The organism is Colwellia sp. MB3u-55 (assembly GCF_014076785.1).
In the GTDB taxonomy this organism is placed as follows: domain Bacteria; phylum Pseudomonadota; class Gammaproteobacteria; order Enterobacterales; family Alteromonadaceae; genus Colwellia_A.
In genome coordinates, this window is sequence record NZ_JACGUS010000114.1 from 1 (window position 1) to 57,671 (window position 57,671).

Annotated in this window: 66 protein-coding genes and 1 tRNA gene (1 of these 67 running past the window's edge); 3 read left to right on the forward strand and 64 right to left on the reverse strand. The window is 39.8% G+C overall.

The genetic code is table 11. The features are described from left to right. The 13 genes from H4J66_RS09995 to H4J66_RS10055 all read right to left on the reverse strand — a co-directional run. A partial coding sequence (locus H4J66_RS09995) for a GTP-binding protein (protein ID WP_259369046.1) occupies positions 1–188 on the reverse strand: 188 nt, incomplete at its 3' end. 78 nt (positions 189–266) lie between these two features. Beyond that, positions 267–2,375: an elongation factor G gene (gene fusA / locus H4J66_RS10000; RefSeq protein ID WP_182173931.1), complete on the reverse strand. Its 2,109-nt coding sequence runs from the start codon at positions 2,373–2,375 to the stop codon at positions 267–269. 223 nt (positions 2,376–2,598) lie between these two features. Beyond that, positions 2,599–3,072 (reverse strand): 30S ribosomal protein S7, encoded by a 474-nt coding sequence (rpsG, locus tag H4J66_RS10005; protein WP_070375045.1) that lies wholly within the window; start codon positions 3,070–3,072, stop codon positions 2,599–2,601. 115 nt (positions 3,073–3,187) lie between these two features. Further along, complete coding sequence (gene rpsL, locus H4J66_RS10010; protein ID WP_011045492.1) at positions 3,188–3,562, reverse strand: 30S ribosomal protein S12; 375 nt, start codon at positions 3,560–3,562, stop codon at positions 3,188–3,190. 186 nt (positions 3,563–3,748) lie between these two features. Continuing rightward, positions 3,749–7,960, reverse strand: coding sequence for a DNA-directed RNA polymerase subunit beta' (rpoC, locus tag H4J66_RS10015; RefSeq protein ID WP_182173934.1), 4,212 nt, complete (start codon positions 7,958–7,960; stop codon positions 3,749–3,751). Positions 7,961–8,061: 101 nt separating this feature from the next. Further along, positions 8,062–12,090, reverse strand: coding sequence for a DNA-directed RNA polymerase subunit beta (rpoB, locus tag H4J66_RS10020; protein WP_182173937.1), 4,029 nt, complete (start codon positions 12,088–12,090; stop codon positions 8,062–8,064). 258 nt (positions 12,091–12,348) lie between these two features. After that, a complete protein-coding gene (rplL, locus tag H4J66_RS10025; RefSeq protein ID WP_070375048.1) occupies positions 12,349–12,708 on the reverse strand; it encodes a 50S ribosomal protein L7/L12 in 360 nt (119 codons plus the stop codon). Between the two features lie 114 nt (positions 12,709–12,822). Next, positions 12,823–13,317, reverse strand: coding sequence for a 50S ribosomal protein L10 (rplJ, locus tag H4J66_RS10030; RefSeq protein ID WP_070375049.1), 495 nt, complete (start codon positions 13,315–13,317; stop codon positions 12,823–12,825). A 299-nt stretch (positions 13,318–13,616) separates the two neighbouring features. Next, positions 13,617–14,321 carry a 50S ribosomal protein L1 gene (rplA, locus tag H4J66_RS10035; protein ID WP_070375050.1) on the reverse strand — a complete coding sequence of 235 codons (705 nt, stop codon included), beginning with the start codon at positions 14,319–14,321 and terminating at the stop codon, positions 13,617–13,619. Positions 14,322–14,324: 3 nt separating this feature from the next. Next, positions 14,325–14,753, reverse strand: coding sequence for a 50S ribosomal protein L11 (gene rplK, locus H4J66_RS10040; RefSeq protein ID WP_070375051.1), 429 nt, complete (start codon positions 14,751–14,753; stop codon positions 14,325–14,327). Between the two features lie 270 nt (positions 14,754–15,023). Continuing rightward, positions 15,024–15,620: a transcription termination/antitermination protein NusG gene (gene nusG, locus H4J66_RS10045; RefSeq protein WP_220463275.1), complete on the reverse strand. Its 597-nt coding sequence runs from the start codon at positions 15,618–15,620 to the stop codon at positions 15,024–15,026. Between the two features lie 2 nt (positions 15,621–15,622). After that, complete coding sequence (gene secE, locus H4J66_RS10050) at positions 15,623–16,003, reverse strand: preprotein translocase subunit SecE (protein WP_182173940.1); 381 nt, start codon at positions 16,001–16,003, stop codon at positions 15,623–15,625. A gap of 87 nt (positions 16,004–16,090) precedes the next feature. Beyond that, a tRNA-Trp gene (locus H4J66_RS10055) sits at positions 16,091–16,167 on the reverse strand. Between the two features lie 251 nt (positions 16,168–16,418). Between H4J66_RS10055 and H4J66_RS10060 the strand changes: the two genes are divergently transcribed. Next, on the forward strand, positions 16,419–16,823 hold the full coding sequence (locus H4J66_RS10060; RefSeq protein WP_182173943.1) for an OsmC family protein: 405 nt from the start codon (positions 16,419–16,421) through the stop codon (positions 16,821–16,823). Positions 16,824–16,862: 39 nt separating this feature from the next. Here H4J66_RS10060 and H4J66_RS10065 read toward each other — a convergent pair whose 3' ends face one another. The 37 genes from H4J66_RS10065 to H4J66_RS10245 form a co-directional block, all read right to left on the reverse strand. Beyond that, the gene (locus tag H4J66_RS10065) at positions 16,863–17,762 is read right to left on the reverse strand and encodes a phosphoribulokinase (protein WP_070375054.1); all 900 of its coding nucleotides are present in this window, start codon (positions 17,760–17,762) and stop codon (positions 16,863–16,865) included. Between the two features lie 151 nt (positions 17,763–17,913). Next, the gene (gene rplQ, locus H4J66_RS10070) at positions 17,914–18,318 is read right to left on the reverse strand and encodes a 50S ribosomal protein L17 (RefSeq protein WP_182173946.1); all 405 of its coding nucleotides are present in this window, start codon (positions 18,316–18,318) and stop codon (positions 17,914–17,916) included. A gap of 42 nt (positions 18,319–18,360) precedes the next feature. Then, a complete protein-coding gene (locus tag H4J66_RS10075; protein ID WP_070375056.1) occupies positions 18,361–19,350 on the reverse strand; it encodes a DNA-directed RNA polymerase subunit alpha in 990 nt (329 codons plus the stop codon). Positions 19,351–19,374: 24 nt separating this feature from the next. Continuing rightward, positions 19,375–19,995 carry a 30S ribosomal protein S4 gene (gene rpsD / locus H4J66_RS10080; protein ID WP_070375057.1) on the reverse strand — a complete coding sequence of 207 codons (621 nt, stop codon included), beginning with the start codon at positions 19,993–19,995 and terminating at the stop codon, positions 19,375–19,377. Between the two features lie 33 nt (positions 19,996–20,028). Then, positions 20,029–20,418 carry a 30S ribosomal protein S11 gene (gene rpsK, locus H4J66_RS10085; protein ID WP_070375058.1) on the reverse strand — a complete coding sequence of 130 codons (390 nt, stop codon included), beginning with the start codon at positions 20,416–20,418 and terminating at the stop codon, positions 20,029–20,031. Positions 20,419–20,431: 13 nt separating this feature from the next. Next, positions 20,432–20,788 carry a 30S ribosomal protein S13 gene (gene rpsM / locus H4J66_RS10090; RefSeq protein ID WP_070375059.1) on the reverse strand — a complete coding sequence of 119 codons (357 nt, stop codon included), beginning with the start codon at positions 20,786–20,788 and terminating at the stop codon, positions 20,432–20,434. Between the two features lie 158 nt (positions 20,789–20,946). Beyond that, a complete protein-coding gene (rpmJ, locus tag H4J66_RS10095) occupies positions 20,947–21,060 on the reverse strand; it encodes a 50S ribosomal protein L36 (protein WP_083277954.1) in 114 nt (37 codons plus the stop codon). Positions 21,061–21,098: 38 nt separating this feature from the next. Next, positions 21,099–22,427 (reverse strand): preprotein translocase subunit SecY, encoded by a 1,329-nt coding sequence (gene secY / locus H4J66_RS10100; protein ID WP_070375060.1) that lies wholly within the window; start codon positions 22,425–22,427, stop codon positions 21,099–21,101. 6 nt (positions 22,428–22,433) lie between these two features. Then, a complete protein-coding gene (gene rplO / locus H4J66_RS10105) occupies positions 22,434–22,868 on the reverse strand; it encodes a 50S ribosomal protein L15 (protein ID WP_070375061.1) in 435 nt (144 codons plus the stop codon). 2 nt (positions 22,869–22,870) lie between these two features. Next, positions 22,871–23,050 (reverse strand): 50S ribosomal protein L30, encoded by a 180-nt coding sequence (gene rpmD / locus H4J66_RS10110; protein WP_070375062.1) that lies wholly within the window; start codon positions 23,048–23,050, stop codon positions 22,871–22,873. A 6-nt stretch (positions 23,051–23,056) separates the two neighbouring features. Beyond that, a complete protein-coding gene (gene rpsE, locus H4J66_RS10115; RefSeq protein WP_070375063.1) occupies positions 23,057–23,566 on the reverse strand; it encodes a 30S ribosomal protein S5 in 510 nt (169 codons plus the stop codon). Positions 23,567–23,575: 9 nt separating this feature from the next. Next, a complete protein-coding gene (gene rplR, locus H4J66_RS10120; protein ID WP_070375064.1) occupies positions 23,576–23,929 on the reverse strand; it encodes a 50S ribosomal protein L18 in 354 nt (117 codons plus the stop codon). A 9-nt stretch (positions 23,930–23,938) separates the two neighbouring features. Beyond that, on the reverse strand, positions 23,939–24,472 hold the full coding sequence (gene rplF, locus H4J66_RS10125) for a 50S ribosomal protein L6 (protein WP_070375065.1): 534 nt from the start codon (positions 24,470–24,472) through the stop codon (positions 23,939–23,941). A 10-nt stretch (positions 24,473–24,482) separates the two neighbouring features. After that, on the reverse strand, positions 24,483–24,872 hold the full coding sequence (gene rpsH / locus H4J66_RS10130; protein WP_146799770.1) for a 30S ribosomal protein S8: 390 nt from the start codon (positions 24,870–24,872) through the stop codon (positions 24,483–24,485). A gap of 19 nt (positions 24,873–24,891) precedes the next feature. Further along, positions 24,892–25,197 carry a 30S ribosomal protein S14 gene (gene rpsN, locus H4J66_RS10135; protein WP_070375066.1) on the reverse strand — a complete coding sequence of 102 codons (306 nt, stop codon included), beginning with the start codon at positions 25,195–25,197 and terminating at the stop codon, positions 24,892–24,894. Positions 25,198–25,201: 4 nt separating this feature from the next. Continuing rightward, positions 25,202–25,747: a 50S ribosomal protein L5 gene (gene rplE, locus H4J66_RS10140; RefSeq protein ID WP_070375067.1), complete on the reverse strand. Its 546-nt coding sequence runs from the start codon at positions 25,745–25,747 to the stop codon at positions 25,202–25,204. A 15-nt stretch (positions 25,748–25,762) separates the two neighbouring features. Continuing rightward, complete coding sequence (gene rplX, locus H4J66_RS10145; RefSeq protein WP_070375068.1) at positions 25,763–26,077, reverse strand: 50S ribosomal protein L24; 315 nt, start codon at positions 26,075–26,077, stop codon at positions 25,763–25,765. Between the two features lie 12 nt (positions 26,078–26,089). Continuing rightward, entirely contained in the window at positions 26,090–26,458 is a 369-nt protein-coding gene (rplN, locus tag H4J66_RS10150) for a 50S ribosomal protein L14 (RefSeq protein WP_070375069.1), read from the reverse strand. A gap of 333 nt (positions 26,459–26,791) precedes the next feature. Beyond that, on the reverse strand, positions 26,792–27,043 hold the full coding sequence (gene rpsQ, locus H4J66_RS10155; protein ID WP_070375070.1) for a 30S ribosomal protein S17: 252 nt from the start codon (positions 27,041–27,043) through the stop codon (positions 26,792–26,794). Continuing rightward, positions 27,043–27,234 carry a 50S ribosomal protein L29 gene (rpmC, locus tag H4J66_RS10160; protein ID WP_070375071.1) on the reverse strand — a complete coding sequence of 64 codons (192 nt, stop codon included), beginning with the start codon at positions 27,232–27,234 and terminating at the stop codon, positions 27,043–27,045. The genes rpsQ and rpmC overlap by 1 nt, the downstream gene beginning before the upstream one ends. Then, positions 27,234–27,647, reverse strand: coding sequence for a 50S ribosomal protein L16 (gene rplP, locus H4J66_RS10165; RefSeq protein ID WP_070375072.1), 414 nt, complete (start codon positions 27,645–27,647; stop codon positions 27,234–27,236). Before rplP ends, rpmC begins: the two co-directional genes overlap by 1 nt. Positions 27,648–27,657: 10 nt before the next feature. Next, complete coding sequence (gene rpsC / locus H4J66_RS10170; RefSeq protein WP_070375073.1) at positions 27,658–28,353, reverse strand: 30S ribosomal protein S3; 696 nt, start codon at positions 28,351–28,353, stop codon at positions 27,658–27,660. 12 nt (positions 28,354–28,365) lie between these two features. After that, positions 28,366–28,698, reverse strand: coding sequence for a 50S ribosomal protein L22 (gene rplV, locus H4J66_RS10175; RefSeq protein WP_070375074.1), 333 nt, complete (start codon positions 28,696–28,698; stop codon positions 28,366–28,368). A 10-nt stretch (positions 28,699–28,708) separates the two neighbouring features. Further along, positions 28,709–28,984, reverse strand: a complete 276-nt coding sequence (gene rpsS / locus H4J66_RS10180) for a 30S ribosomal protein S19 (protein ID WP_070375075.1) — start codon at positions 28,982–28,984, stop codon at positions 28,709–28,711. A gap of 88 nt (positions 28,985–29,072) precedes the next feature. Further along, a complete protein-coding gene (gene rplB, locus H4J66_RS10185) occupies positions 29,073–29,897 on the reverse strand; it encodes a 50S ribosomal protein L2 (RefSeq protein WP_070375076.1) in 825 nt (274 codons plus the stop codon). A gap of 12 nt (positions 29,898–29,909) precedes the next feature. Next, a complete protein-coding gene (gene rplW / locus H4J66_RS10190; protein WP_070375077.1) occupies positions 29,910–30,212 on the reverse strand; it encodes a 50S ribosomal protein L23 in 303 nt (100 codons plus the stop codon). Then, a complete protein-coding gene (rplD, locus tag H4J66_RS10195; protein WP_070375078.1) occupies positions 30,209–30,814 on the reverse strand; it encodes a 50S ribosomal protein L4 in 606 nt (201 codons plus the stop codon). The genes rplW and rplD overlap by 4 nt, the downstream gene beginning before the upstream one ends. A 15-nt stretch (positions 30,815–30,829) precedes the next feature. Further along, positions 30,830–31,468, reverse strand: coding sequence for a 50S ribosomal protein L3 (rplC, locus tag H4J66_RS10200; protein ID WP_070375079.1), 639 nt, complete (start codon positions 31,466–31,468; stop codon positions 30,830–30,832). 12 nt (positions 31,469–31,480) lie between these two features. After that, positions 31,481–31,792, reverse strand: coding sequence for a 30S ribosomal protein S10 (gene rpsJ, locus H4J66_RS10205; protein WP_070375080.1), 312 nt, complete (start codon positions 31,790–31,792; stop codon positions 31,481–31,483). Between the two features lie 246 nt (positions 31,793–32,038). Continuing rightward, on the reverse strand, positions 32,039–32,512 hold the full coding sequence (locus H4J66_RS10210; RefSeq protein ID WP_182173949.1) for a hypothetical protein: 474 nt from the start codon (positions 32,510–32,512) through the stop codon (positions 32,039–32,041). Positions 32,513–32,585: 73 nt separating this feature from the next. Further along, entirely contained in the window at positions 32,586–34,613 is a 2,028-nt protein-coding gene (locus tag H4J66_RS10215; protein WP_182173952.1) for a hypothetical protein, read from the reverse strand. Beyond that, positions 34,597–35,142 (reverse strand): hypothetical protein, encoded by a 546-nt coding sequence (locus H4J66_RS10220; protein ID WP_182173955.1) that lies wholly within the window; start codon positions 35,140–35,142, stop codon positions 34,597–34,599. The genes H4J66_RS10215 and H4J66_RS10220 overlap by 17 nt, the downstream gene beginning before the upstream one ends. Next, entirely contained in the window at positions 35,132–35,671 is a 540-nt protein-coding gene (locus H4J66_RS10225) for an RNA polymerase sigma factor (protein WP_182173958.1), read from the reverse strand. The genes H4J66_RS10220 and H4J66_RS10225 overlap by 11 nt, the downstream gene beginning before the upstream one ends. 244 nt (positions 35,672–35,915) lie before the next feature. After that, the gene (locus H4J66_RS10230; RefSeq protein WP_182173961.1) at positions 35,916–36,347 is read right to left on the reverse strand and encodes a hypothetical protein; all 432 of its coding nucleotides are present in this window, start codon (positions 36,345–36,347) and stop codon (positions 35,916–35,918) included. 151 nt (positions 36,348–36,498) lie between these two features. Beyond that, entirely contained in the window at positions 36,499–38,136 is a 1,638-nt protein-coding gene (locus H4J66_RS10235; RefSeq protein ID WP_182173964.1) for a PDZ domain-containing protein, read from the reverse strand. Next, on the reverse strand, positions 38,120–38,641 hold the full coding sequence (locus H4J66_RS10240) for a hypothetical protein (RefSeq protein WP_182173967.1): 522 nt from the start codon (positions 38,639–38,641) through the stop codon (positions 38,120–38,122). Before H4J66_RS10240 ends, H4J66_RS10235 begins: the two co-directional genes overlap by 17 nt. Further along, positions 38,628–39,185, reverse strand: coding sequence for an RNA polymerase sigma factor (locus tag H4J66_RS10245; RefSeq protein ID WP_182173970.1), 558 nt, complete (start codon positions 39,183–39,185; stop codon positions 38,628–38,630). The genes H4J66_RS10240 and H4J66_RS10245 overlap by 14 nt, the downstream gene beginning before the upstream one ends. Positions 39,186–39,441: 256 nt before the next feature. On the opposite strand from H4J66_RS10245, the gene fusA (H4J66_RS10250) reads away from it, so the two are divergent. Beyond that, on the forward strand, positions 39,442–41,547 hold the full coding sequence (gene fusA, locus H4J66_RS10250; protein ID WP_182173973.1) for an elongation factor G: 2,106 nt from the start codon (positions 39,442–39,444) through the stop codon (positions 41,545–41,547). A gap of 96 nt (positions 41,548–41,643) precedes the next feature. Here the strand turns inward: fusA (H4J66_RS10250) and rluF are convergent, their stop codons facing one another. The 4 genes from rluF to metB all read right to left on the reverse strand — a co-directional run bounded on the left by rluF (position 41,644) and on the right by metB (position 47,944). Continuing rightward, a complete protein-coding gene (gene rluF / locus H4J66_RS10255) occupies positions 41,644–42,459 on the reverse strand; it encodes a 23S rRNA pseudouridine(2604) synthase RluF (RefSeq protein ID WP_182173976.1) in 816 nt (271 codons plus the stop codon). A gap of 191 nt (positions 42,460–42,650) precedes the next feature. Next, the gene (locus tag H4J66_RS10260; RefSeq protein WP_182173978.1) at positions 42,651–44,102 is read right to left on the reverse strand and encodes a hypothetical protein; all 1,452 of its coding nucleotides are present in this window, start codon (positions 44,100–44,102) and stop codon (positions 42,651–42,653) included. Positions 44,103–44,295: 193 nt separating this feature from the next. Continuing rightward, positions 44,296–46,746, reverse strand: a complete 2,451-nt coding sequence (gene metL / locus H4J66_RS10265; protein WP_182173981.1) for a bifunctional aspartate kinase/homoserine dehydrogenase II — start codon at positions 46,744–46,746, stop codon at positions 44,296–44,298. Positions 46,747–46,786: 40 nt separating this feature from the next. Next, positions 46,787–47,944, reverse strand: coding sequence for a cystathionine gamma-synthase (metB, locus tag H4J66_RS10270; RefSeq protein ID WP_182173984.1), 1,158 nt, complete (start codon positions 47,942–47,944; stop codon positions 46,787–46,789). A gap of 183 nt (positions 47,945–48,127) precedes the next feature. Here metB and metJ point away from each other — a divergent pair, with 183 nt between their 5' ends. Beyond that, on the forward strand, positions 48,128–48,457 hold the full coding sequence (metJ, locus tag H4J66_RS10275) for a met regulon transcriptional regulator MetJ (RefSeq protein WP_070375088.1): 330 nt from the start codon (positions 48,128–48,130) through the stop codon (positions 48,455–48,457). Positions 48,458–48,479: 22 nt separating this feature from the next. On the opposite strand, the gene H4J66_RS10280 is transcribed toward metJ, so the two are convergent. From H4J66_RS10280 to miaA, 10 genes are all read right to left on the reverse strand, one after another. After that, positions 48,480–48,833, reverse strand: coding sequence for a hypothetical protein (locus H4J66_RS10280; RefSeq protein WP_182173988.1), 354 nt, complete (start codon positions 48,831–48,833; stop codon positions 48,480–48,482). Positions 48,834–49,157: 324 nt separating this feature from the next. Further along, a complete protein-coding gene (locus H4J66_RS10285) occupies positions 49,158–50,399 on the reverse strand; it encodes a malic enzyme-like NAD(P)-binding protein (protein ID WP_182173991.1) in 1,242 nt (413 codons plus the stop codon). A gap of 556 nt (positions 50,400–50,955) precedes the next feature. Continuing rightward, positions 50,956–52,254: an adenylosuccinate synthase gene (locus H4J66_RS10290; RefSeq protein ID WP_182173994.1), complete on the reverse strand. Its 1,299-nt coding sequence runs from the start codon at positions 52,252–52,254 to the stop codon at positions 50,956–50,958. A gap of 144 nt (positions 52,255–52,398) precedes the next feature. Next, positions 52,399–52,587 (reverse strand): DUF2065 domain-containing protein, encoded by a 189-nt coding sequence (locus tag H4J66_RS10295; protein WP_182173997.1) that lies wholly within the window; start codon positions 52,585–52,587, stop codon positions 52,399–52,401. A 21-nt stretch (positions 52,588–52,608) separates the two neighbouring features. After that, positions 52,609–52,758, reverse strand: coding sequence for a DUF2065 family protein (locus H4J66_RS10300; RefSeq protein ID WP_182174000.1), 150 nt, complete (start codon positions 52,756–52,758; stop codon positions 52,609–52,611). A gap of 224 nt (positions 52,759–52,982) precedes the next feature. Then, positions 52,983–53,870, reverse strand: coding sequence for a protease modulator HflC (gene hflC, locus H4J66_RS10305; protein ID WP_182174003.1), 888 nt, complete (start codon positions 53,868–53,870; stop codon positions 52,983–52,985). A gap of 3 nt (positions 53,871–53,873) precedes the next feature. Further along, the gene (gene hflK, locus H4J66_RS10310) at positions 53,874–55,019 is read right to left on the reverse strand and encodes an FtsH protease activity modulator HflK (protein WP_182174006.1); all 1,146 of its coding nucleotides are present in this window, start codon (positions 55,017–55,019) and stop codon (positions 53,874–53,876) included. Positions 55,020–55,073: 54 nt separating this feature from the next. Then, positions 55,074–56,381: a ribosome rescue GTPase HflX gene (gene hflX, locus H4J66_RS10315; protein ID WP_182174009.1), complete on the reverse strand. Its 1,308-nt coding sequence runs from the start codon at positions 56,379–56,381 to the stop codon at positions 55,074–55,076. A gap of 88 nt (positions 56,382–56,469) precedes the next feature. Further along, a complete protein-coding gene (gene hfq / locus H4J66_RS10320; protein WP_070375096.1) occupies positions 56,470–56,727 on the reverse strand; it encodes an RNA chaperone Hfq in 258 nt (85 codons plus the stop codon). 102 nt (positions 56,728–56,829) lie between these two features. Then, positions 56,830–57,671: the 3' portion of a tRNA (adenosine(37)-N6)-dimethylallyltransferase MiaA gene (miaA, locus tag H4J66_RS10325; RefSeq protein WP_182174267.1), read on the reverse strand. Its footprint extends 124 nt past the window's final position; the window shows 842 of its 966 coding nt (coding positions 125–966); the start codon falls outside the window, past its right edge — the gene reads right to left on this strand; it ends in the stop codon at positions 56,830–56,832.

Sequence of the window (57,671 nt, forward strand, 5' to 3'; positions counted from 1 at the left end):
ATTGTAATACCACGCTCACGCTCTTCAGGAGCATTATCGATTTGTGCGAAATCTTTAACTTCACCACCGTGTACTTTAGTTAATACTGCAGAGATAGCAGCTGTTAAAGTAGTTTTACCGTGATCGACGTGACCGATAGTACCAACGTTAACATGCGGTTTTAAACGTTCAAATTTTGCTTTAGCCATTTTTCAATTACCTTAAAGTTTATTAAAAGCGCAGCCAAGATGACCGAGCTAGACTTTCACTAACTATAAGTGAGTGTCTTACGAGATTCCAAGAGATTCTGTTATTGCCGCAACTACATTCTTAGGAGCTTCACTGTATTGTAAAAATTCCATCGAATAAGAGGCGCGGCCCTGTGTTGCACTGCGTAATGCAGTAGCATAACCAAACATTTCAGACAGTGGTACTATTGCATTCACTATCTTAGAGCCAGCAGGACCTTCGTCCATGCCATCGATCATACCGCGACGACGATTTAAATCGCCAACGACATCACCCATGTTTTCTTCTGGCGTAGTTACTTCGACTTTCATCATAGGTTCTAGAAGTGTCGGCGTAGCTTTTAACGCCCCTTCTCTAAAGCCCATTGAAGCAGCAACTTTAAACGCCATTTCATTAGAGTCAACGTCATGAAAAGAACCGTCATAAAGTGTTACTTTAACATCAAGCATTGGATAACCGGCTAATACACCACTATCCATTTGCTCAAAACAGCCTTTTTCAATGGCGGGGATATATTCTTTAGGAACAGTACCGCCAACAATTTCGTTAACAAATTCGAAACCAGCACCTTCTGGTAAGGGTTCCATTTTCAACCAAACGTGACCAAATTGGCCTTTACCACCTGATTGTCGAATAAATTTACCTTCTACTTCAACCGTAGAACGAATAGTTTCACGATAAGCAACTTGTGGCTTACCGACATTACATTCGACGCCAAACTCACGTTTCATGCGCTCGACAATAATGTCTAAGTGTAGCTCACCCATACCGGAAATGATCGTTTGACCCGTTTCATCATCAGTAACGACCTTAAACGAAGGATCTTCAGCTGATAATTTACTTAAGGCTAGGGCTAATTTGTCTTGAGAAGCAATGGTTTTTGGCTCAACGGCTATTGAAATTACCGGATCAGGGAATTCCATTTTCTCAAGTGTTATTACGTGATTGGCATCACACAGTGTTTCACCCGTAGTCACATCTTTTAAACCGATGGCTGCTGCAATATCACCAGCACGAACTTCTTTAATTTCTTGACGGTCATTGGCATGCATTTGCACTAGACGACCGAGACGTTCTTTCTTGCCTTTAATCGGATTAAAGACACTATCGCCTGTTTTTACTACTCCGGAATAGACGCGGAAGAAGGTTAACGTACCGACAAAAGGGTCAGTGGCAATTTTAAAGGCTAACGCGGAAAATGGTGCACTATCATCTGCAGCACGCGTTGCCGGTGTTTCATTTTTGTCATCACTAATACCCGTAATAGCAGCAACTTCCGTTGGTGAGGGTAAATAGTCAATAACCGCATCTAAAACAGCTTGTACGCCTTTGTTTTTAAAAGCAGAGCCACAAGTACAAAGAATGATTTCATTATTAAGGGTACGTTGTCGAAGTGCTGACTTGATTTCATCTTCTGTCAAATCGCCATCTTCAAGGTATTTATCCATTAACTCGTCTGACACTTCAGCCGCTTCCGATATCATATTCTCACGCCATTCATCGGCAAGGTCTTGCATATCGGTGGGTATTGCTGAATAAGTAAAAGTCATCCCGTGATCGTCTTCACTCCAGTTGATCACTTTCATTTTAACAAGGTCTATAACACCTTTAAAATCTTCTTCTGAACCAATAGGTAACTGAATAGGTACTGCGTTTGCTTTTAGACGTGCTTTTAGCTGACCAACAACAGAAAGAAAGTCTGCACCAGTACGGTCCATTTTATTAACAAAAACAATGCGTGGAACGGCATACTTTTCCATTTGACGCCAAACAGTTTCTGTTTGCGGTTGAACACCAGAAGAGGCACATAAAACTAATACAGCACCATCGAGGACACGCAAGGAGCGTTCAACTTCAATGGTAAAATCAACGTGACCAGGAGTATCGATAATATTAATACGGTGGTCAACAAATTGACCGTCCATGCCTTTCCAGAAACAAGTTGTCGCTGCTGAGGTGATGGTAATACCACGCTCTTGCTCTTGTTCCATCCAGTCCATGGTTGCAGCGCCATCATGCACTTCACCAATTCTGTGAGAAAGACCCGTGTAAAACAAAACACGTTCTGTGGTTGTCGTTTTGCCAGCATCTACGTGCGCACAGATACCAATGTTACGGTAGCGCTCAATAGGGGTGATACGTGCCAAAATGAAATCCTCTAATTCTTAGTCACTAATAATTAGTACTATTAAATAAATATTCGCGTAAGCGGTGAGTATTTGTTTAATACTACTGTTTAATACTATTTGAACTGCACAAAGCATCAGTCCGTAAAAGTTAGTATGGCTAGCAAGAGAAACTCTTGCTAGCCATGTATTCACCCTAAGCATATGCAAAGGGTAAATCATACATCCATTCAAAACTGCTAGCTTACCAGCGGTAGTGAGCGAACGCTTTGTTAGCATCAGCCATACGGTGAACGTCTTCACGTTTCTTAACCGCTGAACCTTTGCTGTCAGACGCATCTAACATTTCGTTAGCTAGGCGCTGAGCCATTGATTTTTCACCACGTTTACGAGCTGCTTCAACTAACCAACGCATGGCTAGAGCATTACGACGAACTGGACGAACTTCAACTGGTACTTGATAAGTAGAACCACCAACACGACGAGATTTAACTTCGACAGATGGGCGGATATTATCTAAAGCAGTTTCGAAAAGCTCTAAGTGAGTTTTCTCGCTGTTTTTTTCAGTTAAAATGTCTAATGCACCGTAAACAATTTTTTCTGCAGTAGATTTTTTACCATCAACCATAAGGATGTTGATGAATTTTGCTAAAAGTTCGTTATGGAACTTAGGATCTGGCAATATTTTACGTTGCCCTACGACGCGTCTTCTTGGCATCTTAATTCTCCGTAGTATTCAGGATTAATCCAAAATATATAAATTTAAAAATTTCTTATTTGGCCTTACTTAACGTTTTTTCTCTTCCTATCTATAAGGAGTTAGAGAGGAAAACTTAAGATTTAGGTCGTTTAGCACCGTATTTAGAACGGCCTTGTCTTCTGTCGCTTACACCTGAACAATCAAGCGCGCCACGAACGGTGTGATAACGCACACCCGGTAAATCTTTTACACGGCCACCGCGTATTAAAATAACGCTATGCTCTTGTAAATTATGTCCTTCACCACCGATGTATGAAGTTACTTCGAAGCCGTTAGTTAAACGAACACGAGCAACTTTACGAAGTGCTGAGTTAGGTTTTTTCGGTGTAGTTGTATACACACGAGTACATACGCCACGACGTTGTGGACAAGCTTGTAACGCTGGAACGTTACTTTTAGTTACTTGTCTTACACGTGGTTTACGTACTAATTGGTTAATAGTTGCCATTAAATAGCTCCCGATTAGTTAAACTTGTGTAAATTCCAATCAATGAGAAATTTACACCCTTATAAACGTGAAAATCCGCGACCTTAAATGCTATACATAAACAGTACAGGATATAGGGTCGCGGAATTCTATAGGTCAAGCTATGGCCTGTCAAGTAGCACAGGCCATTAACGCTATATTTTTTACTTAATCACTAGCATTTAGTGCGTCAGTTAATGCTTGTGCAGCATCGTCAGCTGAAACAGCGACTTCTTCAACAGCAGGCATTTTTGCTTGTAGTTTACGTTTAGCACGTTCCTGATGGTACGAATAACCTGTACCCGCTGGGATCAAACGACCAACGATAACGTTTTCTTTCAAGCCACGTAACTTATCTTTCTTACCTGCAACAGCAGCTTCAGTAAGTACACGTGTTGTTTCTTGGAAAGATGCCGCTGAAATAAACGATTCAGTTGCTAATGATGCTTTAGTAATACCCATCATTTGCATTTCGTATTCAGCAGGTTGCTTACCAGCAGATTCAAGCTCGCGGTTTGAAATATTAACACGCGCTACTTCTACTTGTTCGCCTTTCAAGAAATCACTATCACCCGCGTCTAAGATCTCACACTTGCGAATCATTTGACGGACGATAACTTCGATGTGCTTGTCGTTAATTTTTACACCTTGTAAACGATATACTTCTTGTACTTCGTTAACAATGTAATTAGCAACAGGTGCAACACCACGTAAACGCAAGATATCATGCGGAGACTCAGGACCATCGGCAATAACTTCACCTTTGATTACTGGCTCACCCTCATAGATATTCAAAAGACGCGTTTTAGGGATCATCTCTTCGTATACTTCACCGCTAGGTTGAGTGATTAATAAGCGCACTTTACCTTTGGTTTCTTTACCGAAAGCAACAACACCTGTTTTCTCAGCAAGAATTGCAGGAAGTTTAGGCTTACGTGCTTCAAATAAATCAGCAACACGTGGAAGACCACCGGTTATATCACGAGTTTTAGAACTTGCTTGTGGTATACGAGCCAGTGCATCACCAATGTTTACATCCGCGCCATCTTCTAAGTTAACAATCGCATTACCCGGTAAGTAGTAAAGTGCTGGGATTTCTGTCCCGGCAATCATAACTTCTTCACCGTTAGCATCAACAAGTTTCAATGCTGGGCGCATTTCTTTACCCGTTGCATTACGTTGACCTGCGTCAGTAACAATAATACTTGAAAGACCAGTCAGATCATCAGTTTGACGAACCATAGTCACGCCATCAGAAAGATCAACGAACTGAACTTTACCTGCTACTTCCGTAATAATAGGGTGAGTATGCGGGTCCCAGTTAGCGATGATTTCACCGGCAACAATTGATCCACCATCTTTCTTAGAAAGCACAGTACCGTAAGGTACTTTATAACGTTCTTTCTCACGACCTAGCTCATCAATTACCGTCATTTCAGAAGAACGTGAGGTAATAACAAGATGATCTTCAGAGTTAGTTACAAACTTAGCATTTTGAAGTTTCAAAGTACCTGTGTTTTTAACTTGAACATTGTTTTCAGCAGAGGCACGCGATGCGGCACCACCAATGTGGAACGTACGCATGGTAAGCTGTGTACCAGGTTCACCAATTGATTGGGCTGCAACAACACCAATAGCTTCACCTTGGTTGATCATATGGCCACGAGCCAAATCACGACCGTAACAGTGAGCACAAATACCAAAATCGGTTTTACAGGTAATAATTGAACGTACCTTCATTTGATCTATTGAGTTTTCTTCAATGAAATCACACAAAGCTTCGTCAATTAGCGTATTACGAGGTAATAAAACTTCGTCAGTACCGGGCTTGAGAACATCTTCAGCAACAACACGACCAAGAACACGTTCTCTTAATGGTTCAACAACATCTCCACCTTCGATTAATGGTGTCATTAGTAGACCGTCGAAAGTGCCACAGTCATGTTCAGTCACAACCAAATCTTGTGCAACATCAACTAAACGACGAGTTAAGTAACCCGAGTTAGCTGTTTTCAATGCAGTATCGGCAAGACCTTTACGCGCACCGTGAGTTGAAATGAAGTATTCAGATACGTTCAAACCTTCACGGAAGTTAGCTTTGATTGGCGTTTCGATGATAGAACCATCTGGTTTAGCCATCAAACCACGCATACCCGCTAACTGACGGATCTGAGCAGCACTACCACGAGCACCCGAGTCAGCCATCATGTAGATAGAGTTGAATGAATCTTGTTCTTCTGGCACGCCGTCACGGTTAATAACAGTTTCTTTTGATAAGTTGTCCATCATCGCTTTAGAGATTTTCTCGTTGGCAGATGACCAAATATCAATAACTTTGTTATATTTTTCGCCCTGAGTCACTAAACCTTGTTCGAATTGAGTTTGGATTTCAGCAACTTCTTCTTCCGACTCTTCGATAATAGTGTATTTAGCCGCAGGAATAACCATATCATCAATACCAACAGAACAACCCGCGATCATCGCGTAATGGAAGCCTGTGTACATGATTTGGTCAGCAAAAATAACCGTTTCTTTCAAACCTAAGTTACGGTAAGCGTGGTTAATTAATTTCGAAATTGGTTTTTTGCCAAGCGGTTGATCGATTAAATCGTAAGGCATACCTTTTGGACAAACCTGCCACATAATGGCGCGACCTACCGTGGTATCACGTAAAGTCGTTTTAGGTACAGTAAAGTTACCTTCTTCGTCTTTAAAGTATTCGGTGATACGAATTTTTACACGGGCGTGAAGTTCTGCAACACCTGTGCGGTAAGCTTTTTCAGCTTCTTTAGTGTCAGCAAAAACCATGCCTTCACCTAAACCATTAACACGGTCACGTGTTAAGTAGTACAAGCCTAAAACAACATCTTGTGATGGTACAATAATCGGCTCACCGTTTGCTGGTGATAACACGTTATTGGTAGACATCATTAAGGTACGAGCTTCCATTTGTGCTTCGATAGTTAACGGTACGTGTACCGCCATTTGGTCACCATCGAAATCGGCATTGTATGCCGCACAAACTAGAGGATGCAAGTGAATTGCTTTACCTTCAATTAGAACAGGTTCAAACGCTTGGATACCTAGTCTGTGAAGTGTTGGTGCACGGTTAAGCATAACTGGATGTTCACGAATAACTTCGTCAAGTACATCCCAAACTTCAGCGCCTTCACGTTCAACTAATTTTTTAGCCGCTTTAATCGTAGTCGCTAAACCACGAGCTTCTAATTTACCGTAAATAAATGGTTTGAATAATTCAAGTGCCATTTTTTTCGGTAAACCACACTGGTGTAAACGCAGTGTAGGACCAACAGTAATTACAGAACGACCAGAGTAATCAACACGTTTACCCAATAGATTCTGACGGAAACGACCTTGCTTACCTTTAATCATATCGGCAAGAGATTTAAGAGGACGTTTGTTAGAACCGGTAATTGCGCGACCACGACGACCGTTATCAAGAAGTGCATCAACAGATTCTTGTAACATACGTTTTTCGTTACGTACGATAATATCTGGTGCTACTAAGTCAAGAAGACGTTTTAAACGGTTGTTACGGTTAATAACACGACGGTATAAATCGTTCAAATCAGACGTAGCAAAACGGCCACCATCCAAAGGTACTAACGGACGTAAATCCGGTGGTAAAATGGGTAGTACGTTCATAATCATCCACTCAGGCTTATTACCTGAAGCGGCGAATGCTTCCATTAATTTTAAACGCTTAGTGACTTTTTTACGCTTAGTTTCACTACCAATTTCAGGAAGCTCTTCACGCATTTGCGCTACTTCGCCTTCTAAATCGATTTGTTGTAGTAAAGCTAAAACAGCTTCAGCACCCATTAATGCGTCAAATTCATCACCATGCTCTTCTAAAGCATCAAGATATTCTTCTTCAGTTAGAATTTGGCTTTTTTCTAATGTTGTCATACCAGGTTCAGTAACAACATAAGATTCAAAATAAAGAACACGTTCGATATCACGAAGTGTCATATCAAGTAATAAACCAATACGCGAAGGTAATGATTTTAAAAACCAGATATGTGCAACTGGGCTTGCTAATTCGATATGACCCATACGGTCACGACGAACTTTTGTTAATGTAACTTCTACGCCACATTTTTCACAAATAACACCACGATGCTTTAAACGCTTGTATTTGCCACAAAGGCATTCGTAATCTTTTACTGGACCAAAAATACGCGCACAAAATAGACCGTCACGTTCTGGTTTGAACGTACGGTAGTTAATCGTTTCAGGTTTTTTTACTTCACCAAATGACCAAGAACGAATCTGATCTGGTGAGGCTAGTCCGATACGTATACCATCGAACTCTTCTGTTTGATTTTGTTGCTTAAGAAACTTAAGTAAATCTTTCACACTTCTTCTCCTGTCGGAGTTAAACCTTAAAGAGAAAGCAGTTACCTGCTTTCTCCGTGTACTGACTCATCAATTTGATAGTCAGCATGCAGCTTTGGAAGCTAGTCCTGATCTAATTCGATGTTAATACCTAACGAACGAATTTCTTTCAACAATACGTTGAATGATTCAGGAATGCCTGGCTCCATTCTGTGATCACCGTCTACTAAGTTTTTATACATCTTAGTACGACCGTTAACATCATCAGATTTAACCGTTAACATTTCTTGTAGCGTATAAGCAGCACCGTATGCTTCTAGTGCCCATACTTCCATCTCACCGAAACGTTGACCACCAAATTGCGCTTTACCGCCAAGAGGTTGTTGCGTTACTAATGAGTAAGAGCCAGTAGAACGTGCATGCATTTTGTCATCAACTAAATGGTTAAGTTTTAACATATACATGTAGCCAACCGTTACAGGACGTTCAAATTCACGACCAGTACGACCGTCAGTTAAGATAAACTGACCGCTTTCAGGCATATCAGCAAGTCTAAACATCTCTTTGATTTCTTTCTCTGCTGCACCATCAAATGCTGGAGTAGCAATAGGAAGACCGGCACGTAGGTTATTAGCTAAACGCATCACTTCATCATCAGAGAAGCTCGCGATGTCAACAACTTGACGAGATTCACCAACATTGTAAACTTCTTGAATGAAGTTACGTAGTTTATGAATTTCTTGTTGCGCTTCCAACATACGGTTGATTTTTTCGCCAATACCACGACACGCCATACCTAGATGAGTTTCTAAGATCTGACCAATGTTCATTCGTGATGGTACACCTAACGGGTTAAGTACCACATCAACAGGAACACCATATTGATCGTAAGGCATATCTTCTACTGGAACGACGTTTGAAATAACACCTTTGTTACCATGACGACCGGCCATTTTATCACCCGGTTGGATGTGGCGTTTTATCGCTAAGTAAACTTTGATAATTTTAAGAACACCTGGAGCTAAATCAGCACCTTGCGTGATCTTACGACGTTTAATTTCAAACTTCTTATCGAAATCAGCTTTAATATTGTCGTATTGCTCAGCAATTTGTTCAAGCTCAGATTGTTGACCTTCATCAGACAAGTTTTGAACTAACCAATTTGCACGAGACATACTATTAATGTCTGATTCGTTTAAGCCAGCAGATAAAAGAAGGTTTTTAGCACGAGCATAAATACCATCTTCTAAGATGCTAAATTCATCGCCTAAATCTTTCTTAACTTCTTTAAGTTGTAATTCTTCAATTTCAACAGCGCGCTTATCTTTTTCTACACCGTCACGGGTGAAGATTTGAACGTCGATGATAGTACCTTTAACTGAGTTAGGTACACGTAAAGAACTGTCTTTAACGTCAGCTGCTTTTTCACCGAAAATAGCACGTAATAGTTTTTCTTCTGGTGTTAATTGTGTTTCACCTTTAGGAGTAACTTTACCCACTAGGATGTCGCCACCATTAACTTCAGCACCGATGTAAACAACACCCGCTTCATCTAATTTAGATAAAGCTGATTCACCAACATTAGGAATATCAGAAGTAATTTCTTCACTACCTAATTTAGTGTCTCGTGCTATACAGGTTAATTCTTGAATATGAACTGTAGTGAAACGATCTTCTGTAGCAACACGTTCAGATAACAACATTGAATCTTCGAAGTTGTAACCATTCCAAGGCATAAACGCTATACGCATGTTTTGACCTAGGGCTAATTCACCCATGTCCGTTGAAGGACCATCAGCTAAAACATCACCACGTGTAACAGGTTCGCCCATACGACACTGTGGACGTTGGTTAATACATGTATTTTGGTTGGAACGCGTATATTTAGTTAAGTTATAAATATCAATACCGGCTTCACCAGCATGCATTTCGTCTTCATTAACTTTAACAACAATACGAGAAGCGTCAACATAGCTGACTACACCACCACGTTTTGCAACAGCAGTTACACCTGAATCAACTGCTACAACTTTTTCCATACCTGTACCGACTAACGGCTTATCAACGATAAGAGTTGGTACTGCTTGACGTTGCATGTTTGAACCCATCAGGGCTCTGTTAGCATCATCGTGCTCAAGAAACGGAATTAAACTTGCTGCAACTGAAATAATCTGCTGTGGCGAAACATCCATATATTGGACTTGTTCTGCCGAGATTAATGTAAATTCGTTTTTGTGACGACACTGTACTAAGCCGTCTACTAACATACCTTCACTATCAACCGGAGCTGTAGTTTGGGCAATAACGAAGTTACCTTCTTCAATTGCTGATAAATAATCTATATCATCAGTGACTAAGCCATCAACTACTTTACGATATGGAGTTTCTAAGAAACCGTAATCGTTAGTACGTGCATAACACGACAGTGAGTTAATCAAACCAATGTTTGGACCTTCCGGCGTTTCGATAGGACATACACGACCATAATGGGTCGGATGTACATCTCGAACTTCAAAACCAGCACGTTCACGCGTCAAACCACCTGGGCCTAATGCGGAGATACGACGTTTATGCGTCACTTCTGATAACGGGTTGTTTTGATCCATAAACTGTGACAATTGTGAAGAACCGAAAAATTCTTTCACAGCCGCAGAGATAGGCTTAGCGTTGATTAGGTCTTGTGGCATGATAGCGTCTAAGTCACCAAGACTTAAACGTTCACGCACAGCACGTTCAACACGTACTAGACCAACACGGAATTGGTTTTCTGCCATTTCGCCAACAGAGCGAATACGACGGTTACCTAAGTGATCGATATCATCAGTCTCGCCTTTACCGTCACGAATGGCGATTAAGGTTCTCATTACTGAAATAATGTCATCGTTAGATAAAATGCCACTTCCAACATCGTCTGAATTGCCAACACGACGGTTGAACTTCATTCGACCAACGGTTGATAAATCATAGCGTTCTGGAGCAAAAAACAAGTTAGTAAATAACGTTTCTGCTGCATCTTTTGTTGGTGGTTCGCCTGGGCGCATCATGCGGTATATTTCAACTAAAGCTTCTAGCTTGTTTGAAGTACCATCAACACGAATAGTGTCAGACATGTATGAACCAACATCGAATTCATTCATATATAAGGTAGAAAGAACTTTATGACCAGCTTGGCTTAGCTCTGCTAATAACTCTAATGTTATTTCAGCATTGGCTTCAGCGATAACTTCACCAGTAGACTCATCGATGTAAGCTTTAGATAAAACTTTACCTACGATGTACTCAGCTGGGACTTCTAGCTTTTCAAGATTTTCTTTCGATAATGAACGAATATGACGTGCAGTAATGCGACGACCTTGCTCTACTAATACATCACCATTTTTCAAACAAATGTCAAACGTTGCCGTTTCACCGCGTAAGCGCTCAGGGATTAAATCCATGATCAACTTATCGCCTTTGATTGAAAAATCAGTGGTGTCATAGAACATGTCTAGAATTTCTTCAGTAGAATATTCTAAGGCACGTAAAATGATTGACGCCGGTAATTTACGACGACGGTCAATACGTACAAATAAATTATCTTTAGGATCAAACTCAAAATCTAACCAAGAACCACGGTAAGGAATAACGCGTGCGTTATATAATACTTTACCAGATGAGTGTGTTTTACCTTTATCATGATCGAAAAACACACCTGGAGAACGATGTAATTGCGAAACAATAACACGCTCAGTACCATTAATAACAAACGTACCGTTGTCTGTCATTAATGGGATTTCACCCATGTATACTTCTTGTTCTTTGATATCTTTAACTGTGCCTGCTGGCGCTTCTTTATCATAAACTACTAAACGTAATTTAACGCGAAGCGGCGCAGAATAGGTTACACCGCGGATTTGACATTCTTTGACATCAAATAACGGTTCGCCAAGTCTGTAGCTCACATATTGTAACTCTGAGCTACCAGAGTAAGCTTTAATTGGGAAAATAGAATGAAACGCAGCCTCTAGGCCTGTTTCACCTGTTGGATCAATATCAATAAACTTACGGAAAGATTCGAGTTGGATTGATAACAAGAATGGATAATCCATTACTTGTATGCTTTTACCAAAGTCCTTGCGAATACGTTTCTTTTCGGAGTAAGAGTAAACCATGGGGTTCCTCAGCTTGCTGGTTATGGCCGATCTGCCTTTAAAATACCAATTGGACTAGACAACTTCAGTATAGCTTCATACTTTGTGTTAGCTAATCCAATTGGTATCAGACAGGATATTGCAATGGTACTTAATACATTAGTACCAATTATGCACTTTTTGGTTTAAAAAAAACCACTTTCTTTAGCGCAAAAAGGCCGGTGACTTTAAAGTCACCAGCCATTGCCTTTTCAGGCAAATAATCTGTTTAAAAACAGATTATTTGATCTCAACAGAAGCGCCAGCTTCTTCAAGAAGAGTCTTAAGAGCTTCAGCTTCAGCTTTGTCAACGCCTTCTTTAACAACGCCAAGAGCTTCAACTAAGTCTTTAGCTTCTTTAAGGCCTAAACCTGTAGCGCCACGAACTGCTTTGATTACTGCAACTTTCTTCTCACCGAAGCTAGTCATAACAACGTTGAATTCGCTTTGCTCTTCAACAGCTTCAGCTGGTCCAGCAGCGGCAACAGCAGCTGATGCAGATACGCCAAATTTTTCTTCCATTGCTTCGATTAAAGCAACAACGTCCATTACTGACATGTCAGCAACTGCGTTTAGGATATCGTCTTTAGAAATAGACATTTTAAATTTCCTGTTTTTTAATAAACAGCCTTTGGCTGTTTGAAATAACTATAAATACAAAAAGTGCGAATTGTGCTCTGCCTATGTTTGAGTAATAGCAGAGGTAGACAATTATTAAGCGGCTTCTTGTTCTTTCTGATCGCGTACTGCAGCAATCGTGCGGACTAATTTGCCTGCAGATGCTTCTTTCATTGCGCTCATTAAACGTGCAATCGCTTCGTCGTAAGTAGGTAGCTTAGCTAACACATTTACGTCTACTGAATTACCTTCAAATGCAGCTGCTTTTAAATCAAAGGCTTCGTTAGCTTTAGCGAAGGCTGTGAATAAACGTGCAGCAGCACCTGGGTGATCAGATGAAAAAGCAATTAATGAAGGTCCTTTGAATACGTCAGAAACACATTCAAATTGAGTACCTTTTACTGCACGACGTGCTAATGTGTTACGGACAACTTTCATCCATACACCACTTTCACGTGCTTGCTTACGCAATGCAGTAATTGCTTCCACTCCAACACCACGGGCATCCGCGATTACAACTGAGTGAGCGCCACTAGCAGCTTCTTGAACTTCAGCAACAATTGCCTTTTTGTCATCAAGATTGATAGCCATTGGCTTTAACTCCTGGTTCACCGGTTAAATAAACCGGTATTTACTATCCCTAGCTTATATTCTTTTAAAGAAAGTAAACTAGGCCGTTACGGCGAGGACCAGAATTAGGAAATACTGGGTAATCACCATCTACGTAGGAAAAATTAAGTCTATTAAAGTAAATAATTACCTTATAAACTCCTACGGTCTTTGACGGGGTTGTTTAAACTTCTAAAAGAATAAAACAACACCTACCAAAATTTTTAAGGGCGAAATTATAGTCTATAATTTAACCCTTGTAAAGTGCAAAAAATGTGACTTTACTTAGAAACTGCTGTCAAACTAGCTTGGTTTACCGATACACCGGCGCCCATAGTAGTTGAGATAGAAAGTTTCTTAATGTACTGACCTTTAGCATTTGCTGGTTTAGCTTTCTTTAAAGCTTCCAATAAAAACTCTAGGTTTTCTTGTAATTTAGCATCGTCGAAATCAGCCTTACCAATAGTAGTATGGATGATACCGTTTTTATCATTGCGGTAACGGATCTGGCCCGATTTTGCATTGTTAATAGCGGTTACAACGTCTGGTGTTACAGTACCAACTTTAGGGTTAGGCATTAAACCACGTGGGCCTAAAATCTGACCAAGTTGGCCAACAACACGCATAGCATCTGGAGAAGCGATTACAACATCAAAGTTCATCTCGCCTTTTTTAACTAATTCAGCTAAATCTTCCATACCTACGATGTCAGCACCAGCTTCTTTCGCTTTCTCAGCATTTGCGCCCTGTGTAAATACAGCAACACGAACATCACGGCCAGTACCATTTGGTAATACAGCTGCGCCACGTACGTTTTGGTCTGATTTACGAGCATCGATGCCAAGATTTACAGCAACATCTACACTTTCACGGAAGTTTGCAGTAGCAAGTTCTTTTAATAAAGAAATGGCTTCAGCAATATCATAATCTTTTAATACGTCTACTTTTTCACGGATTAGACGAGCGCGTTTCGTTAATTTAGTCATTGATTAGTCCTCTACCACTAAACCCATTGAACGAGCAGAACCCGCAATGGTACGCACTGCAGCTTCCATAGAACCAGCAGTTAAGTCAGCTTCTTTTGTCTTAACAATTTCTTCAAGTTGGGCTGTAGTAACAGTACCCACTTTGTCAGTGTTAGGACGGCCAGAACCGCTTTTGATGCCAGCTGCTTTTTTCAATAAGTAAGAAGCAGGTGGTGTTTTTGTTTCAAATGTAAAAGAACGATCGCTGTATACAGTAATAACTACTGGTACTGGAGCGCCTTTTTCTAAAGATTCTGTTTTTGCGTTGAACGCCTTACAAAATTCCATGATATTCACACCGTGTTGACCTAAAGCAGGACCAACTGGCGGTGAAGGGTTTGCTGCACCAGCAGCAACTTGTAGCTTGATTAGAGCTTGGACTTTCTTAGCCATTTTTCAATACCTTTAGTTTGGGTGTTAACGCTAAAATTTAATTCAGCTCCCCGTTGTTCGATTATCCTTACTTTTTCCTAAACGACGACGAAGTCACTTAAAAAAAATAGGCAGCGGATTATATATTAAAAAAGCCCTTTTACACAAGACTTTAATGAAATTCTTATTTATATGACTTCTGGGGGAGTTGAACGGATGTTATTGATATAACAAAAAAGGCTAGAGATTCGCATCTCTAGCCTTTTCAAATTATTATTTGTTATTGAGCGGTTAGCCTTTTTCGACTTGTCCGAACTCTAAATCTACTGGTGTTGAACGACCAAAGATTAATACTGATACTTTAATACGGTTTTTATCGTAATCTAATTCTTCAACAACGCCGTTAAAGTCAGCAAATGGACCATCAATAACACGAACCACTTCGCCGGGCTCAAACAATGTTTTAGGACGAGGCTTATCGGTATCTTCTAGTCTTTGTAAAATACGGTCAGCTTCTTTTTGTGAAATAGGTGCTGGGCGATCACTGGTACCACCGATAAAACCTAAGACACGCGGGACACTTTTAACTAAATGCCAAGCTTCAACATCCATTTCCATTTGTACTAATACATAGCCAGGGAAAAACTTACGTGAACTCTTACGCTTTTGACCAGCACGCATTTCAACGACTTCTTCGGTAGGCACAAGAATTTGACCAAACTTCTCATGCAAACCTTGAATCTCGATATGCTCAACCAAGGTTTTTTGCACGCGTCCTTCATAGCCAGAAAAAGCTTGCACAACATACCAACGTAACTTCGGGTTTGTGTTAATTACTTTTTCTTCGTTTTGTTCATTCTCTTCAGGAGATAAAATTTCTTCAGTCATGATTACACCTTCAAACCTGTAATAAAGCCAACTACCCAAAATAGCGTAGAATCAAGTCCCCACATAACTAAAGACATAATAAAAGTAGCGAACAATACGATACCTGTAGTTTGTATCGCTTCTTGGCGTGTTGGCCAAACAACTTTACGAATTTCAGTACGTGATTCTTTCGCAAATGCAACGGCGTTCTGGCCTTTAACAGTTTGCATGGCGATTACACCAGCAATAACGATACCGACAACGGCACCTATTGCACGGTATAAAACGGATTCATCACCGTAAAAATAATTGGCGAAAACGACTCCGGCTAAAAGCAGGATGACGATCATCCATTTTAGCGAATCAAGAGATCCGTTTGGCTGGCTTTCTGTACTTGCATTCATAATATTGACCTGTAAATATTTGCCTATGGCATGTTAACTTCATCACTGAAGTTACTTCAAAAGTATTAAAAAATACTTTATAAAATATGGCAGGGGTAGAGAGATTCGAACTCCCAACCGTCGGTTTTGGAGACCGCTGTTCTACCAATTGGAACTATACCCCTAGTTTACTTTCCATCTAAGATGAAGAGTTACACTTTTCTGGTGAATCTTAGTTTGTTTGGGAATTTAAAGAGACTCAAGAAGTGAGGCGCCATTATACTAATGATATTACTTTTCTCAAGTGATATTTTCTTTTGTCTGCTGTTTGTTGGCTTGAAGGTTCTTTTTCTGATTATCTAGATGAAGGACTAGTAAATTTCAGCCGATGCACGTTAATATATTACCCGTTAATAAGTAGATATAAGGTCTAATAATGAAAGCAAGTGTAAAATGGATGGGTGAAGAGTTATTCATGGGTACTTCGCAAAATGGTCATACGATTGTTTTGGACGCTAACGCCGGTGCATCTGCACCTAGCCCGCTAGAGAATGTATTGATTTCATTAGGGGCGTGTTCCTCAGTAGATGTTGTCAGTATTCTTGATAAATCTAGGCAAAACGTCAGTGGTTGTAAAGTGGATATTGAAGCTAAGCGTGTAAACTCAGTGCCGAAACTGTTTTCTGATATTCATCTACACTTTGTGATAACAGGTCAGGAAGTTTCAGGAAAACACGTCGAGCGGGCCGTTAAACTCTCTGCTGACAAATACTGCTCAGTAGCATTAATGCTACATAACACTGTACGAATCACCCATGACTTTGAAATAGTCGAAGAGTAAATGCACCATGTGCTGTAATTTACGTTACAGCACAACTTACTACAAATCAGTCATCCAATCTAATTGCTTATTGGCGCGATGCTTTTTCTCCATTAAATCTCTGATCAATGGTGTTAACAGTAATTCCATGGCAAGCCCCATTTTACCACCCGGCACAACTAAGGTATTGATACGTGACATAAAAGCACCGTCAATCATCGATAAATAGTAAGGAAAGTCAACACCCGTAGCTTCGCGAAAGCGTATCACCACAAAACTCTCATCAAGGCTCGGTATGGCTTTAGCACTAAAAGGGTTCGAGGTATCTACTGTCGGTACGCGCTGGAAGTTGATATGTGTCTTTGAAAATTGTGGCGTTATGTAAGAGATATAGTCTTCCATACTGCGCACTATGCTTGCTGTTACCGCTTCTCGACTATGCCCACGTTGATTAGTATCACGTATTATTTTCTGTATCCATTCTAAGTTAACTATCGGTACCATACCAATTAACAAGTCGACATGTTTTGCTACGTCATTTTTTTCGGTAACTACACCGCCATGTAACCCTTCATAGAAGAGTAAGTCAGTGCCATCACCTAGTTTTTCCCAAGGTGTAAACGTTCCCGGCATTTGGTTGTAGGGAACGGCTTCATCAAATGTGTGTAGGTATCGACGCATCTGGCCTTTACCCGTTTCTGAGTAAGTGCTAAAAAGTTTTTCTAAGGCGTCAAAATCGTTAGCTTCATCACCAAAATAACTAATGTTTCTTCTGTCTTCTCTCGCTTTACGCTTTTCGAGGTCCATTTCTTGTCGAGAGTAGCGATGAAAACTGTCTCCCTCAACTGTCGCTGGAGTGATACCCAATGAACGAAATATATGTGCAAACGACTCTATCGTTGTCGATGTACCTGCTCCTGATGATCCGGTTACAGCAATGATAGGATTACGTGATGACATAATTAATTCTCTTAAGAGTGGGGGTAAATGTTATACGGAGAATTTAAAGGTTGGTCAAGTTTACAATATAGTTCATTATCATTATTTTTAAAAACAAAAAACGAAGCCGAAGCTCCGTTTTTAATTTTAAAGCAAATTTAGCTAGGCTAAATTAAGCTTCTGCTGACTCTTCAACTTCTTCTGCAACAACATCTGATGCAGGACGGTCTACTAATTCAACATAAGCCATAGGCGCTTTATCACCAGTACGGAAACCACATTTTAAAATGCGAGTATATCCACCTGGACGTTCTTGGTAACGTGTACCAAGTTCGTTAAATAAAATACCTACTACTTCTTTATCTTGTGTACGAGCAAACGCTAAACGGCGATTTGCAACACTGTCGGTCTTGGCCAATGTAATCAGTGGCTCTACAACGCGACGTAGTTCTTTAGCTTTAGCTACGGTCGTTTTAATAACGCCGTGCTTAACTAGTGAACTTGCCATATTACGGAACATCGCTTGACGATGACTGCTATTACGGTTTAACTGGCGACCGCTTTGACGATGGCGCATAAGTTAATCCTTCTCTCAAACTATTAAAAAACGATAAACGAATTAGTCGTTATCAGCGATGCTTTCAGGCGGCCAATTTTCAAGGCGCATACCTAAAGATAAACCACGAGACGCCAAAACGTCTTTGATTTCTGTTAAAGACTTCTTACCTAAATTAGGTGTTTTAAGAAGCTCTACTTCTGCACGCTGTACTAAATCGCCAATGTATTGAATTGCTTCTGCTTTTAAGCAGTTTGCTGAACGAACTGTTAATTCAAGATCATCAACTGGACGAAGCAAAATAGGGTCAAATAAAGGTTTCTCTTCTTTTGGCTCTACTTCTTTAATATCACGCAATTCTACAAACGCATCTAGCTGTTCAGCTAAAATTGTTGAAGCACGACGAATAGCTTCTTCTGGATCCAATGTACCATTGGTTTCCATATCAAGTACAAGTTTGTCTAAATCAGTACGCTGTTCTACTCGGGCAGAGTCAACATCGTAGGCAATTCTTACAACTGGACTGAACGAAGCATCAACTAACAAACGTCCGATTGCACGATCTTCATCCTCGGCATCGCGTCTAACTGAAGCAGGAACATAACCACGTCCCATTTCAATTTTGATTCGCATGCTGATAGAACCTTCACCTGTTAAATTACAGATTACATGATTAGGATTTGCGATTGTTACATCTCCGTCATGTTGGATATCAGCTGCCGTTACAGGGCCTTCACCGGATTTAGTTAAAGTAATAACAGCTTCGTTTTTACCTTCTAAACTTATAGCTAATCCCTTAAGGTTCAACAATATTTCGATGATGTCTTCTTGCACACCCTCTTTACTACTGTATTCGTGTAGAACGCCGTCAATCTCAACTTCAGTTACAGCACAACCTGGCATTGAAGATAGAAGAATGCGACGTAAAGCATTACCTAAAGTATGACCAAAACCACGCTCTAATGGCTCTAAAGTTACCTTAGCACGAGTCGCGCTAATGGTTTCAATACCAACCAATCGCGGTCTAAGGAATTCGGTTACAGAACCCTGCATATATTTCCTCTCTTAAGTGCTACTTTACTTAGAGTAAAGTTCAACAATTAACTGTTCATTAATTTCGGCAGACAAGTCAGAACGATCAGGAACACGTTTGAAAACGCCTTCAAGTTTCTTGTTATCTACTTCAACCCAGACTGGCTTCTCACGTTGCTCAGCTAATTCTAAAGCAGCGATGATACGCGCTTGAGTTTTAGATTTCTCACGAATAGAAACTGCATCTTCAGCTTTAACATTGAAAGATGGAATATTAACAACTACGCCGTTTACTACGATAGCTTTATGGCTAACTAGTTGACGAGCTTCAGCACGAGTGCTTGCATAGCCCATACGGTATACTACGTTATCAAGACGAATCTCTAAAAGTTGTAACAAGTTTTCACCTGTATTACCTTTCAAACGAGCCGCTTCTTTGTAGTAATTACGGAATTGCTTTTCTAGTACGCCATAAATACGACGAACTTTTTGTTTTTCACGAAGTTGAATACCGTAATCAGACAAACGACCGCGACGTGCGCCGTGCTGACCTGGTATTGTTTCGATTTTACATTTAGTGTCAATTGCTCTAACACCGCTTTTAAGGAACAAATCTGTTCCTTCGCGACGACTAAGCTTTAACTTAGGACCTAAATATCTAGCCATTTTCTTTCTCCAACTATCCTAAAAAAAGTACGATTAAACGCGACGTTTCTTAGGAGGACGACAACCATTATGAGGAATAGGCGTTACGTCAGTAATGTTGGTGATTTTAAAACCAGCAGCATTTAGGGCACGGATTGCAGACTCACGTCCTGGTCCAGGGCCTTTAACGAAAACTTCAATATTCTTCAAACCAAACTCTTTTGCAGCGGCGCCAGCGCGGTCTGCAGCTACCTGAGCAGCAAATGGGGTAGATTTACGTGAACCACGGAAACCTGAACCACCTGCAGTTGCCCAAGATAAAGCATTACCTTGACGATCTGTAAGAGTTACGATTGTGTTGTTGAAAGAGGCGTGGATATGAGCCATGCCATCAGCAACTTGTTTTTTAACGCGTTTACGCGTACGTACAGGTGTTTTAGCCATTGTCTAGTTCCTCTTACTTCTTAATTGGCTTACGAGGACCTTTACGGGTGCGCGCATTAGTTTTAGTGCGTTGACCACGTAATGGAAGACTGCGACGATGGCGTATGCCACGGTAACAACCTAAATCCATAAGACGTTTAATATTCATTGAAACTTCACGGCGTAAATCACCTTCTACGGTGTATTTATCCACTTCAGCACGTAGCAAATCTATTTTTGCTTCGTCTAATTCACTGATCTTCGTTGATTCTGCGATACCTGCTGCTGCACAAATTGCTTTTGCGCGAGTCGCTCCGATACCGAAAATCGCAGTAATGGCGATTACTGCATGCTTACGATCAGGGATGTTAATGCCAGCGATACGGGCCACTAACACATCTCCTATTTAAGGTTAAAATTATCAGGTTGGAAAGCCCGTTAGGATACCCAACCCGTCTTCTTTTCTGCAAATCGAAGCGGCATTATACAGAAATCTCTGCACAATGCTACTTCTAAAAGATATTGCTGTCAGCTTAGATGAATCTAAGCTTAACCTTGTCTTTGTTTGTGCTTTGGTTCTACACAAAGAATGCGTACTACGCCTTTGCGTTTAACCACTTTACAATTACGACAAATCTTTTTTACGGATGCACGTACTTTCATTTTATACTCCGTTTACCTATTGAGTTAAGTCTAACGACCTAACCTTTTAAGTTAGCTTTCTTAAGCACATTGTCATATTGATGAGACATCATATGCGTTTGTACTTGTGCCATAAAGTCCATAATAACCACTACTATAATAAGTAATGATGTACCACCGAAATAGAACTGAACGTCCCATGCGATGATCATGAACTGAGGTACCAAACAGATAAAGGTAATATACAACGCACCCGCTAAGGTTAAGCGTGTCATCACTTTATCTATATATTTAGACGTTTGCTCACCAGGACGAATCCCAGGAATAAACGCACCTGATTTTTTTAGGTTATCTGCTGTTTCACGCGGATTGAAAACAAGAGCCGTGTAGAAGAAACAGAAAAATATTATCGCTGCGGCAAGTAACATAACGTACAACGGCTGACCTGGAGAAATAGCAATAGATACTTCTTGTAGAAAGTCAGCAACTGCACCTTCACCTTGTCCAAACCAACTCGCTAGAGTGCCGGGGAACAAGATAATACTTGATGCAAAGATAGGTGGTATAACACCAGCCATATTAACTTTAAGCGGTAAATGCGTGCTTTGCGCGGCGAAAACCTTACGGCCTTGCTGACGCTTAGCATAGTTAACAACAATACGTCGTTGACCACGTTCTACAAATACTACAAAAAAGGTTACAGCGAATACTATGACACACATCAGCAATAATACTAATAAGTGCAATTCACCTTGACGCGCCATCTCTGCTGTTTGTGCAACAGCTGAAGGCATGCCAGCAACAATACCTGCAAATATTAAGATAGATATACCGTTACCAATACCACGTTCAGTAATTTGTTCACCTAACCACATTAAAAACATGGTACCGGTTACTAAACTTACTACAGCGGCAAAGTAGAAACCAAAACCTGCGTCCATTACTAGACCCGGCATCATTCCTGGTAAACTTCTTGCAATTGCAATTGATTGTACTGTCGCTAGAACTAACGTGCCGTAGCGGGTGTATTGACTGATCTTACGACGTCCAGCTTCACCTTCTTTTTTCAGCTCTGCCATTGCGGGATGAACCACAGTAAGCAATTGCATGATAATTGAAGCTGAGATGTACGGCATAATACCAAGTGCCAATACAGAGGCTCGCTCAAGTGCACCACCAGAGAACATGTTAAACATTTCTACGATGGTGCCCTTTTGTTGTTCAAACAACTGAGCTAATACAGCGGCGTCAATACCAGGGATTGGCACAAATGATCCTAAACGGAACACAATTAGTGCGCCGAGAACAAACCATAATCTTTGCTTGAGCTCAGACATTCCGCCTGCGCCTTTACTACCTTTTGAAGGAGCCATTCCTGGTGTAGCCATGCTGTACTATTCCTCGATTTTTCCGCCAGCAGCTTCAATAGCTGCACGTGCGCCTTTAGTAACACCTAAACCACGAACCGTAATTGGACGGTTAATATCACCAGACAACATAATTTTTGCTGTTTTGATGTTACGTGTGATTAGGTTTGCATCTTTAAGAGCAAAGATATCGACAACATCACCTGTGATGTTGTTTAGTTCATGTAAACGTACTTCAGCGCGAACTAAAGATTTACGTGACGTGAAACCAAACTTAGGTAAACGTTGTTTCAATGGCATTTGACCACCTTCGAAACCTGGACGTACACTACCGCCAGAACGAGACTTCTGACCTTTGTGGCCACGTCCGCCTGTTTTACCAATACCAGAACCAATACCGCGCCCACAGCGCTTCTTAGCTTTCTTTGCACCTGGTGCAGGAGATAAAGTATTTAAATGCATAATTAATCCTCCACCTTAACCATATAAGATACTGTGTTAATCATACCGCGTACAGATGGAGTGTCTTCTAACTCTACTGTATGACGGATACGACGTAATCCAAGACCTCTTAATGTAGCTCTATGCTTCGGTAAACGACCGATAGAACTTTTCATTTGAGTTACTTTTACTGTTTTAGCCATGCTCAATTACCCCAGTATGTCTGCAACGGTTTTGCCACGCTTAGCTGCAACACCTGCCGGCGATTTCATATTCGCAAGAGCTGAGACAGTAGCACGAACTACGTTGATCGGGTTAGTAGAACCGTATGCTTTTGACAATACGTTCTGAACACCTGCAACTTCTAGTACTGCACGCATCGCGCCACCGGCGATGATACCTGTACCTTCAGAAGCTGGTTGCATGTAAACTTTAGAACCAGAATGCTTGCCAATGATGACATGCTGAAGAGTAGTACCCTTCAAATCTACGGTTACTATGTTACGGCGTGCTTTTTCCATTGCTTTCTGGATTGCAGCAGGCACTTCACGTGCTTTACCGTATCCAAAACCAACGCGTCCAGCACCATCACCAACTACTGTAAGTGCAGTGAAACTGAATATGCGACCACCTTTAACCACTTTTGAAACGCGGTTAACGGCAATTAGCTTTTCAGCCATATCACTTTGTTGTGAGTTTTCTTGATTATGATTAGCCATTATCAACTCCTAGAACTGCAGACCAGCTTCACGAGCTGCTTCTGCTAACGCTTTTACGCGACCATGATAACGGAAACCAGAGCGATCAAAAGCAATGCTAGTGATCCCTTTAGCTACTGCACGTTCAGCAATTGCTGTACCGACTGCAGTTGCTGCGGCAACGTTACCTGTTTTATCTAACTGAGCACTGATTTCTTTGTCTAAAGTAGACGCAGATGCGATTACTTCAGAACCCGTTGGAGCGATCAATTGCGCGTAAATATGGCGAGGAGTACGAAATACAACTAAACGATTCGCACCCAACTCGCTAATTTTTGCACGAGCGCGTTTAGCGCGGCGCAAACGAGATGTTTTCTTATCCATAGTATTATCCTACTTCTTCTTAGCTTCTTTACGACGAACATGCTCGTCACTATAACGTATACCTTTACCTTTATAAGGCTCTGGCTTACGGTAAGAACGAATGTCTGCAGCAACTTGACCAACCAACTGTTTATCAGCACCTTTCAGTATGACTTCAGTTTGACTAGGAGTTTCAACAGTAATCCCATCAGGGATTGCGTGGTTAACTGGGTGTGATAAACCTAAAGATAAGTTTAAAGACTTACCATCAGCTTTTGCACGATAACCAACACCGTTTAATAACAATGTTTTTACATAACCTGTACTTACACCTTCAACCATATTCTGGATTAAAGCACGTGTAGTACCGGCTTGAGCCCAAGCGCCTTTAACATCGGCAACGATATTAGTAATGATGCTATTTTCTTCTTGAGAAATAACAACGTCACTATGGATCGTGCGAGATAATTCGCCCATTGGACCTTTAACTATAATGTCTTGACCTGATAACGTAACAGTAACGCCAGCAGGAACAACGACAGGTGCTTTTGCAACACGAGACATATATTTCTCCTTACGCTACGAAACCGATGATTTCACCGCCGATACCCGCAGAGCGAGCAGCGCGATCAGTCATCAGACCTTTAGAAGTAGATACGATCGCAATACCCATACCTGCAAGAACTTTAGGAAGTTCATCACAGCTTTTGTATATACGAAGACCAGGACGTGAAACACGCTTGATCGTTTCAATTACTTCTTTACCTTCAAAATATTTCAAAGTTACAGATAACTCAGGCTTAACTTCGCCTGATACTGAAAACTCTGATACATAACCTTCTTCTTTAAGCAAGTTTGCGATAGCAACTTTAACTTTAGAAGATGGCATTGTAACTGCAACTTTTGCTGCAGATTGACCGTTGCGAATGCGTGTAAACATATCCGCGATAGGATCAGTCATCATAACAATTTACTCCCGTGAATTACCAACTAGCTTTCTTAAGACCTGGAACTTCACCACGCATCATTGCTTCACGCAATTTGATTCGGCTTAAACCGAATTTACGTAAGAAACCATGAGGACGACCAGTAATGTTACAACGGTTACGTTGACGACTACTTGATGAATCACGAGGTAAACTTTGAAGTTTCAATACAGCATCCCAACGATCTTCTTCAGAAGAATTATCGTTAGAGATGATTGCTTTTAATGCACTACGCTTTTCAGCGTACTGTGCTACTAATTTGGTTCTTTTAGCTTCACGAGCTTTCATTGACGTTTTAGCCATAACTCTACACCTTGTTCTTAAACGGGAAGCTAAAGGCAGACAACAATGCGTGTCCTTCTTCATTATTCTTCGCGCTAGTAGTGATAGTAATATCCATCCCACGAATTTTATCGATTTTATCGTAATCGATTTCAGGGAAGATTATTTGCTCACGTACGCCCATGCTGTAGTTACCACGGCCATCGAATGACTTAGGGTTTAAGCCACGGAAATCGCGGATACGAGGAATAGAGATCGAAATTAAACGCTCTAAAAATTCCCACATACGTTCGCCACGTAGAGTTACTTTTGTACCAATAGGATAACCTTCACGAATCTTAAAGCCCGCAACAGATTTGCGTGCTACAGTCGTAACTGGTTTTTGACCTGAGATTGCAGTAAGATCATTTGTGGCATGGTCTAATACTTTTTTATCAGCAATAGCTTCACCAACACCCATGTTAAGGGTGATCTTTTCAATCCGAGGGACTTGCATGACACTTTTGTATTCGAACTTCTTCTGAAGGTCGTTTACAACAGTATCTTTGTAAAAATCATGCAGTTTCGCCATCGTTTACTCCAATAATTAAACTAGTTCGTTGTTAGATTTGAAGAAACGAACTTTTTTGCCGTCTTCAATTCTAAAGCCTACACGATCTGCTTTACCCGTTTTAGGGTTAACAATCGCTACGTTTGAAACTTGTAAAGAAGCTTCTTTTTCAATAATCCCACCAGGCTGCTGTAACTGAGGTACAGGCTTAGTGTGTTTCTTGATCAAGTTTATGCCTTCTACAAATACTTTGCCGTCATCAACAAGAACTTTAGTGACTTTACCAGTCTTACCCTTGTCTTTGCCAGCTAGTACAATAACTTCATCATCACGACGAATCTTAGATGCCATTATCGTGACTCCTTATAGTACTTCAGGTGCAAGTGAAACGATTTTCATGAACTTTTCATTACGAAGTTCACGCGTCACTGGACCAAAAATACGAGTACCAATTGGTTGTAAGTTAGCATTTAACATTACAGCCGCGTTTTCATCAAAACGGATGGTTGAACCATCTGAACGACGAACACCTTTCTTAGTGCGCACAACTACCGCAGTCAGAACATCACCTTTTTTAACTTTGCCGCGAGGATTTGATTCCTTCACTGCAATTTTAATGATATCACCGATACGCGCGTAGCGACGGTGCGAACCACCAAGAACCTTTATACACTGTACACGTCGAGCGCCGCTGTTATCAGCTACGTTCAGTTGTGATTGCATTTGGATCATTGAGTTTTACTCCGCTATTTATCTAAACAAACTTAGATATAATTTAAGGCCAGAAATTTGACCCGTCACTGCCTTCTACTGCCCTCATAGAAACGTCAGACGAATCTGGAGGGCGCGAGATTATAACACCACCAAAATGAAAGTGATACCTTATTTAGTTAAAAAATAAACAATTGCTAAGCATTCACCCTAGTAAAATATCCTTTAACACCACTGGCATCTCATCATCAAGCCATTAGTTGTCGGCAATATTTTAAGCAAAAAAAAACCCTATCACATTGTGATAGGGTTTTTATTTAACACGTTCGTTAAAACAAATTTACAAAAAGTAAATTATGCTTTAGTAATTACAGCAACTAAAGTCCAGTTTTTAGACTTTGAAATTGGTGCAACTTCACGAATTGTTACTAAATCACCAGCATTACATTGGTTAGTCTCATCATGCACTTTCAACTTAGTTGAACGTGTAAGGTACTTACCGTAAATAGGGTGCTTAACACGACGTTCAATTAATACAGTGATAGACTTATCCATTTTATCACTGACAACACGACCTTGTAGTGTGCGGATTTTAGCTTCGCTCATTACTTACCTGCCTTTTCAGTTATGATAGTCTTTACACGTGCAATATTGCGACGTACCGTTCTTAGCAAATGAGTTTGTGCTAATTGTCCTGTGCTTGCTTGCATGCGATAGTTAAACTGTTCGCGTAATAATGCAAGCATTTCAGTATTTAGCTCTTCAATGCTTTTATCTTTTAATTCACTAGCTTTCATTACATCACCGTTCTAGTTACGAAAGATGTTTTGAACGGAAGTTTAGCCGCTGCTAAAGCAAATGCTTCGCGTGCGATTTCTTCCGATACACCTTCCATTTCATAAAGAACACGGCCAGGTAGAATTTGGCATACCCAATATTCCACTGAACCTTTACCTTTACCCATACGAACCTCAAGAGGCTTTTTAGTAATTGGCTTATCAGGGAATACACGTATCCAGATTTTACCTTGACGCTTTACGTGACGAGTCATTGCTCGACGTGCCGCTTCAATCTGACGCGCAGTCATACGACCACGTTCCATTGATTTTAAACCGAAAGTACCGAAGCTAACTGAGCTACCGACGTGTGCAAGACCACGGTTGCGCATTTTAAATTGCTTACGGAATTTAGTACGTTTTGGTTGTAACATTACTTAGCTCCTACTTAGGCTTGCGGTTGTTTTTTCTTTTAGGTTTAGCCGCTGGTACTTCTGCCTGTAGAGGCATGTTACCAATGATTTCACCTTTAAAGATCCACACTTTGATACCAATAACACCATAAGTTGTGTTACCGCGTGCAATAGCGTAATCGATGTCAGCACGTAAAGTGTGTAGTGGTACACGACCTTCACGATACCATTCAGCACGTGCAATATCTGCACCGCCTAAACGACCACTTACTTGTACTTTAATACCCTTTGCGCCTAGACGCATAGCATTTTGTACAGCACGTTTCATAGCGCGACGAAACATCACACGACGTTCTAATTGACTAGCAATACTGTCAGCAACAAGCTGCGCATCCATTTCTGGCTTACGTACTTCAGCAATGTTGATTTGAGCAGGAACACCAGCAATTTTAGAAACTGCTAAGCGTAGTTTCTCAACATCTTCGCCTTTCTTACCGATAACAACACCCGGACGAGCCGTATGAATTGTTACGCGGATAGATTTAGCTGGACGCTCAATAACTACTTTTGATAATGATGCACGAACAAGCTTCTCTTTCAAATATTCGCGAACCAAATGGTCACCGCGTAAATTTTCAGCGAAGTCTTTGTTACTTGCAAACCACGTAGACGCGAAAGGTTTCGTGATACCTAAGCGAATACCGTTAGGATGAACTTTTTGACCCATACTAATATACTCCTAAGAATCAGACACGATCACAGTAATGTGACTTGTGCGCTTAATTATACGATCCGCGCGGCCTTTTGCACGAGGACGAATACGTTTCATTGTAGGACCATCGTCAACTGTAATAGTTTTTACGATAAGTTCATCAATGTCTGCACCTTCGTTATGTTCAGCGTTAGCAATTGCAGAGTTAAGTACTTTTTTAACTAATTCAGCAGCTGATTTGTTGCTAAAAGTTAAAATTTCAAGTGCTTTCTCTACATGTAAGCCGCGGATTTGATCCACAACTAAACGTGCTTTCTGAGCAGAACCGCGGGCAAATTTATGTATAGCGATAGCTTCCATTCAATTTCCCCTATTTCTTCGCTTTCTTATCAGCGATATGACCGCGATAAGTACGAGTTGGTGCAAATTCTCCTAATTTGTGACCGATCATTTCATCAGTTACAAATACAGGTACGTGTTGACGGCCATTATGGACAGCTATGGTCAATCCGATCATCGTTGGGATGATCATTGAACGACGGGACCAAGTCTTAATTGGCTTTTTATTCCCGCTTTCCAGAGCTTTCTCTACCTTCGTCAGCAAGTGTAGGTCTATAAATGGACCTTTCTTGAGAGAACGTGGCATGGTGAATCCTCTTTATTTACCCTTCATGTTGAACTTAACTTTACCGAAGCAAACCAAGTTCAAACAATCAGAGTATTAATTAAATGTACTATTTAGTACGACGACGCACGATAAATTTATCAGTACGTTTGTTTGAACGAGTCTTGTAACCCTTAGTTGGTACGCCCCAAGGGGATACCGGGTGACGACCGCCAGACGTTTTGCCTTCACCACCACCGTGTGGGTGATCAACTGGGTTCATGGCAACACCACGAACAGTTGGGCGAACACCGCGCCATCTTGAAGCACCAGCTTTACCCAAAGAGCGAAGCATGTGTTCAGAATTGCCGATTTCACCTAAAGTAGCACGACAGTCAGACTCAATTTTACGCATTTCGCCAGAGCGAAGACGTAAAGTGACATATGCACCGTCTTTAGCAACTAGTTGAGCGTAAGTACCAGCAGCACGTGCTATTTGAGCACCTTTACCTGGTTTAAGTTCGATTGCATGCACAACACTACCTAATGGTGTGTTGCGTAAAGCCATAGTATTACCAGCTTTGATTGGAGCGTCAACACCTGACTGGACTGTATCTCCAGCGCTTAAGCCTTTAGGGGCTAGGATGTAACGACGTTCACCATCAGCATATAATACTAGTGCAATATTAGCAGAACGGTTTGGATCATATTCCAAACGTTCAACTTTTGCAGGGATACCATCTTTATTACGTTTAAAATCGATCATGCGGTAATGTTGTTTGTGACCACCACCAATATGACGAACCGTAATACGACCGTTATTATTACGACCACCAGACTTAGACTTAGTGTCTAGTAATGGTGCGTAAGGCTTACCTTTATGCAACTCCGTGTTTACCACTTTAACTACGTGGCGACGACCCGGAGAAGTAGGTTTACATTTAACTATAGCCATTTTCGTAAACTCCTATGATTCCGCGCCGACGAAGTCGATGTCGCTGCCTTCAGCAAGAGTAACGTATGCTTTTTTCCAGTCGCTTCTGCGACCAAAACGAGCACCAGTACGTTTCACTTTACCTTTAACATTTAATGTGCGAACACCGTCTACTGAAACTTCAAAAAGTTTCTCAACAGCAGCTTTGATTTCAGCTTTAGTAGCAGTAGTAACAACTTTGAAAACAACAGTGTTGTTTGCTTCAGATGCCATAGTGCTTTTCTCAGAAATGTTCGGTGCTAAAAGCACTTTTAACAAACGTTCTTCGCTTATCATCCTAACATCTCCTCAAGTTGTTTAACTGCAGTAGCAGTCATCAAAACTTTTTCGAAACCAACCAAGCTAACTGGGTCAATACCGTCTACGTCACGAACGTCAACTTTGTACAAGTTGCGTGCTGATAAGAACAAGTTCTCATCAACTTCTGGAGTGATGATTAATACATCTTTTAACTCCAAGCCGTTTAGTTTAGCTACTAATTCTTTAGTTTTTGGTGTTTCAACAGTAAAGTTTTCTACCACTACTAAGCGATCTTGACGAACAAGCTCAGATAGGATGCTTTTAATCGCACCACGGTACATTTTACGGTTTACTTTCTGGCTGTGGTCTTGAGGTTTAGCAGCGAATGTTACACCACCAGAACGCCAAATTGGACCACGGCTAGTACCAGCACGAGCACGGCCAGTACCTTTTTGACGCCAAGGTTTTGCACCACCGCCACTTACTTCTGAACGAGTCTTTTGAGCACGAGTACCTTGACGAGCGCCAGCTGCATATGCAACTACTACCTGATGTACTAATGCTTCGTTAAACTCAAGTCCAAAAGTTGCTTCAGAAACTTCAAGAGCACCTGCAGCGTCTTTTAATGATAATTCCATCACGAATCTCCTGGACTAAGCTTTAACAGCTGGTTTGATGATTACGTTACCGTTGATAGCACCCGGAACCGCACCTTTAATAAGGAGCAAGTTACGTTCTGCGTCAACGCGAACCAATTCAAGGTTTTGTGTAGTACAGCGCACAGAACCCATGTGACCAGACATTTTTTTGCCTTTGAAAACGCGACCTGGTGTTTGACACTGACCTAACGAACCGTTTGAACGGTGAGAGACAGAGTTACCATGAGTAGCATCTTGCATAGTAAAGTTCCAGCGTTTAATACCGCCTTGGAAGCCTTTACCTTTAGATGTACCGGTTACGTCTACTAATTTAGTGTCATTAAAAATTGAAACAGTGATTTCACCGCCCAATTCTAAACCTTCGCCTTCATTTTCGTTTAAGCGGAATTCCCACAGGCCACGGCCTGCTTGAACGCCAGCTTTAGCGAAATGCCCAGCTGCTGGTTTTGTAACACGGCTAGCCTTACGGCTACCTGTTGTAACTTGAAGCGCCGAGTAACCGTCAGTTTCTAAAGTTTTCACTTGAGAAATACGGTTGGCTTCAACTTCTAGAACGGTTACAGGTGTTGAAACGCCATCTTCAGTGAAGATACGAGTCATGCCTACTTTACGTCCAACTAGACCAATAGTCATTGTTAAAACCCCTTAACCCAAGCTGATTTGAACGTCAACGCCAGCTGCTAGATCTAAACGCATTAATGCGTCTACAGTCTTTTCAGTTGGCTCTACGATATCAATCATGCGTTTGTGAGTACGAATTTCATACTGATCACGCGCATCTTTGTTAACGTGTGGAGAAGTCAAGATAGTAAAACGCTCTTTACGTGTAGGAAGTGGAATTGGACCACGAACCTGAGCACCAGTGCGCTTTGCAGTATCTACGATTTCAGCTGTTGATTGATCAATCAAACGATGATCGAACGCTTTCAAACGAATGCGAATTCTTTGATTTGACATTAATCAAATCCCCATTTTTAAAGAACAACAAAATACATCCCATCACCTTTTATATGTAAAAGGGGGGTGTATCGCTAATAACATTCAACTCCCTATCGGAGCTGCTGTAAACCTTAACCGTAAAGGCTAAAGTGAAAATCCGCACAAAGCGTGAGCGATGTGCGGATGCATATTATACATAACTGATAATATTTATCAAGCCTAAATATTTTTTATCACTAAAGCTCAGATGCGGTGGCGATCAGACTAAATTGATCCCGACTCACATTGCTCAGTTCTCAATGATTTTTCAATAAGCAAGGGTCTAAGGAGTTCAGTGATAATAATTTCTGAAACAATATTTTTAGACTGTTCTTCTTCGATCCAAATGGAAATATTATTATCATCATCAAAAGAGCGGTTCAATTTATAACTCAGGCCTGCTTTTAACGTTACGTCAAATTTAACGAAGGCATTCTTTTCACGAATGCTCATGCCATTTTGGTAAATTTGCGCTTTTACCCATAATTGGTGATTACCTGCTTGATACTGCTTAGGTAGATTCCATTCAATTGGCCTTTTATACAGACACATAAGATGGATATACTCAAATTGCTTACCCCGTTCTTTTTCAAAGTTAACAAAGCGAAATTTACCTTCATCAACATCGGCTTTGATTTGATAAGCGCTACATCCAGCCAGTATTAATGATAACGCGGTTATAATTGTAAATTTATTCATCAGTTGTCTCCGTTATTGATTGTTAATATAGGTTATCTGCTTTTTAGTACAAATGGCTATCCCTATTATCAGCTTAGTTTGAACTGTTTATCCGATCCAAAGCCTGTTGGGCTTGTGCTACAGAGGTCATATCTACTGACAAGAAGAAAGCAGGAAGATCTTTTTCTTGGTAAACCGCAACGAACTCACGTTGTTCATTTTCTCTTAAAATAAGTAATGTATAGACTTCATCCGCTTTTAACTTTGCTATACCGGCTAAAAATTCACTTGGCTTGTTATCAATAAAAATGGTGTTGTTTAAAGCCAATATTTTATCTCCCGCCAACAAACCTGCCCGACTTGCCATGCTATTACTACTGACTTGTTTAACTAACAAGGCATAACCTGCTCGATAATCAGTCATCTTACCAATAAGGCCATACTTATTATCGAGCTTTTTCTCGCGGTAAATATCAACAATACCGGTGTTAATACCACTGACCTGATAATAAGAGGCCACTTCCAACAACAATTGATCTAACTCGTACTGAAGTGAAGGCGTTAAGGTCTGACTATTTATTAAGGACTGCGTTGTTAATGGCGGCGATAAAATTGCCGATAAGACAGTTTCAGCACAATCTATTTCACTTAACGTAGCTGTTGACGTAATTTCATAAATCGACTGTCTAGACTCAGTAGATTCCTGTGCTAGCGTTAATTTATATTGCTTAGCCTGTTCAACATTTAGGGTAACATTCAGTAATGGCCGCCCCACCATTGGCTCAATGATATAATCGTCGACTATCGTACCATTGGTTCTGGCTGAATTACGATCAGTAGGATTACCAAACCAACCATTAATCGAACCTGCTCTTGTACGGATTAAGGTTTTAATACCCGCTTCACCCGCTCGGCTCCCGCCCGATATTCTTGGGGCAATATCAAGGGTACTCCCCATTTGACTATTAATGGCACGAGTAGGTCGAGGAGAAAATACCGCTTGAAATCGATGAACGCCTGGCGACAGGCTTAACCTTGTTGGAGCTGAATTTCCATAAAGCTCACTCAGTGACTGACCATTATGGCTAATTATCTTATAGCCTTTTATCCCCGTGAAGTATCGACTTAACGATGCACATTGCTTATCGTCGAATGAATCTACAATGGCAGTACCATTTATTTTATAGTGGCTTTCAGGCAATATTTTTGGCTGGTAATTACCTTTTAATAGCCGTTCTTTATTATCTCGTCGAACGGTAATCTCTATATCCTCGCCAATAACTAAACGGTTAACATAGTGTTGAAACTTCTGATTGGGTGAAGCTTTTACCGTTAAGTCACTTTTATTGTTTAGATTTACAATCACATCACCACTGGCTAATTTTAAGGTATGGGCGACGGAGAAAGGATGAACGGTTAATACCTTCAGTGTGTCATTGTTGGTATCATTACCTTGGTCAAACGTCAGACCAAAACTCCCCATTAATCTAAGCGGCACTATATTACTTGTTGCTACTGAACCCTTAATACTTGATGAGTTCTCAAGCGCTAACTTTCCCATTAAATTATATAAGCGTATCTCAAGATCTCCGGGTAAGGAGACCGAATTTATCATCTGGGATGTTAATGGCTGATGCTTAGCTACTAACACGCTGCGAGTGTCTGGATGACAATTTTGCAGATTTTTTTCTAAGACGAGTACACTTCCATCCTCTTCGTTTATCGGTAACAGTTGATAGTTAGCGTCGGCAACCACGGTTATTAATAGCTGGTGGTCAACAGTTTTTTTAATCAATGCCTGCTGTTTATTTACATCAATACCATTGTGGTAACTGAGATAATCGGCTGTCCGCCAAGCCCTCACCTTTAAGCTATGTTGTCCTGGAGCGATAAACACGGCTTGGTAGCTATTATCTAAATAGGCGTTGTTATCAATCGCACTATTGTTATGTGACAACAGCTGGTAGGTTATCGCCTGGCTTTGTTGATTATTAGCGGTCAGCGCTAGCGTTGCACATTCATGCGTTTGTGGCGTTGCGGCGAATAAGGGCTTTGATAAAAGCAGCACTAATAACACACCACTATACTTATTAGTGAATAAGGCCTTAAATACTAAACTCATCGTTACCTCCTTGTTGATACTCGAGCACTTGTTGCATTAATGCGCTCCTGTGTTTTAATATCGCTACCTTAACTTTCAAAGATGGTTCGTTAAGCAGCTTGGCTTCCACCGCAGAGATTTCTTGCAATAGATAGTATTGATTTACTTGTAGCTGGCTATATTCAGCGAGTTGTAATTCCATGCTTTGGTTAGTTTTTAATGCCATAACTAACTGTTGTTGTAATTGATAGTTATACCAACTCAAACCACCTATAAATAAAAATGACAGCGACGCAGCCATAGCGAGTAACGGTTTTTTCTCTGTAAATATATTTATAGATTTACTCTGCCCCCTTGTACGATGAGTTGAAGCGGCTAAACGATGATTAATTTTCTGCCAATTGAGTTCATCGGGTGTTTCTAGCGCTATTTCATCTGCCGACTGTTGCAATGCAGTTATTTCTTTACGTACCGAATCAAGGGTTAAATATGAATCAAGCTGACGCGTTTGCTCAGTTAAGTCATCACCATTTATTTTGCTAATTAGCATACTTTTTTACCTCTGCATTCGCCCTTAACTTTTGTAAACATCGACAGACAACTGATTTTGAATAACTTGGCGTTTTTCCAATAACTTCCGCGATTTCACTATGCTTATATTGCTCTGCTATATATAGCCACATAATCAAACACTCCATTTCGGACAATCGCTCGAACAAGTAAAGTAATAAATTGCGGCTCTCATAGTCGCTTTCAATACTATTTTCCAAAGACACCGCCTCGGGTATATGGTCAGTGCCAATTGTTAAGCGTTTAATTTTTTTTAAAAAATTAAACGTATTATTAAAGGCTATTCTTTTTAGCCAAGCAATAAAAGGTACCTGTTGATGAAAAGAAGCTAAATTGTCAAAAGCATCTACAAAGGTATCTTGTAATAGATCATTAGCATCATGGCGGTTTTTACAAATCTTAAGAATTGCAGTAAAGATAATAGGAGAGAGTAACCGGTAGCATTGCTCGAATGCACCTTGCTCTCCTTCTTTCATTTTATCTACTAGATTTTCATTCCATTTCTGCAAAACATATCCTTTCATTCACTTATTAATAGGTATAACAATTTAGTCATATAAAAGGTCGCAATTATTTTTACTAACGTGTATTCAAAGACAATAATTGGCAACGGCTGTATGGCAAAACCAATCATTATCTAGTTCTCAGGTTAGGTATAACAATTTAGTACTGTATAGGAAAAGGTCGCAATTATTTTTGCGAATGCTGTTATAACCATTTAATGGATATAGTAGGGACAAGTATTTTAAAAATTTAATATCCGAGTGTGCTTCTAGCAACAGCATTACTCCCTTTTACTGGCAGAGTCATTCGTTCCGGTAAATTTCCTTGAAAACTATGCCTAACTCTTTGCTTTAGTATATCTACTTTATTTTCAGATAATGTGGTCAGGTGATAAAAGTGCAACTTCAAAAATAAATGATGGTTACCTTCAGAAGGCATATGCGAGTAATTGCCCTCTTTTATATCTCGATAGTTGAATAAATCGAGTGGAACACCAATGCCATTATCGCCTTTAACCACAACATATTCATTATTTTCAATGTTTTCTTGAGAAAAGTGAATAGCTGCACATTCATTAGCCGTTACTTCATTTGAAATAAACAGGGATAGGCTAATACCTAAAATCAACCAAGTTATTTTATTAACTAGTGTATTTATTGCTCTGTCCTTTTTGCTATTCATATAACATACACCTACATTGAATACCCATTATGTAAGTGCTAATTGATAAAAGTTACGTTTATTCAAAAACGTAACTTGATGACATACCGTTGACCAACACATCGTCTACCTTTGGAGGTGTAGGTTTACATTGGCTTTTACTACTTATCTATCAATGGTCATGTGTCTTCCCTTGCAAGTCTGTATAGCCTTTTTTTTGCGATTTTTTGTCGCTTAATGTTTTTAATGGAATTGTCCCTCCTAGATTTCTAATATAGAACCCGTCCCTGTTTTCTGTACTAGATCTTATTAACGTAGCATTCTCTAATGATAAGGAGTATCTATTCATGGAATACATAAAATCGAGTTTAACCTCAATACTTTGCGGTGAAATAAGTGTTATATCTAGGGTGAATGCAGGAAACGCTCTTGGCTGATAATTATCATTTAACACTGTTACTTGCCGACTTCTACTAACCTTAATTGAATAGTTTTCACCAACGGTTAAGCTGGTCAGAAGACTGCCCAGTTCCTCTATCTTCATGTTAGTCAGTGGCTGGTTATTGATCGCCAACAGTACATCACTCTTTCTTAGTCCTAACTTAGCTGCGGGGCTATACGGTTCTATAGCAAGAATCTCAATCCCTCCTTTTTTGTTAGTCGGGATTAAAACATCAATGCCAAAACTTTTGTCAAAAGATGCTGCTCTAACGAGCGTTATCACACCATCACTCGTTTTTATTCCTTGAATGTAATCGTTTATTGCTAACCTTAATTGTTTATATTGATAATCTAAGGCGGCTGGTAAAGCATAACCATTTATTAACATCCCTTTTTTTATCAAAACTTTGCCTTCTTTACGTTGATTATAGATTTGATAACTCGCTTCTGGAAAAGCCAAAGGTAAGTATTGATGACTTAATTGGATTGATTCATCATTTCTTTTCACCACCATTGTTAATGCATCATTGTGTTTGACCGAATACAGGTATGAAAGTACGATATCTTCGGCAGACGTCCCTTTTAAATCAACCGGCTTACCGCCCATAGCAATAATAATATCACTGCTTACTAATCCTAAAGCATCCGCTAAGGAGTTAGGTAATACAGCTAATAGTTTAATACGTGTATTGTCATCATCTAAAACAATGCCAAAATCGGTATCAACTTCTAACGGAGCTATATTGGCAATAACGGCAACTTTAACTTGATTGTCATGTTTTAAAGTATCGTCAGCGATATCGGCCATCAATCTAGCCAATCGATATTCTAATACTTCGGGTAATTCTGGGTTATTAGCAATTGTTTCATCGTCTAAAAACAGCTGACTTGGCATTAAGTTGCTTGGATTACACTTTTCAGACGATTCGTTAGTTAATTCAAAATTAGCATTTACTCTAGGCCCTGAAAGTGAAAACTGAAGAAATTGGTCTGTAGTTACTGAAACTTTTATTAGCCTAGTTAGTGTAGGCTCAGGTTTAACAGCATCGGGGTGAAAAGCAATCACTCTTTTCCAAGTGCGATACATTCTGCTAAAGTCTTTTTTTAACCAGATGTCCAATATAAGGTTATGATCGCCTGCCGCTAAAATATATCGGTACTCACCTTCGACAATATCTCGATATTTTCCTAGGTCCATGACACTTACACCATTGTCTGCTCTAACAACAACAACATATTGTTGGTCGTTGATAACTTCATTAGAAAAATGGATCGCTCCACATTCAGTGGCAAACACTTTATTTGTTATAAGTATAGATAGAGCGACATATAAGCTCAGTGAAACCATTTTATTAAATACTGTATACATTGCTATTTCCTTTTTGCAAGTTAACTATTTTACTGACGAGTTGTTGGCGCTCTTTTAATAGGGCTAATTTTTCAACGGTTGTTGCCCCGTGTAATCGATATTCTATTTCCCTTACCAGGGTGATTAACTGTGCTTGTTTGAAGGTAGGCATTTTATTTAAAGTTAATTGCAATTCTAAGGATTGATTCACTTGTAACACTAGTTCTAACTGATTTTGCAATTGGTAATTGTTAAACATCAACCAAGTAAAGCTGATGAAACTGGTTGAGGCCGCTACAGCAGCGAAAAAGACCCACTTACGCACTCTTTTTTTACGTTTAACAACAGAAGAGCGAGCTAACTTTTCCCAAACTGCCACTGGTGGCTCAATTAACTCCATGGTATTCACATTATTGTTAAGATCTGTCATTAATTGGTGTTGATATGCGCACTCTTGACACTGCGCTATGTGCACGCGCTCTATATCATTAAGATTTTTCCCTAAACGGTTTTCACATATATGCATCTTTATTCTCCTCAACATCATTGCGTAATGCTTTTAAACAGCGCGATACTATCGATTTAGAATAGCTTGCCGATTGATTCACTAATAAAGCAATTTCATCGTGACTGTATTGCTCAACAATAAATAGCCATAATATTAATCGTTGCCTCTCAGGAATATTTGTTAATAACTTAGTTAATAAATCTTTATCCCCTGCCATACTTGTCATAGGTTTAGGCTGTGCTTTTTCAGTATTTGCTATCTGATCGAATAGCTTTAAAGTATTTTTTTGTTTTTTAAGATGATTAAAACTGTTATTAAAGGCAATGCGCTTTAACCAAGGGATAAAGTTATTATCGGTATCAAACTGCGCTATATTTTCAAAAGCGTCTATAAAGGTATCGTGTAACAGATCACAAGCTGTTTCGCGATTTTGGCAAATTTTAAAAATTGCCGTATAAATAGCTGGAGAGTATAATTGATAACATTTTTCAAACGCATTCGGGTCACCTTTTACCATCCCTTTAATTATTTCATTTATTAATTCAGCATTCCTTTGTTCCAACTTTATCTCCTTAAAAATTAATACTGATACTTATATAACAACTGAGCTTATTATATCGTCGCAACACAACTCGATATTTTTCTTAATTTATACCATTAAATATAAGTAATAACGTTAATAAACCACCTTCATTCTTTTATTGTTTATCTTAAATAATTTATATTTTTTTATGTAGATTCACGTTAACCATGGTATACTCGCGCGCAAATTTTCAACAATTCCGCTTTTTTAGTAGCGACTTAAATAGAGTAAAGTAATGGCAGATTTATCTAAATATAGAAATATTGGTATCTTCGCTCACGTTGATGCTGGTAAAACCACAACAACTGAACGTATCCTTAAATTAACCGGTCAGATCCATAAAACTGGTGAAGTACATGATGGTGAATCTACCACTGACTTCATGGAACAAGAAGCTGAGCGCGGTATTACCATACAGTCTGCTGCGGTAAGCTGTTTTTGGAACGATCACCGTTTCAATGTCATCGATACTCCTGGTCACGTTGATTTCACTGTTGAAGTTTACCGTTCACTTAAAGTACTTGATGGTGGTATCGGCGTATTCTGTGGTTCTGGTGGTGTTGAACCACAATCAGAAACTAACTGGCGTTACGCGAACGACTCAAAAGTTGCTCGTATTATCATGATCAACAAACTTGACCGTTTAGGCGCTGATTTCTACCGTGTTTGTAAGCAAGTTAAAAACGTTTTAGGTGCTACGCCACTTATTATGACTTTGCCAATTGGCGAAGAAGATGACTTTGTTGGTGTTGTTGACCTTCTTAGCGAAAAAGCTTACATCTGGGATGACACAGGTCTTCCAGAAAACTTTGAAATTACTGATATTCCAGCGGATATGGTAGAAAAAGCTGCTGAGTACCGTATACAGTTAATCGAAACAGCTTTAGAAGTTGATGAAGATATGTTGATGGAGTTCTTAGAAGGGGAAATGGTTCCTACTGTAGAACAAATCAAAGCGTGTATCCGTGCTGGTACTCGTGATATGACTTTCTTCCCAACTTACGGTGCATCTGCATTTAAAAACAAAGGTATTCAATTAATTCTTGATGCTGTTGTTGATTACTTGCCTTCGCCTACAGATGTTAATCCTCAACCACTTACTGATGAAGAAGGTACGCCTAATGGCGAATTCGCAATCGTTTCTGCAGAAGAAACATTCAAAGCGTTAGCATTCAAAATCACTGATGACCGTTTTGGTACATTAACTTTCGTACGTATCTATTCAGGTACATTGAAGAAAGGCGATACCATTCTTAACGCTGCTACAGGAAAAACTGAGCGTGTTGGACGTATGTGTGAAATGCAAGCTGATGACCGTAACGAACTTACTTCAGCACAAGCTGGTGATATCATCGCGATTGTTGGAATGAAAGGTAATGTTCAGACAGGTCACACATTATGTGATCCTAAACACCCTATCGTTCTAGAAGCTATGGTATTTCCTAAGCCAGTAATTTCAATCTCTGTAACACCAAAAGATAAAGGTTCAACTGAGAAAATGGGTCTAGCTATCGGTAAAATGGTTGCAGAAGATCCAACGTTTATGGTTGAAACTGATATTGATTCAGGTGAAACAATTTTATCTGGTATGGGTGAGCTTCACTTAGATATCAAAGTAGATATCTTAAAACGTAGCTACGGTGTTGAATTAGAAGTTGGTAAGCCACAAGTTGCGTACCGTGAAACAATCACTACCGCAATTGAAGATTCTTACACACATAAGAAACAATCTGGTGGTTCTGGTCAGTTCGGTAAAATTGATTACCGTATTAAGCCCGGCGAACCTGGTTCTGGTTTCGTATTCAGCTCTGTTGTTGTTGGTGGTAACGTTCCTAAGGAATTCTTCCCAGCAATCGAGAAAGGCTTTAAAGGCATGATGGATACTGGTGTTCTTGCTGGTTTCCCTGTACTTGACGTTGAAATTGAATTATACGATGGTGGTTTCCACGCGGTCGATTCATCTGCTGTTGCCTTTGAACTCGCTGCTCGTGGTGCTTTCCGTCAGTCAATTCCAAAAGCTGGTGCTCAGTTAATCGAACCTATCATGAAAGTTGATGTGTTTACGCCTGATGATCACGTTGGTGATGTTATTGGTGATTTAAACCGTCGTCGTGGCATGATCGCAGGTCAAGACGCAGGTGTTTCTGGTGTTCGTATTAAAGCTGACGTACCTCTTTCAGAAATGTTCGGTTACATCGGAACATTACGTACAATGACATCAGGTCGTGGTCAATTCTCAATGGAATTCTCTCATTACATGCCTTGTCCTAACAACGTAGCAGAAGTTGTTATCGCTGAAGTTAAAGCAGCTAAAGCAGCTAAAGATGCCGCTAGAAAATAGTAAGCATTAAAGTAAGAAAACAAAAAAAGGACGCTTAGGCGTCCTTTTTTATTGTCTTAAAAACCAAACGTAATTAACGTTTAGTATGACTAAGCTTTATTTTTTAACATCATTTTCTATGTCTGTTACTGCAATAACGGTTGCCCATGGATCACCCGATTCATCGATTTCTTTTGGTAAAGCTGTTTTCGTCGACGTGGCTACCGCTGCATTAATTTCAACCATTTCCGCTGTGGTTAAATCTCGCCATTGTCCTGGTCGTAAATCACCCAACTCGACACTCATAATACGCGAACGTTTCAGCTGTAAAACTTCGTAATCTAAATATTCACACATCCGGCGAATTTGACGATTTAAACCTTGCGTTAAGATAATACGAAAAACAAATTTACTTTCTACTTTAACAAGACAGGGTTTAGTGATGGTACCCAGTATAGGTACACCTTTTGACATCCGTTGGATAAAGCGCTCACTGATGGGTTTATCAACCGTGACAATATATTCTTTGTCATGGGCATTTTCAGCGCGCAAAATTTTATTAACGATATCACCATCACTGGTCAAGAAAATTAATCCTTCTGAAGGCTTATCTAAGCGCCCTATCGGAAAGATCCTTTCTTTGTGACCAATAGCATCAATAATATTACCTCTAACATGTAGCTCGGTCGTACAGGTAATACCCACTGGCTTGTTATAAGCAATGTAAACCCGGTCAGATTTATTAGCCGGCATAGCACCAATTTGTTTACCATCAACAAAAACCACATCACCCGCTTGTACTTTAGTACCTAACTCAGGGCTTTTACCATTGATCGTAACTCGACTTTCTTCAATCAACTTATCAGCAGCTCGGCGCGAGCAGTAACCTGATTCACTGATAAATTTATTCAGTCTTTTTTCTTGATCGCTCACGAGATATTCCAAAGTTATGCAAAGTAATAAAGGCCATTTTACCTGAACTTTAACAGACAATGAAAAAGCATTATGGTTATTTAGCCTTATTTGACAGTTTTTGATTAATATTTACTGTAAATACCCCTCTTTGGTAACAACAACAGAGTCAGTGTTTTCATTATGGAGTTGTGAAAGCAAAGACTGTAACGTTATTTAGCTTTGTTCCACAGCTTTTGATTAATATTGACTGAAAAAAATTCTCCTGGCTGCCAACAGCGAGGAAGTAGATCTAGTTGTTTACGCTCATGAGAATTTGACACTAACAAATCTAATATTTCATGGAGGCGCTCTTTACTGATAGTAGAGAAACTTTTAGCTGTTTCAGTAAAATATAAATTAGCAGATTTTTTAATGACTATCTCTTGTCCATGACTTATGAAAGCTAAGTTGCGCGTTACCGTTCGGCAAATAGGATAATCAGCATTCTCAGGATAAAGCTGGCTAACGACAGCATATTCATAGCGGTCATTAATATCTTGTTCATACGGAACATAGGTAACACCATAACCTTGTGGAAAATGGCCAGTAATTTTTGTCAGTGCATTAACCACTACTTGACAACAAGCTCCCCGCTCCGCGTTTTGATTAAGAACATGATAAACTTTCGGTAATAATTTGTAGTTATAGCTATCTTTTGTCGACAAGATAATAGAACTGTATATTTGTGGTACTTTAAGAAGGTTGCCAATACCCTTTTTTGGGTTGACGGCACTTTTGAGTAAATGCTTAATGAACAATAGTTTTTTATGCTCAATTACATTGTACTCGTCGCGATCTTTCTTTGAATTACCAATATATATACCGGCGCCAATACCATCAATAAGATACTTAACCGTTTCCCGATAATTTATTTGTAAGAGTGCTTTTCGCTCCTCAATAGGTAGAGTTCGATGGGGATCTTTTTGATAATCTGCACCACGTAAAATGGCTAGCGACTCGGGGTGGTTATTACCGATATCTTGTAATAGCGCCGCCATGACCAGTGGAATTTTTACTTTTTCTACAAAGGCTTGATAGGCCTTGGGGTTATCTTCAGCCAACATTTGATATTGCTCTGCGTTGATATCCCCCAAAGCAATCTTGATATAAGGCTCAACAATATGATGATCCATGCATAGTCGGTCAAATAAACGCAAACATAACACACTTTTATAAAGCGGTTTATGTTGCTCGTTGGTTAAAGCAATTTTATGCCCCTGGGTGGGACTCACTAATTGTATGGTACCTAAAAGCTGGCTAGATTTACGATTACTGTCTTCAAAGCAATCACCCTCAGACAACTTGATGATCTCTTTAGAGAGTTTATAGAGATGTTGATGACGCTCATTGCGTTCAAAGCGTAATTCCTCGTAATAATTGCGTTGTTCACGTTCGAGTCTTACCCGTAAAGTTTTAGCTTTATCCGTGGCTGTTTGCCTACTAACTTTTTCAATATTTTGCTTGAGCTCATCTAACTTATGCTCAATAAAAGATTGTTTTTCATAGTACTCAATCGCACGCTCAAGAACGGAATCATTTAATTGGCTGTGGCCATAAATTCTGCTTAAAAGACTTTTTACTTGGCTGGTAAAATAGCTGTCGCTATAGGTTTTATTTTCCATGTAAATACAACTTGGTGCCTGTGCTAAGTAGCTAATTTTTTTAATTATCTAAAGGCTAGTTAATAATGCGATAACAGACAAGTGTTTATTAGTATTGATTGAGAAAAAGCACAACCTACCGGTCGTGCTTTTTCTCATTTAGCGTATTAATGCCTTAGTGCAGTAATAATGATGACAGCTAGATTATGCTCATTTAACTTAGACCTTTGATTTTAACTTGGTGTTTTTTACCGGCCAGTTGCTGGCAAATACTCACTAAGTCTGAATGTAGGCCACCCGCGGTAACATCACGACCCGCGCCGGGTCCACGAATAATAAGGGGGTTATCTTGATACCAATGGCTCTTAATTAAAAAGATATTATCACCCGGAGTTAAAGAGGCAAAGGGATCATTCTTAGCAAGCGTCGCAAGATAAACCTTAGCGCTCAATTGGCCTTGTTCGTTGACACAGAATTTTGCAATATAACGAATACAGGCTTGCTGTTTAGATGCGGTAGTGAGTTGTTCAGCAAAGTAACTGTCCAAGTCTGCTGACTTTGCTAAAAATTCTGCCGTTGACAACCCTTGTAAGGATTCTGGCACTAAATTTTCGCATTGAATATCATCAAGTGATAATTCAAAACCTGCCATACGCGCTAAGATCAGTAATTTTCGTTGTACATCCCGCCCAGAAAGATCTTCTCGTGGATCGGGTTCAGTGATCCCTTGTGATAAGGCGTCCATTAATAAGGTTGAAAACGGTACACTGGCGTCGTAAGTTTCAAATAGCCAAGAAAGCGTGCCTGAAAAAATTCCTGATATTTCTGTTATCTTATCGCCACTTTTCAATAAATCGTTAATGGCAAAATTAACTGGCAACCCAGCGCCAACAGTAGTACTTCCTAACCATAAGCTTTTATTTTCAGCCGCGGTTAATACTAAGTCATTATAACGAACGGTACTCGCAGAAGCCGCCCATTTATTGGCACCAATAACATGAATACCTTCTTTAAAGAACTCACTGTATAAATCACTAAAATGTTCGCTAGGGGTGATATCGACAACAATTAATTCGTCGTAAGGATGGTTCGTTAACCACGACATCAATAAGGTATTATCACAAGGTGTAGCATCTCTTTCATAGAGCGACATTGCTTGATTAACATCGATACCATCGGTATTAAGCAATGCTTTTTTAGAGGTGACTAAACCGACTAAATGAACGTTCTCTAACACAGAGACTCTATTGAGTTGCGCGGGTAACAAGTCTAAAAATCGTTGACCTATATTACCAAGCCCTGAAACAACAACACCTATGTGTCGAGCGTCTTTAGTCATATCATAATGAACATTATTAAGTAACTCACCGGTACAACTCTGCTGAAGAATGGCAATAATACTATGCTCACTTAACGAGTTCACCACATGCAGTACATGAGTATGCTTGAGGGCACGTTTAAAGCGCGCTTGGATATTACCTTGATTTACCACACTATGACCAACAATCGCTATAATAGACACTGGTGTAAATGACACTTCGGTATCATGACTTGCCAGCCACTGACTGACTAATTTTTGTTGCGTTTGGTGGATAACCATAAAACCTTGCTGAACATCACTACATATCGCAGAAAACTCATTACTGGCTTGTTCACCAAACGAACCGGCTAAACTGGTCGATTTTACCAGTAACAGATCGTTAAGCGAGGTGACCGACAATTCCTGTTTAGCAATTTGACCAAATTTTCCTATCTCTGTACCAGAAATTTCAGGATCAAAGCTACTTGCTACATGAAGGTGTGTGCTGTGGTTAGTAAGCGGCTGTAAGGTTTTTGCATGCAAAACCGGGTTACCTAAGCGCCCCAATTCTTTCGCGACACCATTAGGTAAGCGATGTAATTTACGGGCAAGTGGCACAATACGAGGATCGGCACTATATATGCCATCAACATCAGTCCATAGGGTAACATTCAGCGCGCCCGACAGTGATGCAATAATTGTTGCTGAATAGTCACTACCATTTCGGCCTAAGGTACAGGTTTCACCTTGAGAATTTTTAGTGATATAGCCAGTAATAACCGCCAACTTTCCTTTTTGTAACTTCTGCTGAAAATTTTGACTACTTTGCTGATTGTCGACTGCACAGTCTTTATCATTATTGATAACCAGAAAGTCACGCGCATCAATAGCATAACTTGGACAAACTTTTTCACTTAACACCGCCGATAATAAACGCGCCGACCACAGTTCTCCAAATGCCAGCATATCAGCATGGTGCTGGCTTGGCTGGTCAGATAACCAAGCCGTTAACTGTGTTATATCATCAGACAAAACCTTGATAAGGTCTGCTGCACTGCTAGGGTTCAATAACTCACCAATTAATGTGCTTTGTGATTTCTCTAGTGTTTCAATAGCCAAAAACAGCTCGTCACTTTTTTCAAGTGCGAGTTTATAAATATTGAATAAGTCATCCGTCGTGTTTCCATTTGCCGAAACAACAACTAAATCATTTAGTTGACAGTTTTGACGAATAATATCAACCACACGTTCAATACATTGGGTAGTTGCTAAGCTGCTGCCACCAAATTTATGTACATGAATAGCATGCTTCGCCAGTTGATTTTTCCCTGATGATAATTGTTCTACTGTATTTGACTGTGTCATTTTCACTCGTTAATTTTTCTACTAAAAATAGTCTATAACTTTAAATTTGGCTTGCCGATAAAGCTTGTTCTAAGTCATTAATAATATCACTAACATCTTCAATACCGACAGAAATTCGGATTAAAGATTGAGTGATACCTGCTGCAATTTGTGCTTCAATTTCCATACCTGCATGGGTCATCGTTGATGGATGACTGATTAAACTTTCAACGCCACCTAATGACTGTGCCAAGGTAAAGAGTGATAAGTTGTCAAACAGTACTTTAACCGCTTCAACACCGCCTTTTATTTCGAAACTCATCATAGCGCCAAAATCTTTTTGCTGACGCTTAGCAATTTCGTGTCCCGGGTGATTTTTTAAACCAGGAAAGTATACCGCGTTAATTGCTCGATGATTTTCTAAGTATTTTGCAACAGCATTAGCATTTTCTTGATGCTGTTTCATACGCAGCGGTAAGGTTTTTAAGCCACGTAATGCCAGATAACTGTCGAAAGGTGAACCCGTAATACCAATACAATTTGCCCACCACGCTAGCTCTTCACCCAGTTCTTTTTCTTTTGTTACTAACACTCCACCCACAACATCACTATGACCATTAATATATTTAGTTGTCGAGTGAAAAACAATATCAGCACCTAATAATAGCGGTTGCTGTAACAAGGGAGAAAGAAACGTATTATCTACTGCCACTAAAGCACCAACAGCATGACTGGCTTGAGTAACCTTTTTTATATCAACCAACCGTAATAATGGATTACTGGGTGACTCAATCAAAACTAATCTTGGCTTTTGTTCAAGCGCTTGCGCTAAAGCTAGATCATCGTTTTGATCAACAACAAGCACATTAAATAAGCCACGTTTTGCTAGGTGGGTAAACAAGCGATAACTTCCACCATAGCAATCATGTGGAATAACAACCGTATCTTTTGTTGTCAGTAACTGACAGATTAAGTGCACCGCTGACATTCCTGTGCTAGTAACAATGCCAACAGCACCCTGCTCTAAATCAGCGATAGCTTGTGCAAACGTGCTTCGAGTTGGGTTGCCTGTTCGGGAATAATCAAATTGGCGCTTATTGTTGAAGCCTTTTAAAGCATAAGTACTCGATAAATGAATGGCAGGAACAACCGCACCGTGATGTTCATCACTATTAATGCCGGCTCTAACAGCTAATGTTGCTGGTTTTTTGCTTGTCATTTTTTGCTCCAATCGGGCAGTAAAATCAAATAGATGTTTGGACGTCTATAACTCTAAACACTTTACTTTTGTCGGTCAAGAACTTTAGACTTCTAAACTTCTACACATTCGTTATTGACTCAACGCCAACAACCAGTAAAATCTAACTTATAAAAAGTAATTTAGCTAAACAAAGGTAATTAAATGGCAAAGTGGAATGGCGATTATATAAAACCATACGCCGAACATGGTAAAAAAAGTGAGCAAGTTAAGAAAATTACGGTCTCAATCCCGTTGCGGGTACTGAAAGTGTTAACGGATGAACGTACTCGTCGGCAAGTTAACAACTTACGCCATGCAACTAACAGCGAATTGTTATGTGAAGCTTTTCTGCATGCTTTTACCGGACAGCCTCTTCCTGATGATGGCGATTTAACAAAAGACAATACAGAGATGTTACCTAAAAGTGTGCGCGAAGCGTTAATAGCAAAAGGTATTACCGACTTCAGTCAATTTGAAATTGAAGACGAGTAGCTAAGGGTTTTAATGCACTTACTCAAAAAGACGCTCCGGCGTCTTTTTTTATGCCCGTACGATAAGCATCTACAATCGCCAGTACCCAGCAAGTTAATAGCATATAAGTTAATGTACTCACTAGGATAGGGTCAACAATAATGGGATTTCTTGCCATCTCAGCGATCAGTGCTTGGCTATTTAGCGCAACTTCACCTGATTTAACTTTATTGATAAGTGGCTGATATTGCCTCATCACTTCTTCAATATACAAATATGCCGTCACAGAAAAACTTAAAATAAATAACGTAGCCCGTCGATAAGCGTGACAAATTAGTTGGCCAATACCCGGGTAAACAAGTGCTGAGAGTAAAGCGGCTTTCGTTGGAGTTTTCATTGTTATTCGTTCTACTCAATATTGTCACGCTTTGAAATCGGTGACATTGCCTTAAGAGGTGCAAGTATTAATGATTTGTCAGGAACATAGATGACGTACAAGAGTAATAATGCAGCTAATACATCGATGCCTTGGAGTCACCATGACCAATTACCCTTAATAACCTACTCTTTACCATCTCGGTAACTGCTGCTGCGTTACCCTACTTTCTACTCCCTACTTCCTGCGTAGATACAGTCACTGGACCATAACATACTATTTGTCATAAATATAAAAAGGAGAGTCGAGCTCTCCTTTTACAGCGTTGTTAATAAATACTACTGATTATGCCATATAGTTTTCAGGTAATTCTAGGGCTGCCACTCCAGATTCAACCGCCGCTTTAGCAACGGCAAGCGCTACTCGACCACACAAACGAGGATCCATTGGCTTAGGAATAATATACTCCTTACCAAAGGTCAAACTTTTCTCACCACTAGCATCTAACACTTCTTGTGAAACCGGTTCCTTTGCTAATTCACGAATAGCATGAACAGCAGCAATTTTCATCTCATCGTTAATCGTTCTAGCGCGAACATCTAAAGCGCCACGAAAAATAAAAGGAAAACATAACACATTATTGACTTGGTTAGGGTAATCAGAGCGACCGGTAGCAATAATAAGATCATCACGAACAGCAAGTGCTAATGAAGGTTTTATTTCAGGGTCTGGGTTTGAACAAGCAAAGATAATTGGATTTGGCGCCATTAATTTTACATGCTCAACAGAAAGCAAATTGGGTCCAGAAACACCGACAAATACATCTGCACCATCGATAACATCTTCAAGGGTACGTTTATCCGTATTATTAGCAAACATCCGCTTATATTCGTTAAGATCATCACGTCGGGTATGAATCACACCTTTAGTATCAAGCATGTAGATTTTTTCGCGCTGAGCGCCACATTTGATTAATAGTTCCATACAAGCAATTGCTGCTGCGCCTGCGCCAAGACAAATAATGTTGGCATCTTTAATACTTTTACCTTGGATTTCCAAGGCATTGATCATCCCAGCAGCAGTAACAATAGCGGTACCATGTTGATCATCATGGAATACCGGTATTTTACAACGTTCAATAAGTGCCTTTTCAATAGCAAAACACTCTGGTGCTTTAATATCTTCTAAGTTAATACCACCAAAACTGTCAGCGATATTGGCGACCGTATTTATAAAGTCTTCAACTGTCTTATGTTTAACTTCGATATCAAATGAATTAATACCGGCAAATCGCTTAAATAATAATGCTTTGCCTTCCATTACCGGCTTAGCAGCCATACCACCTAGATTACCTAACCCTAAAATAGCGGTACCATTGGTAATAACAGCGACGGTATTGCCTTTGCCCGTATATTTGTAAACATCATCGGGATTTGCCGCAATTGCGCGAACGGGTTCAGCAACACCTGGGCTATAGGCGAGTGCTAAATCACGGCTAGTTTCAGCGGCCGTGGTTAATTCAACACTTATTTTTCCAGGTGTTGGGAATTGATGGTAATCAAGTGCTTGTTGGCGAAAGTCAGTCATGATTGATCCTATGCGTTAGGTGAATTTATTGTCTTATATATGCCATTTTTCACGTTTTTTTTTGTTTATATACAGCATAGTTATATAGACTCGTTGTCAATCAAGATACACCTTTGTCTGTGATCTTTAAATAGTAACGGGTATATACTATGGTAATCTTACATTTTGTTCCAACGTTATTCTTATATAAAAAAGTGCTAGAAGCTATAACAAACATACCCTTAGCCCTTTTGTATTGCACATCATAAAACTAAATATTCGCTATACAGCTTAATCTATTCACCCTATTTTATGACCATTTTTATAAACTTCTTTGACTTAAAAAATTTAGCCGTCGATTTTTCTTTTTTTCAACACACAACAACGAATTTATCGGTGAAGTTATCCAATTAATAATTAATCTTCATCAACGTTGTCACTATCGCTTATAACCTTGATTAATTGCTTTTGCATTTATATTCAATAATGGCCATTGAAATAATTTATTTTAGGTAAAAAAAAACCACCTCAGTGGTGGTTTTATTCGTCTTATTTTAGAAAAAATTATTCGCTCTAATTACTCAGCAAACGGGTTTACTAAAATAATGGTTTCATTACGATCTGGACCTGTTGAAATAATATCAACCGGGACCCCTGTTAATTCTTCAATGCGCTTAATGTAAGCGATCGCATTAGCAGGTAAAGCGTCACGAGAAGTTGCGCCAACAGTAACTTCAGACCAACCTGGCATTTCTTCATAAACAGGTGTAATTCTGTCATAACCTTCAGCAGCTGTAGGCGGTACAGTAATAATATCGCCTGCTTCAGTAAGGTAACCTGTACATATTTTAAGGGTTTTTAAACCGTCTAAAACATCAAGTTTGGTTAAACAAAATCCTGTTACGCTGTTAACTTGAATGGCACGGTGCATAGCAACCGCGTCAAACCAACCACATCGACGTTCACGTCCCGTAGTCGCGCCAAATTCATGGCCTACAGTACCTAAATGTTCACCGACTTCGTCATCTAATTCTGTAGGGAAAGGACCAGAGCCAACACGTGTCGTGTATGCTTTAGTAATACCTAAAATATAATCTAAATGGCGAGGTCCAAAACCACAACCGGTAGCAACGCCACCTGCAGTAGTGTTTGAAGAAGTTACATAAGGATAAGTACCGTGATCAATATCAAGTAAAGTCCCTTGAGCACCTTCAAACATAATTGAGTCGCCGTTTTTACGGGCTTGATCAAGAATTTCAGCTACATCGGCAACCATTTTAAGAATAACGTCACGAACTGATAAAGCATCAGCAAGCACAGTGTCATAACAAACTGGCGCAACTTTGTAGTAATGCTCTAAAGAGAAATTATGGTAATCAACAATTTCTTTTAATTTAATCGCAAATGACTCAGCACAAACTAAATCGCCAACACGTAAACCACGGCGAGCAACTTTGTCTTCATAAGCTGGACCAATACCACGTCCTGTCGTACCAATAGGCTTATTACCACGAGCGATTTCTCGCGCAGCATCTAGAGCATTATGATAAGGAAGAATTAACGGACAAGCGTCACTAATAAGTAAACGTTCACGTACAGGAACGCCTTTGGCTTCTAACATTGCGATTTCTGTCATCAAGGCTTTCGGGCATAAAACTACGCCGTTGCCGATTAAACATTTCACATTGTCACGTAATACGCCCGATGGAATTAAATGAAGTACGGTTTTTTCACCGTCTATTACCAAAGTATGACCTGCATTATGGCCTCCTTGATAACGTACGACGTACTTAGCTTTATCTGTGAGTAAATCAACAATCTTACCCTTACCTTCGTCACCCCATTGGGTGCCTAGAACTACGACGTTTTTGCCCATGTTTTCAATTTCGATAAAAAATTAGGCGGGGATTTTATCAAAAATCAAATAGTAGTCCAAGTAATAAATGATGATTTTTAATGCAATTTAAAAATATTCAATTAACTAAAGGGGTTATGAAAAACTTTTATGGCATTTTTTAGTCTAATAACTCAGTAACCATAAAATAAATGTGCCTACGACGAGTAAGCTAATGCCAATATTACGAATAGATAAGCTTGATTGTTGTGCTAACTTTTCCATAGTGTCGCGCCACTTATTTGGAAAAAGTGCAGGAATAAGCCCCTCAATAATCAGTACCAAAGCAAATGCCGTTAATAGTGTCTCTAGCATGTTATTACTCCTCAATCACTTCTATAGGTAACTAGCAGATACGAAAAAGCCATAACGAGTCATAGCTTTTTTATCAAAAAAATTGTCGCGCCACTTATTTGGGAAAAGTGCAGAAATGAGTCCATCAGTAATCAGTACCAAAGCAAATGCCGTTAATAGTGTCTCTACCATGTTATTACTCCGCAATCACTTCTATAGGTAACTAGCAGATACAAAAAAATTGTCGCACCACTTATTTGGAAAAAGTGCAGGAATGAGTACATCAGTAATCAGTACCAAAGCAAATACCGTTAATAGTGTCTCTACCATGTTATTACTCCTCAATCACTTCTATAGGTAAATAGCAGATACGAAAAAGCCATGACAAGTCATGGCTTTTTTATCAAAAAAGTAGACTACTTTTTAATTGTAGCGCCTTCTTTTAAGTAGTTAAAGAAATCACTATCGGGTTTAACCACCAAGATATCACTTTTACTACTAAAACTTTTTTCATATGCTTCAAGGCTACGGTAAAAACTGAAAAACTCTGGATCTTGTCCATATGAATCAGCATAAACTTTAGCCGCTAACGCATCGCCTTCACCACGCATTTCTTGTGCTTCTTTTTGTGCTGTCGCTAACATAACGGTTACTTTAGAATCTATCGTAGCACGGATAATTTCCGCTTGCTCTTGACCTTTAGAACGATGCTCTTTTGCTACAGCTGTTCGCTCTGCTCGCATACGGTCATAGATAGAAGCACTGACTTCAGCGGGTAAGTTAATCGCTTTAATACGTACATCAATAACTTCAATACCTAAGTCTTCACGACTACTTGAGGCACTTGCTAACGCTTTAGCCATAATACCGTCACGGTCACCTGAAACAATTTCTTTAATGGTGCGCGTACCAAACTCAGTACGTAAACCATTATTTACTTTTTGTTTCAATAACGCACGAGCATTTTCTACTGAACCAGAAGTACGTAAGTAGAACGTTGAAAAGTCAACAATACGCCACTTAACAAATGAGTCGACCATTAAATCTTTTTTCTCAGATGTTACAAAGCGATCAGCCGCTTCATCAAGCGTTTGAATACGAGCATCAAGTCTGCGAACGTTGTTAATAAAGGGTATTTTAAAGTGTAAACCCGGTTCATAAACAATCATTTCACCTGAATCAGCATCACGTTTAATTTTTGTAAACTGAAAAACGATACCACGTTGTCCTTCAAAAACAATGAAAACAGAAGAGACGGTTAATACTGAGAATAATACAATTAGGGCAATAATAAAGTTTTTCATTGCTTAATTTCTCCCTTCGTTAAATCTGTCTGCACGACCTGATAAATCAGGCGCAGTACTTTGAGTATTAATCGATTGGGTCGCTCGCGTTTGACTCTCAGGTAAAGTACGTTGACCAGAAGACTGATTTTGCATCATTTTATCTAATGGTAAATACATCATGTTATTGCCACCTTCAACATCAACCATAACCTTACTGGTATTAGCATAAACATTTTCCATTGTTGATAAATACATACGCTGGCGAGTAACTTCTGGAGCAGCAAGGTATTCTGGAAGTAATTTATTGAATTTAGCAACTTCACCTTCGGCATCTAATACCGTTTGTTGTTTATAAGCGATGGCCTCTTGTTCCATACGTTTTACTCGGCCACGTGCTCTTGGTTCAATACCACGGGCATAGGCTTCGGCTTCACGTAAAAAACGAACTTCATCTTCTTGTGCTGAAATAGCATCGTCAAAAGCATCTTTGACTTCTTCAGGAGGACGAGCATCTTTAAAGTTGACATCGACAACAATTAAACCAAGATTATACGGGGCAATAATGTCATCTAATTCTTTCCAGACATCTTGACGCACTTTTTCACGGCCACTTGTTAAAATATCATCCATTTTAGAGTCACCAATAACGAAGCGTAAAGCACTATCTAGTGACTGGCTTAAACTGTCATCGGCATCAGTAACACTGAAAATATAATCACGGGCATCAACAACACGATACTGTATCTGCATTTCAACACGTACCACGTTCTCATCTTTGGTTAGCATAAAACCAGATGCAGGTAAGTCGCGTGTTGTTTGCATATCTACAGGAATAATACGTTCAGCGAATGTCCATTTCCAGCGTAAACCTGGCTCAACTGTGCCATCGTATTGCCCAAAACGTAATACGATACCTTTTTCAGCTTCTTTGATAGTGTAGAAACCACTAAAAGCATACACAAGAATACCCACGATTACCGCAATAGCGATACCAACATTCGATGCGCCTTTCTTGCTGCCATCTTTTGATGATTTTCCACCAAAAATACCGCCAAACTTATTACCAATATCTTTTAGTAAGTCGTCTAAATCTGGTGGCCCTTGATTCTTATCATCTTTCTTTTTCCAGGGGTCTTTATCATTATTCCCCGGTTCATTCCACGCCATGGTCTTCTCCACTAACTATAAATTTAAATAAGTGCTAAAACTACTATTTACCCATTACGGTAATATATCAGTCTGTTTACGTTCAATAAAGCCTTCTATATCAGCTTCACTCAGTTTAATTAATCTATCCCACTCTCTTGCAGGTAATTTAATTTTCAATAAACAATTTCCATCTTCGTCATACCGTTCATCAACAATAGAATTTAATTGATAAAACACACCACGTAGTTTACCTTCGCTAGGAGGTAAGCATAAGTTATGTTTGACTATTTTCTTTCCGAGTCGTTCAGCTAGCGCTTGAAAAAGTAATTCAATCCCTATGCCTTTTTGTGCAGATAACCATACTCGTATAGGTAGACCTGTGTCGTCTCTGTCGATGCGTGGTTCAATATCGTCCAAAACATCTATTTTATTACAAATTAATAATTGTGGTACATCACCCGCTTCGATCTCTTTCAAAACCGTTTCAACCTGTTCAATATTTTCAGTTCGCCTATCATCTGAAATATCAATGACATGCAATAATAGTTCAGCTTCACGAGTTTCAGTCAATGTTGCTTTAAAAGCGGCGACTAAATCATGAGGTAAATGACGAATAAAGCCAACGGTATCAGCTAAAATGGCCCGGCCAACATCTTCAATTTCAATTTTTCGTAATGTGGGATCTAAGGTTGCAAATAATTGATCTGCTGCGTAAACGTCTGCCTGAGTAATAATATTAAACAGCGTCGATTTACCTGCGTTGGTATAACCCACTAAAGAAATTGTCGGTATTTCGGCGCGTGTTCTTGCTCTTCTACCTTGCTGGCGTTGCTTTTCAACACGTTCTAAACGTTTACGTATATTTACCATACGATCGCGAAGTAGACGGCGATCAGTTTCTAGCTGAGTTTCACCAGGCCCGCGGAGGCCAATACCACCTTTTTGCCTTTCAAGGTGTGTCCAGCCACGGATCAAACGCGTACTCATATGACGTAATTGCGCAAGTTCTACTTGCATCTTACCTTCATGTGTTCGAGCGCGCTGGGCAAAAATATCTAGGATGAGTGTTGTTCGGTCAACAACGCGGCACTCACACAATGCTTCAATATTTTTTTCTTGTGAAGGAGAAAGTGCATGATTAAAAAGTACCACATTGGCTTGATGTAACTTTACCGCCTCGGCAACTTCTTCAGCTTTACCACTACCAACAAAGAATTTAGTATGAGGTGTAGTACGTTTACCTGTAACAATTGCAAGCGCGTTAACGCCCGCAGAGCTAACAAGCATTTCAAATTCTTGTAAGTCTTCGCGCGCATTTTCATCAGGGAAATCGAGGTGAACAAGAATAGCTTGTTCACCTGCTTGATAACGATCAAACAATTGAGTATTACCTATAAACTAAATAGTTAAACCAAAAGAAACTTTTGGACACGTAATATTTGGTGTACAACCAAACTCAACGAAATCATTAATCTTGCTGTTCCTGACTATAATCACCAGTTTGTGGTGCTGGCATCGTAGAAACTGCCCGTGAAGGAACAACAGTAGAAATGGCGTGTTTATAGACCATTTGACTCACTGTATTTTTAAGTAAAATAACAAATTGATCAAAGGACTCTACTTGTCCTTGTAGTTTAATGCCATTAACTAAATATATTGCTACCGGAATGCGATCACGTCGTAAAGCATTCAAAAATGGGTCTTGTAAAGATTGCCCCTTTGCCATTGTTTGGCCCCTTTTTTGTTATTTTTAATAAATGTATGTAAGAGTTTTTTCTCTAGAAAACTAGTTACTTACTATGCAACTGTTTTTATTATACATCAAGGTTTAAAGTTTGCTTACTGAAGACATAATTAGTTTTAAATTATTTTCGTCTTCCATATGCAACCATTGTAAATTTGGCCAATTTCTCAACCAAGTTAACTGTCGTTTAGCCAGTTGTCGCGTCGCACAAATGCCTTTGAAAACCATTTCATCATGGTCGACTTCACCATCTAAATATTCCCACATCTGTCGATAACCCACACAACGAATAGCGGGTAAATTTTCATGCAAATCGTCACGCTGTTTTAACTTAACAACTTCTGATTCAAAATCTTGTTCAATCATCTGTTCAAACCTAAGCGCAATACGAGCATGTAAATCTTTACGCTCTTTCGGTGAGATAGCAAATTGTAAAACATCACCACTGAGTCGCTCACCCTTAACTTTCGTTAAGTCGGTCATACTTTTGCCCGTTAGGCGGTAAACTTCTAATGCCCGCATTAATCGTTGCGGATCATTTTTGTGAATACGTTCGGCAGAAACTGGGTCTACGCTAGCAAGTTGTTGATGAATGTTCTCCCAGCCAAATTGTTCAGCTTCGTCGGCTATGCCTTGGCGAATTTTGACATCGGCCGCCGGCAGAGGCGAGATACCCTCAATCAGGCTTTTAAAATACATCATAGTACCGCCAACCAATAAAGGTATGCGGTTATTTGCCCTGATTTTCTCAATTTCTACTAAAGCGTCACGACAAAAATCAGCGGCAGAGTAACTCTCGCTGGCATCAATTAAATTAATTAATCGATGCGGATACTTTGCTAATTCTTCTGCTGTTGGTTTTGCAGTACCAATGTCCATATCACGATAAACAAGCGCAGAATCAACACTGATAATATCGCATGGCA

What these genes read in the sequence shown, in the direction of transcription:
- rpmD (WP_070375062.1), bottom strand. Translation starts at nt 23,050, where the DNA reads ATGGCTAAAACAGTAAAAGTAACTCAAATGAAAAGTTCTATCGGTCGT.
- rplB (WP_070375076.1), bottom strand. Translation starts at nt 29,897, where the DNA reads ATGGCTATAGTTAAATGTAAACCTACTTCTCCGGGTCGTCGCCACGTA.
- metJ (WP_070375088.1), top strand. Translation starts at nt 48,128, where the DNA reads ATGGCAAAGTGGAATGGCGATTATATAAAACCATACGCCGAACATGGT.
- fusA (WP_182173973.1), top strand. Translation starts at nt 39,442, where the DNA reads ATGGCAGATTTATCTAAATATAGAAATATTGGTATCTTCGCTCACGTT.
- H4J66_RS10235 (WP_182173964.1), bottom strand. Translation starts at nt 38,136, where the DNA reads ATGTATACAGTATTTAATAAAATGGTTTCACTGAGCTTATATGTCGCT.
- rplN (WP_070375069.1), bottom strand. Translation starts at nt 26,458, where the DNA reads ATGATCCAAATGCAATCACAACTGAACGTAGCTGATAACAGCGGCGCT.
- H4J66_RS10215 (WP_182173952.1), bottom strand. Translation starts at nt 34,613, where the DNA reads ATGAGTTTAGTATTTAAGGCCTTATTCACTAATAAGTATAGTGGTGTG.
- rpsQ (WP_070375070.1), bottom strand. Translation starts at nt 27,043, where the DNA reads ATGAGCGAAGCTAAAATCCGCACACTACAAGGTCGTGTTGTCAGTGAT.
- rpsJ (WP_070375080.1), bottom strand. Translation starts at nt 31,792, where the DNA reads ATGTCAAATCAAAGAATTCGCATTCGTTTGAAAGCGTTCGATCATCGT.
- rpsH (WP_146799770.1), bottom strand. Translation starts at nt 24,872, where the DNA reads ATGATGACTGATCCTATCGCGGATATGTTTACACGCATTCGCAACGGT.
- hfq (WP_070375096.1), bottom strand. Translation starts at nt 56,727, where the DNA reads ATGGCAAAGGGGCAATCTTTACAAGACCCATTTTTGAATGCTTTACGA.
- rpmC (WP_070375071.1), bottom strand. Translation starts at nt 27,234, where the DNA reads ATGAAAGCTAGTGAATTAAAAGATAAAAGCATTGAAGAGCTAAATACT.
- rpsK (WP_070375058.1), bottom strand. Translation starts at nt 20,418, where the DNA reads ATGGCTAAAACACCTGTACGTACGCGTAAACGCGTTAAAAAACAAGTT.
- H4J66_RS10300 (WP_182174000.1), bottom strand. Translation starts at nt 52,758, where the DNA reads ATGGTAGAGACACTATTAACGGCATTTGCTTTGGTACTGATTACTGAT.
- rplD (WP_070375078.1), bottom strand. Translation starts at nt 30,814, where the DNA reads ATGGAATTATCATTAAAAGACGCTGCAGGTGCTCTTGAAGTTTCTGAA.
- H4J66_RS10260 (WP_182173978.1), bottom strand. Translation starts at nt 44,102, where the DNA reads ATGGAAAATAAAACCTATAGCGACAGCTATTTTACCAGCCAAGTAAAA.
- rpsC (WP_070375073.1), bottom strand. Translation starts at nt 28,353, where the DNA reads ATGGGTCAAAAAGTTCATCCTAACGGTATTCGCTTAGGTATCACGAAA.
- nusG (WP_220463275.1), bottom strand. Translation starts at nt 15,620, where the DNA reads ATGACTGAAGAAATTTTATCTCCTGAAGAGAATGAACAAAACGAAGAA.
- H4J66_RS10230 (WP_182173961.1), bottom strand. Translation starts at nt 36,347, where the DNA reads ATGAATAGCAAAAAGGACAGAGCAATAAATACACTAGTTAATAAAATA.
- rpsS (WP_070375075.1), bottom strand. Translation starts at nt 28,984, where the DNA reads ATGCCACGTTCTCTCAAGAAAGGTCCATTTATAGACCTACACTTGCTG.
- metB (WP_182173984.1), bottom strand. Translation starts at nt 47,944, where the DNA reads ATGACAAGCAAAAAACCAGCAACATTAGCTGTTAGAGCCGGCATTAAT.
- rplC (WP_070375079.1), bottom strand. Translation starts at nt 31,468, where the DNA reads ATGACTATTGGTCTAGTTGGACGTAAAGTAGGCATGACTCGTATCTTC.
- rplA (WP_070375050.1), bottom strand. Translation starts at nt 14,321, where the DNA reads ATGACTAAATTAACGAAACGCGCTCGTCTAATCCGTGAAAAAGTAGAC.
- metL (WP_182173981.1), bottom strand. Translation starts at nt 46,746, where the DNA reads ATGACACAGTCAAATACAGTAGAACAATTATCATCAGGGAAAAATCAA.
- rplR (WP_070375064.1), bottom strand. Translation starts at nt 23,929, where the DNA reads ATGGATAAGAAAACATCTCGTTTGCGCCGCGCTAAACGCGCTCGTGCA.
- H4J66_RS10290 (WP_182173994.1), bottom strand. Translation starts at nt 52,254, where the DNA reads ATGGGCAAAAACGTCGTAGTTCTAGGCACCCAATGGGGTGACGAAGGT.
- rplK (WP_070375051.1), bottom strand. Translation starts at nt 14,753, where the DNA reads ATGGCTAAGAAAGTCCAAGCTCTAATCAAGCTACAAGTTGCTGCTGGT.
- rplW (WP_070375077.1), bottom strand. Translation starts at nt 30,212, where the DNA reads ATGATAAGCGAAGAACGTTTGTTAAAAGTGCTTTTAGCACCGAACATT.
- H4J66_RS10240 (WP_182173967.1), bottom strand. Translation starts at nt 38,641, where the DNA reads ATGCATATATGTGAAAACCGTTTAGGGAAAAATCTTAATGATATAGAG.
- rpoB (WP_182173937.1), bottom strand. Translation starts at nt 12,090, where the DNA reads ATGGTTTACTCTTACTCCGAAAAGAAACGTATTCGCAAGGACTTTGGT.
- rplE (WP_070375067.1), bottom strand. Translation starts at nt 25,747, where the DNA reads ATGGCGAAACTGCATGATTTTTACAAAGATACTGTTGTAAACGACCTT.
- H4J66_RS10065 (WP_070375054.1), bottom strand. Translation starts at nt 17,762, where the DNA reads ATGTCATCACGTAATCCTATCATTGCTGTAACCGGATCATCAGGAGCA.
- rplP (WP_070375072.1), bottom strand. Translation starts at nt 27,647, where the DNA reads ATGTTACAACCAAAACGTACTAAATTCCGTAAGCAATTTAAAATGCGC.
- rplL (WP_070375048.1), bottom strand. Translation starts at nt 12,708, where the DNA reads ATGTCTATTTCTAAAGACGATATCCTAAACGCAGTTGCTGACATGTCA.
- H4J66_RS10295 (WP_182173997.1), bottom strand. Translation starts at nt 52,587, where the DNA reads ATGCTAGAGACACTATTAACGGCATTTGCTTTGGTACTGATTATTGAG.
- rpsL (WP_011045492.1), bottom strand. Translation starts at nt 3,562, where the DNA reads ATGGCAACTATTAACCAATTAGTACGTAAACCACGTGTAAGACAAGTA.
- rplV (WP_070375074.1), bottom strand. Translation starts at nt 28,698, where the DNA reads ATGGAAGCTATCGCTATACATAAATTTGCCCGCGGTTCTGCTCAGAAA.
- H4J66_RS10220 (WP_182173955.1), bottom strand. Translation starts at nt 35,142, where the DNA reads ATGCTAATTAGCAAAATAAATGGTGATGACTTAACTGAGCAAACGCGT.
- hflC (WP_182174003.1), bottom strand. Translation starts at nt 53,870, where the DNA reads ATGAAAAACTTTATTATTGCCCTAATTGTATTATTCTCAGTATTAACC.
- rpsE (WP_070375063.1), bottom strand. Translation starts at nt 23,566, where the DNA reads ATGGCTAATCATAATCAAGAAAACTCACAACAAAGTGATATGGCTGAA.
- H4J66_RS10075 (WP_070375056.1), bottom strand. Translation starts at nt 19,350, where the DNA reads ATGCAGGGTTCTGTAACCGAATTCCTTAGACCGCGATTGGTTGGTATT.
- secY (WP_070375060.1), bottom strand. Translation starts at nt 22,427, where the DNA reads ATGGCTACACCAGGAATGGCTCCTTCAAAAGGTAGTAAAGGCGCAGGC.
- rpsD (WP_070375057.1), bottom strand. Translation starts at nt 19,995, where the DNA reads ATGGCTAGATATTTAGGTCCTAAGTTAAAGCTTAGTCGTCGCGAAGGA.
- secE (WP_182173940.1), bottom strand. Translation starts at nt 16,003, where the DNA reads ATGAATGCAAGTACAGAAAGCCAGCCAAACGGATCTCTTGATTCGCTA.
- rplO (WP_070375061.1), bottom strand. Translation starts at nt 22,868, where the DNA reads ATGCATTTAAATACTTTATCTCCTGCACCAGGTGCAAAGAAAGCTAAG.
- hflK (WP_182174006.1), bottom strand. Translation starts at nt 55,019, where the DNA reads ATGGCGTGGAATGAACCGGGGAATAATGATAAAGACCCCTGGAAAAAG.
- rpmJ (WP_083277954.1), bottom strand. Translation starts at nt 21,060, where the DNA reads ATGAAAGTACGTGCATCCGTAAAAAAGATTTGTCGTAATTGTAAAGTG.
- H4J66_RS10210 (WP_182173949.1), bottom strand. Translation starts at nt 32,512, where the DNA reads ATGAATAAATTTACAATTATAACCGCGTTATCATTAATACTGGCTGGA.
- rpsN (WP_070375066.1), bottom strand. Translation starts at nt 25,197, where the DNA reads ATGGCTAAAACGTCAATGAAAGCTCGTGAAGCTAAAAGAACCAAATTA.
- rplJ (WP_070375049.1), bottom strand. Translation starts at nt 13,317, where the DNA reads ATGGCTATCAATCTTGATGACAAAAAGGCAATTGTTGCTGAAGTTCAA.
- H4J66_RS10280 (WP_182173988.1), bottom strand. Translation starts at nt 48,833, where the DNA reads ATGAAAACTCCAACGAAAGCCGCTTTACTCTCAGCACTTGTTTACCCG.
- rpsG (WP_070375045.1), bottom strand. Translation starts at nt 3,072, where the DNA reads ATGCCAAGAAGACGCGTCGTAGGGCAACGTAAAATATTGCCAGATCCT.
- rplQ (WP_182173946.1), bottom strand. Translation starts at nt 18,318, where the DNA reads ATGCGCCATCGTCAAAGCGGTCGCCAGTTAAACCGTAATAGCAGTCAT.
- H4J66_RS10285 (WP_182173991.1), bottom strand. Translation starts at nt 50,399, where the DNA reads ATGACTGACTTTCGCCAACAAGCACTTGATTACCATCAATTCCCAACA.
- H4J66_RS10060 (WP_182173943.1), top strand. Translation starts at nt 16,419, where the DNA reads ATGAAAGCAAGTGTAAAATGGATGGGTGAAGAGTTATTCATGGGTACT.
- rplX (WP_070375068.1), bottom strand. Translation starts at nt 26,077, where the DNA reads ATGGCATCTAAGATTCGTCGTGATGATGAAGTTATTGTACTAGCTGGC.
- rplF (WP_070375065.1), bottom strand. Translation starts at nt 24,472, where the DNA reads ATGTCTCGTGTTGCAAAAGCACCTGTCGTTGTTCCTGCTGGCGTTACT.